Here is a 57,671-nt window from a genome sequence, read left to right as displayed (position 1 = left end):
TAGGCGTCAGCCTTGGCAGCGAAATGGATGATTTTTTGCAAGCAAATACCCGCATCTACAGGGTCAACTCCCTCAAGCAGGTATTTGGCCTGCTGGCCAGTGACCGGGTCGACTTCGTTCCCTATGGCCGCTCTTCCGGCCGCCTGTTTTTGAGCGAAAATTACCCGAGCAGCGGAATGGTTGATCTGCAGTGGCCACTGCAGCGCGGTGAGCTCTATATTTCTGTTTCACTACAATCTCCCCATCTTGGCACCCTCGAACAGCTGGAACCCATGCTGCAAGCGCCGGGCATGAGGCAGTGGATAGATCAGCTGCTGGAGAAATACAGCGACATCTATCTGCAACAACAGCGCCAGCCCTCGCCTTGACCTTCTCCCAGAAGCAAGGTTTAGAGTCTGGATACCAGATCCTAAAGGATGACCGGATTGTCACTCACCCAGCTTGCGACAAGATTGCCCTCTGCCCTGCTAGCCCGGCTATTGCTGGCTCTGCTGCTCGTGTGCAATCTGACCCTCTGCATCAGCTGGCATGGTTCTCCCCTCTCCTCCGAGACGACCCAAAGCAGCCCCCTGCCAATGGTGATGTTGGATTCATCCATGGCGATGGCGGATGGCGAGAGCTCTCATGCGATGCCCGCAATGTCTCACCCGAGCGATACCATGGCCCTCTCCTGCCATCAGGGATACGAGGGGTCGGCCATGGGCGATGAGTGCCAGATGCAGACCGGCGTCAATGCCCTCTCCTTCGGCGCGATAGCTCTGCTGGGTGTATTGGTCGCCCTGCTGATCTTCCCCCTGCTACTTGGCAGTAACTTCGCAACTGCACTGCTTGATAACTGGTTGCGGGATCCCTTCCTGCGATCACGCGGTACCCATCCCCCCTCCTGGCCGCGCCGACACCTGATGTTGTCGGTGCTGCGACACTAGAAAGATCTTCTCTTGCGGCAGCGGCAAGCCTCGGCTTGCCCGTCTCCTGCCGCCTTGCCTGACCCTGTGCCCCGGCCAAACCGGCCCGCTCACTGGGAGCCGTGCGCGCTGATACAGCTGCGCCCCGTTTGCCGCCAATCCCTTAGGTGATGCCTTGTCCATCTCCGATCCGGCGGCCTGCACAAGAGAAGAGATATGATGTCACTTGTCCCTGTTACCGGCCTTATCGCCGCCAAGAACTTTGCCACCCTGCCACTAAGTGGGGGTGTGCGATGAGCCAGAAACTGCTGGTATCAGCCCTGCTGCTGGCCCTCGGCGCCGGTGGCGGCTACTGGGCTGCCAAACAGACCACTGCTAGCACCGTGGCCAAGGAGAAGACGCCGCTCTACTGGGTCAACCCCATGGATCCGCGCGACAAGCGCAATGCCCCGGCCAAGGACAACATGGGGATGGACTTTATCCCCGTCTATGAGGAAAAACAGGGCGGCTCACCGGGCACTGTCACCATCAGCCCCGAGATCCAGCAGAACCTGGGGGTGCGGCTTGCCAAGGTGGAGAAGCTCCCTATCCACCAGCAGATCGAGACGGTGGGCTACGTCGGTTATGACGAGGACAAGCTGGAGGCGGTCAACGCCCGCATGGCGGGCTGGATCCGCACCCTCGCCATCAAGAGCGAAGGGCAGCAGGTGAGCAAGGGGAGCCTTATTTACGAGCTCTACGCCCCGGATCTGGTCAACGCCCAGCACGAATACCTGCTGGCCCTCAACACTGCCAACCCGCTGCTGCTGCGCGCCGCCGAAGGCAAGCTCAAGTCCCTGCAGGTACCGGCAGATCAGATAGCGGCCCTCAAGCGCACCCGTCAGGTGCAGGAGACGGTGCGTATCTATGCCCCCAGCAGCGGTTATGTCTCCGAGCTGAAGGTGCGCGAAGGCCAGTATGTGGAGCCCGCCGCGGCGCTCTTTAACATCAGCACCCTCAAGCAGGTGTGGGTGAGTGCAGAGGTGTTCGAGCGCCAGGCCGCCCAGCTGAAGGTGGGGGATCCGGTCACCATGACCCTCGACTACGCCCCCGGCCGCCACTGGCAGGGCCGGGTCGATTACCTCTACCCGACTCTGGATGCCACCACCCGTACCCTCAAGGTGCGGCTGCGCTTCGCCAACCCGGACGAGTTTTTGAAACCCAATATGTTCGCCAAGGTGACGATTCAGGCGGGCAAGGGAGAGCCGCAACCGGTGGTGCCGAGCGAAGCGGTGATCCGTACCGGCAGCCAGGACCGGCTGGTACTGGCGCTGGGGGATGGCAGCTTCAAGTCGGTGGCCGTCACTCTGGGTCCCCAGTTTGGCGACAAGGTGGCCATCAAGGAAGGGGTAGAGGCGGGGGATAACATCGTCAGCTCGGCCCAGTTCCTGCTCGACTCCGAGTCGGCCATCGATTCAGACTTCCAGCGTATGACGGCAGTGCGCCCTGCCCAGGTATGGACCCAGGGCGAGGTTGAAAGCATCGATCTGGCCAACCGTACCCTGATGGTCTCCCACCAACCCATCCCCGAGTGGCAGTGGCCAGCCATGGAGATGGAATTCACCGTCGCCGAAGGAGTCGACATCAGCAAGCTGGTCGAGGGACAGACCCTCCATCTGCAGGTGATGCAGGAGGGGGATGAGTACCGCATCACCACCATCCATCAGCAGCAAACGCCAGCAAGCGGTGACACCGCCAAGCCTGCGGCAGATGAGATGGAGAAGATGGAAGACATGGACCATAGCCAGCATCAGATGGCGATGCCCGAGGTGGAGAAGAAATCATGATCCCTTCCATCATTCGCTGCCTGACAGGCAACCGCTCTCCGCTCTCTGCACCCAATGAGCAAGGAGCCCAACCATGATCCCCTCGATTATTCGCTGGTCCGTGGGCAACCGCTTTCTGGTGCTGCTATTGACCCTCATGCTCACCGCCTGGGGGCTCTGGTCGGTCAAGCAAACCCCGGTGGACGCCCTGCCGGATCTCTCCGACGTGCAGGTGATCATCAAGACCTCCTATCCAGGCCAGGCGCCCCAGGTGGTGGAGGATCAGGTGACCTACCCGCTCACCACCGCCATGCTGGCGGTGCCGGGGGCCACCACGGTGCGCGGCTACTCCTTCTTCGGCGACTCCTTCGTCTATGTGCTGTTTGACGACAACACCGACCTCTACTGGGCTCGCGCCCGGGTGCTGGAGTATTTGAGCCAGGTTGCGCCCAACCTGCCCGCCTCCGCCCGCCCCCAGCTCGGCCCCGATGCCACCGGGGTGGGCTGGGTCTACCAGTACGCGTTGGTGGACAGAACCGGCAAGCACGACCTCAGCCAGCTCACCTCTCTGCAAAACTGGTTCCTCAAGTACGAGCTGCAGACGGTGGAAGGGGTCTCAGAGGTCGCCACCGTGGGTGGCATGGTGCGCCAGTATCAGGTGCGGGTCGACCCGGACAAGCTGCGCGCCTACGGCATCCCGCTCTCCCTAATCGAGACCGCCATCAAGCAGGGCAACCAGGAGACCGGCGCTTCCGTCATCGAGATGGCAGAAGCGGAGTACATGGTGCGCTCCAACGGCTATCTCAAGAGCGTCGAGGATCTGAAGCAGATCCCGCTCGGCACCAATGTGCGCGGCGCCCCGCTGCTGCTGGGCGACGTGGCGGATGTGGTCACCGGGCCCCAGAGCCGGCGCGGCCTGGCCGAGCTCAATGGCGAAGGGGAAGTGGTGGGCGGCATTATCGTCATGCGCTATGGCGAGAATGCCCAGCACACCATCGACGGGGTCAAGGCGCGGCTCGCTCAGCTGAAGAGCAGCCTGCCGGAGGGGGTGGAGGTGGTCACCGTCTACGATCGCTCCGACCTTATCCAGCGCGCCATCGATAACCTCTCCGGCAAGCTGGTGGAGGAGTTCGCGGTAGTGGTGCTGGTCTGTCTGGCCTTCCTGTTCCACCTGCGCTCGTCACTGGTGGTGGTCATCACCCTGCCCATCGCCATTCTGGTGGCCTTTATCGTGATGCATCTGCAGGGGATCAACGCCAACATCATGTCGCTGGGGGGCATCGCCATCGCCATCGGCGCCATGGTGGATGGCGCCATCGTGATGATCGAGAACGTCCACAAACACATGGAGCGGGAGGCGCTCACCGACAAGAACCGCTGGCGCATCATCACCGAGGCGAGCATCGAGGTGGGGCCCGCCATCTTCTTCTCCCTGCTGATCATCACTATCAGCTTCCTGCCGGTGTTTGCGCTGGAGGCGCAGGAGGGGCGGATGTTCCACCCCCTCGCCTTCACCAAGACCTACGCCATGGCGGCGGCCGCCGCGCTTGCCATCACGCTGGTGCCGGTGATCATGGGTTACTTCATCCGTGGCAAGGTACTGGCGGAGCAGGCCAACCCGCTGAACCGCTGGCTGAGCCAAGGCTATGTGCCGCTGCTCAAAGCCGTCTTGGCCCGCCCGAAAACCACCCTGGCCATCGCCGCCGTGGTGACGGTGGCAGGCTTCTGGCCGCTCAAGTACCTGGGCTCCGAGTTCATTCCGCCGCTCGATGAGGGGGACATCATGTATATGCCCACCACCGCAGCCAATATCTCGGTGGGCAAGGCGCGGGAGATTTTGCAGCAGACCGACAAGCTCATTCGTACCGTACCCGAGGTGCAGAACGTGTTCGGCAAGGCGGGGCGCGCCGAAACCGCCACCGACCCTGCCGATCTGGTGATGATGGAGACCAGCATCCAGCTCAAGCCCCGGGATCAGTGGCGCCCCGGCATGACCCCGGAGAAGCTGAAAGAGGAGCTCGACTCCCTCATCCGCTTCCCCGGCCTCACCAACGCCTGGGTGCCCCCCATCAAGACCCGCATCGACATGCTTGCCACCGGTATCAAGACCCCGGTCGGCATCAAGATAGCGGGGCCGGATCTCAAGGTGATCCAGCAACTCGGCCAACAGCTCGAACAGATCGTTGGCAAGGTGGAGGGCGCCTCATCGGTCTACGCCGAGCGGGTGGCGGGTGGCCGCTACGTCAAGGTGGATATCGACCGGCTCAAAGCGGCCCGCTATGGCCTCAACATCGCCGATGTACAGGCGGTGCTCGCCACCGCAGTGGGCGGCATGGAGGTTGGCCAAACCATCGAGGGGCGCGAACGCTATCCCATCAACCTGCGCTACCCCCAGAGCTATCGCGATTCTGTAGCCAGCTTGGAGCTGCTGCCGGTGGTCACTCCAAGTGGCGCTCGCATCGCGCTGGCGGATGTAGCCCGGGTCTACATCAGCGATGAAGCCCCCATGCTGCGCAGTGAAAACGCGCGGCTCAACGGCTGGGTCTACGTCGATATTCGCGGCCGCGATATCGGCTCCTTCGTCGATGAGGCCAAAGCCGAGGTGGGCAAGCATCTGGTGCTGCCGGCGGGCTACGCCCTCACCTGGTCTGGCCAATACGAGTACATGGAACGGGCCAAGGCGCGCCTCGCCTACGTGGTGCCGCTGACGGTCGCCATTATCGTGCTGCTGCTCTATCTGGCGTTTCGCCGCGTTCAGGAGGTGCTGCTCATTCTCACCACCTTGCCGCTGGCGGTGGTGGGGGGGATCTGGACCCTCTGGCTGCTCGACTTCAACCTCTCGGTGGCGGTCGGGGTGGGCTTTATCGCTCTGGCGGGGGTGGCGGTAGAGACCGGCGTCTTGATGCTGGTCTACCTCAACCATGCCTGGGATGACCTGGTGGCCAGTGGCAAGCCGGACAAGGCGGGTCTGCACCGGGCGGTGATCCACGGCGCCGCCCTGCGCCTACGCCCCAAGATGATGACGGTGGTCACCATCATCGCTGGCCTCTTGCCCATCATGTGGAGCCACGGCACCGGATCCGAGGTGATGCAGCGCATCGCCGCCCCCATGATCGGCGGCATGGTGAGCGCGCTGGTGCTGACCCTCTTGGTGCTGCCCGCCGCCTACTACCTGTGGCGCAGTCGCAGCCTTGGCAAGAGCTCGTACCCGCAATCCGAGTAACCCGATTTCACGATCCATATTGACTGAACGATAAGGAAACCATCATGAACTACAAAACGCTGACCCTGACCCTGCTGCTTGGCCTTGCCACCCAGACCAACCTGCAAGCCGAAGAGATGATGCACCATGAAGGGCACGAGATGAGCCAGACGGGTGAGATGAGCAAACAGGCCGCAATGGTGATGACCAAGGGGGTCATTACCCGCCTCGATGAGGGGCGCGGCAAAGTCGGCATCAAGCACGAGGCGATCGAGAACCTCAAGATGCCCCCCATGACCATGGTCTTTCGAGTAGCTAACCCGGCCCAGCTCCAGGATCTGAAGGTGGGGGATGCGGTGCGTTTTCACGCCGAGAACCCGGACGGCAAGCTAACCGTAACCACTATCCAGAAACAGTAATCAGAGTCATTTCAAAAAAAAACGGCGGGATCATCCCGCCGTTTTCTGTTATTGCACCATCCGCCGAGCGGTCTCCTCAGCCGTTCGGATAGGCTTGGGCTATGTTGGCCTGCGCCACCCCCATCAACTGAACCGAGATATCCTGCAGCACATAGAGGTCGCGGCGACGGGTCCAGGGTTGATCGGATTGCTCGTCGTACCAGACGGGCAGTTCGCTCCCCTCCGGGGCATGGCTCGCCACCTTGCGGGCACGGCAGGTGATGATGCAGCGCTTGACGTGGTCGCGGTGACCGATAACGGCCGCCGTGCCAAGGGCGGCGGCATCTCCGCCGGCATAATCCCTGACAATGGCCTCCACCACGCCGTCCGTGCTGAGGTAGACCAGCTTGCCTTCATTATCCCAGTAAGGCTCGATGGAGATGACATCCCGGGCTGGAATGTCCGGATAGCGGGCCGAGTCGAGGAAGCGGGCAATCTCCCATTGCACGTACATGGGCACCGGCTTTTGCCGATAGAGGGCCGCACAGCAGGCAGCCAGAGCCTCGTTCATGGGGCCGGGCTCGGCCAGTTCATCCGGGTTGCCCGAGGCGTTGGGGCGGTTGCCGAAGGCAAAGGCGATGACGCAGTGGGCCTGGTCGATGGCGACCCGGGACGGGGTCATGTTGAAGCAGGCCTCCTCGATGAAGGGGGCCAGCTGGCGGGCCGTCTGCTCGTCGTGCAGCTCGGCGCTCAGCCGGTCGGTCAGGGTGGTGCGAAAATCCGCCGCACTCCCCTGGCTGTCATTGCTGCTGTTGCAGCCGGTGAGGGTGGCGACCAGGGGGGTACTCAACAGCCCCAGGGTGACTCTACGTCGACTCTCGTTCATTTAGATTCCTCTTTGGTAGCAAGCACTTAACGGGAACAAGCAGCAATTAACCCTTGACCCAATAAACGCTCATACCATACGGAAAAACGGGGGCGACAAAAGCCATACCGCGAGGCTCGTACCCAGAACGTGCAGCAATTCACACATTAATCAATAAACGAAAGCACTCTTTTGCGAATGAGCCAATAAAAGAAATTAACATCCACATTAATGAACCACTGATAGATAGATACTCTATCTGTGGTTCATTCGCACAGATTTCATCCCTCAGATAACGCGCTCGTTCAGCTGCGGGTTGCCAGCAACTGCTCCACATCCTCGATCACCTTGAGGGCCGCCTGTGGGCCACCGCTGGAGGTCCAGAGCGATCCGTCCACGGCGCCAAAGCGCTTGGCCTTGATCACCGGCAACTGCTGGAACGCCGGGGTCTGCTCCGCCTGACGCATGGCATCCACCGCATCACCGGTGGCGCTCAGGGTACCGACCACCAGCCAGTCTGCATCCAGCAGGTTGAGGGACTCCAGACTCAGCGCCGGTGAGTGGGGCGCGCCAGTCCCCTGTTGTTTGCTTGGACGCACCAGCCCCATCGACTCCACTACGCTGCTGGCAAAGGTGCCCTGATACATGAAGCTCGGCCCCTTGGGATTCCAGCGCACTATGCTGATGCTCTCCCCCTGATGCTTGGCCAGCTTGCTGCGAGCCTGAGTCAACCGCTCGGCATACTGCAGCAAGAAAGTATCCCCTTGCTGGTCGCGGTTGAGGGTGTGAGCGGTGCGGCGGAAGCTATCCTGCCACGGTTCACCCCACTTGCTGGTCACCACGGTCGGCGCGATCTCCCCCAGCAAGGTCAGCAGCTCGGGACGGGTCTGGCCGGTCAGGATAAGGTCGGGCTCCAGCGCAATCAGCGACTCCAGATTGGGGCTGTCGAGATCGCCGATCACCTGGATACCCATGCCCGCCTTGTTCAGCAAATAGCGGGGCAAGGTGGGTTGACCACGGCCATTGACGGCGCCGATGGGGGTCAGCCCCAGGGTCAGGGTGCTGTCGAGTTCGAGCTCGCTCAGCACCACCACCCGCATTGGCTGGGCTGGCACCTGCACCTTCTGGCCAAACGCATCGGTCACTTCACGCATCTCCTGCGCCTGAACCTGCGGCGCGGCCAGCATCAGGATGGCTGCTGCCAGGGCGGTAAAACGCTTCATCATTTCACTCCTTCTCGTTGCACGGCCCGGATAATCGGCCGCGTGAATACACTCGGTGGGCCCACAGAGCAGGCCCATATGACTCAACTCGCCGAACGCAGGGCACGGCCATGTTCGTGGCGACGGGGCACGATAATGGGCGCCCCGTCGCCGGGGGCATGCAGAATGTCGACACTGGTCTGGTAGAGCCGGTCGATCAAGGACTTGGTCACCACCTCCCGGGCCGGGCCCATGGCGGCAATGGTCCCCTCGCCGATGGCGATCAGCTCGTCACAGTAGCGGGCCGCCATCGCCAGATCGTGGATCACCAGCAGCACGGTTTTGCCCTCGGCGGTGATGCGATGGATCGCCTCCATCACCTCGGTCTGGTGACCGATATCGAGGGCGCTGGTGGGCTCGTCGAGCAGCACCATGTCGCTGTCCTGCGCCAGGATCATCGCCAGCCACGCCCGCTGTGCCTGCCCGCCGGAGAGGGACGCAGCGCTCTGCTGCCAGATCCCCTCAAGCTGCATTCGCTCGCAGGCAATACGCACCATGCGGGCATCCTCCTCACCCCACTGATTGAACCAGCCCTGATGAGGGTGACGGCCATACTGCACCAGCTGCTCCACCAGAATGCCGGCAGGCAGGGTGGGCCGCTGGGGCAGATAGGCGAGCTCCCGCGCCAGCCCCTTCATGGGGTAGCTGGCAAGCGGCTTGCCTTTGAGCAGGATCTCGCCGCGTTGGACTTTCATCTGGCCAGATAGCAGCTTGAGCAGGGTCGATTTGCCGCAGCCGTTGGGGCCGACGATCCCCACCAGCTTGCCCCTCGGCACGCTGAAGGAGATGTCCCGCAGGATGGGAGTCTGCTGATAGGCGAAGTGGAGGCGATTTACGGTGAGCGTCATCAGTCAGCCCTCTGGCGATCGTTAACGAGAAGAAACAGCAGCAACAGGCCACCGAGAATGCGGGTCATGATACCGGTCGCCACCTCGTGGGGGCTGGCCAGCCCCCGAACCAGGGTATCACTGGCAAGCAGCAGCAGGGCGCCGCTGAGTGCCGCCAGCCAGAGCGGCACCACCCGGTCTTGTACCAGCCAGGAGGCAAGAATGGGGGCCGCCATGGCGATAAAGACCACGGGGCCGCCGATGGCGGTGCCGAGCGCCGCCACCAGAATGGCCTGGGCCAGAATGCCCAATTGCACCCGATCGCCGTTGACGCCAAGCCCTCTGGCCATCTCGGGGCCAAAGCGCAGCACCGCCAGCGAGCGGGAGAGATAGACGATCCACGGGCAGAGCAGCAGCAACAGGATGGCGATGGGGGTGATGGTGCTGTAACCCACGGCGATAAAGCTGCCCATATTCCACAAATAGAGGGAGCTCAGGTGCAGCAGGGCCTGAGTGGACATCACGAACTGGCCGAGCGCCTCGAACAGCTCGGAGAGGCCGATACCGATCACCACGAACAGATAGCCCTGCTCACCCGGTTTGCGGCAGAGGGCATAGAGCACCAGCGCCGCGAAGATGGCGCCGATGGGGGCCGCCCACCAGGGCCAGCTGCCCACGGTCAGATAGAGGGAGAAGATGATGATGGCCAGAGAGGCGCCGTTGTTGACCCCCACCATGTCGGGTGTGGCCAGCCGGTTGCGCACCAGCGTCTGCACCAGACAGCCTGAGAGCCCCATTGCAGCCCCCGCCACCACCACCCCAAGGATGCGCGGCAGCCGGATCTTGAACAGGGTGAGCTGCTCAAGCCGCGTCCCCTCCCCCATCAGGGTGTTGACCACCCCGGCAAAGCCGAGCTTGCCGCCGCCAACGCTCAGGGCCAGCAGAGCCAGGGCCAGCAACGCCACGGCCAGCAGAGCCAGCCAGCGCCAGCTTGGCAGATGGAGCAGCAAAGAGCGGTTGCCGGCCCGCAGGCAGAGCATATCGGTAGGTGTACGCATCAACCCCTCACTTGACGGTCAGCAGGGTACGAAAGCCCCCGCGATGAACAATGGCGATCAGCACAGGTGCGCCAATCAGGGCCAGAATAACCCCGTTGGGCAGCTCGAACGGCTGGATCAGCCAGCGCGCCAGAATGTCTGCCAACAGCAGAAACAGCATGCCGAACAGGGCGGAGAAACAGACCTGCACCGACAGCTTCACCGGCTCCACCAATCGGCCACAGTAGGCGGCCAGAAAGCCGACAAAGCCGATAGGGCCGGCGATGGCGATGGCACTGGCGGTAAACAGGGTGGCGGCCAGCAGCACGCCAATCCGCACCCGGTTGGGGCGGATCCCCAGCGCCTGGGCCTGACTGTCCCCCATCTGCATCAGGGTTAGCTGGCGACAGAGCAGCAGGGTGATGACAAACGCCGCCAGCACGAAGGGCAGCACGGCGATGATGGCATCGAGATTGGCCGCCGACAGGGAGCCGAGGTTCCAGAAGCGGTACTGCTCCAGCACCATCTTGTTGGAGAGCAGCAGAAAGCTGGAGAGACCGCCGAAGGTGGCGGAAAGCGCCACCCCGACCAGAATAAGCTTGAGGGGGTTGGAGCGGCCAATCATCATGCCGAGCCCCAGCACAATCACGTTGCCGAGCAGCGCACCGAGTCCGGCCCAGAGCAGATAGCCGTAGGCGGACTCCACCCCGAACCAGGTGAGCCCCACCACCAGCGCAAAGACGGCCCCGGCGTTGACCCCGAGCAGACCGGGCTCCGCCAGCGGATTGCGGGTCGCGCTCTGCAACAAGGAGGCCGCCAGAGATAAAGAGGCGCCGACCACCATGGCGCAGAGGGTGCGCGGCAGTCGCAAGGTATTGAGCACCATGGCGAGCTTCTCGTCGCCAGCCCAGCGGGCATCCCCCATCAGGTAGCCGAGCACCTCGCGAGCACCATAGACACCCGCACCGGTGGCGAGCGAAAGAGAAAGCAGTACGAACAGGAGGAACAATCCCAGCCAGAACAGCGAGGTCTGGTCTCTAAACACCCTTTAACTCCTTATGATTGCAATGCCATCTTGTTGAAATACATGTGGTTTTAATAAAAGTCGTCACCCGAGGTGATCCCCTGACAACAACGGAAGCCCGCCAGTGCGGGCTCCGCTCAGCCACTACATCTTGTAGGCCACACCGGCATAGACAGTGCGCCCGTCGAGGATCTGATCGGCCTCGGTGGCAACCCAGTCACGCTTGGTATTGGTCAGGTTGTTAAGTCCAAACTTCAGATCCAGTGCCCGAGTGGCGTTCCAGACTGCCCCGATATCCAGGGTGTGGAATCCGGCGGTGGTCTCATAGGTGGTGCCGCTCATGCGCGGAACCGGAAGGATCTGGCTGCCGGTGTAGTTCCAGCCGAGCTGGGTACTCAGGCTCTCGATGACCTGCCACTCCAGCTTGGCGTTGGCGGTATGCTCCGGCGTCCGATAGAGATCCTTGCCGCTGGTCTTGTCCTCTCCGTCGATCAGGGTGACGTTGCTGGAAAGGGTCAGGGTATCGGTGATATCAAACCAGCCGCTCAGCTCCACCCCCTTGATGCGGGCCTTGCTGACGTTCTGATAGGTCATCACCGCCGGACGCCAGGTGGAGGTCCATGCCTCGCTCTGGATCTTGTCCTTGATATCATTGTGGAAGGCGGTAACCCCGGCGCCCCAGAACGAACCATCATAGGCGGTGCCCAGCTCGTAGCTGACGGCGGTTTCCGGTTTCAGATCCGGATTGCCCACTACGGCGCAGCGACCGCGACAGGCGGCTACGGCATAATCCGGGTTGGACTGGGCAATGGTCGGCGCCTTGAACGCCTTGCCAATGCCGCCCTTGACTACCCAGTTGTCAGTCAGGCTGTAGAGGGCATAACCGCGGGGGCTGAACTCGGTGCCATAGGTCTCGTGGTGATCGACCCGGCCACTCAGTGTCAACGCCAGATCGCCAAAGCCAAACTCATCCTGCAGATAGAGCGCGCTCTGGTTGACGCTGACATCGCCCCCCTTGAGGTTGACGTTATGCTTGAGTTCGGTGATGCGGTACTCGGCACCACTGGTCAGCAGGTGGCTGCCCAGATTACCGCTCAGCTGGCCATCGAAGGTGTGGTTGGTCTGGCTCACATCGCCGCTGGTCTTGCTCAGCGCCGTCATCAGTTCGGAGTCGTCAAACAGGTCAACCTGCTCGAAGGCATAGCCGACCCGGCTGTCGAACTGATCCCAACGGCCGACGTGAGTGGCATTGAGCCCCAGTCGCTCCATCTGCTGGATATTGCGCGGCGTCTGGCCGTAGTTGTTCCAGTGGGCCTCCCGATCGTCTTTGGCGTAGTTCATCCCTACATCCAGATCCTGACGATCATCGATCAACCATTTGACGTTGGAGAGGATCCCCAGCTTTTCACGCTGCTCGATGGCATCGGCCTTGGGGTTGATGCTCTGCTCGCTCTGCCAGGCATCCCTGTGGTTCCCTTCTACCACCAGGTTGGCCAGCAGCTTGTTGTCGATCAGCGCCCCGCCCACATAGGCGCTCGCCTTGTTGATATCCCCGCCGTGACCGTCGGTGGGGTCGCTGAAGGTATAGGTGGCCGCCGCTTCGGTCTTCTCCCCGGGTTGGCGCAAGATGACATTGACCACCCCACCCAGCGCATCGGCACCGTAGAGGGAGGAGATGGGGCCACGGATCACTTCGATACGCTCGATGGCCGCCATCGGGATGGCGGAGAGATCGAAATCATTGCCATAACCGGAGGTAAGAGCATCGCGGGAGCTGATACGCCGCCCATTGACCAGCAACAGGGTGTAATCCCCCTCCAGCCCGCGCAACTTGATCTCGCTGCGGCCGTAGCTGGTGGCAGGGCTGATATTGACCCCCGGCAACTGTTTCAGAGCGCCGGTGAGGTCATTGACATTGAGCTTGTCGAGCTCGGCCCGAGTCACCACAGAGACGCTGGCCGGGGCGGTCAGCTCGCTGTGCCGGGTTTTGGTCGCCGTCACCACCATGGTTTCATGAGCGGTAACAGGCGCAGTCCCTTGGGCCAGAACTGGCAGGGTAAAAAGGGACAACACCAGCGGATGCACTGCAAATCGTCGGGATGATGTACGCATCATCAATACTCCACATAAAACAACCAGGGCCAACCCCACCGACATCCCTATCTGACCTCGCCAGACCCGGTGCAAAGTGATGGAGTTCATTGGCATGAACAGTCGTCCATGCCCCATCCCCCCGAACATCAGTGCATTACGGCAGGCCCTGCGTTGTGCTATGCCACTCGCAGCCATCAATAACAAAAGCGCCATACCGACTGACATCGGGACGGCGCAATACTAAATGCAAATCATTTTTATTTGCAAGCGTGAATCAGGTATTCTTTCGCATTCGCTTAATTATCCATCACATCGTGGCGAGTCTGGTGATAGGCCTCTTCACTCTTGCCCCGGCGCCAGTACGGCACGGCGTAGAGCGACTGGCGATCCACCTCGAGCACAGACCGAAAATGGCGGCGCAGCGGCAGCACCAGCGCCTCTTCCCCACCCAGCCAGAAGAAGCCACCATCGCGCACCAGCGGCAGAGCAATCACATGCTCCAGCAGGCCGCTGGACTCGGGCTCGCCGACAAACCAGTGACAGCGCACCCCGACCGGCAGCGTCAACGGCTGAGCATCGGCCTGATCCGGCACCAGAATCGCAATTTCCCCTCTGGCATCGGCAGGCATCACCTCGCACATCGCCATGATGGCGGGCAAGGCGGTGAGATCCCCTACCAGACAGTAGTGATCGGCCGGTTGCAGCATAGGGTTGGGACCACCCGGCCCGGAGAGGATTACCTTCTCTCCCGGCTTGGCATGGGTAGCAAAGGCGCTGGCGGGCCCGCCGTCACCGTGCAGCACGAAGTCGATATCAATTTCCTGCTCATCACGGCGAAACGCGCGGATGGTGTAGGTGCGGATCACCGGCTTGTCAGCCGGGTCACTCCAGCGCGGGCCGCTCGGGGTCATTGCAGGCAGCACCGGCTCTACCTGATGGGGCTGGGCCAGCATCACCTTGATATGGGCCCCACCGCAGGTGAAGGGATAGTCAGCCAGTTCGCTGCCACCAAAGGTGATACGACGCAAATGGGGGGTGATCTGGGTAATGGCTTTGACAGTCAGCAGACGGGGACGATTGGGAGGCAGAGATGGGGACACAATGAGGCTCCTCGTTGAGTGTGTTGCCTATGCTACACACAAATGGGAATCACTATCAAATGCGATTATTTCTCGTCTATCCGGCTCAAACATCACTAATCACTACCATCAGCCCCCGAACAGAGAAACGGGCTTATGCACGCTAGTCCCATGATTGGACGAAGAAAGCAGCCGGACAACAACACTGTCACGCAGGGTTCCATTTGCCTATTTCGACCATAGTTTTTCGAGATCAAATTTTATTTCTCAATAAGTTTCCTATCCTTAGTGAAGCAGTTAATGTAAGCACAGGATGCCAAACAGGATTGTATGATGGATGACCAGATCCTGATTATTGATGATGACGAGCTCTCCCTCCCCGACGCGCAGCAAGCAGGCTGGAGGGTGATGATTGTTGACGATGAACCGGAAGTGCATCGCATCACCAAGATCACTTTAAACAAATTCGAGTTTGACAATCGTCCCATCGAGTTTCTGCATGCCTATTCGGCTGCAGAGGCAAAAAAATTGCTGGCCACCACCCCGGATGTTGCACTGCTGCTGCTGGACGTGGTGATGGAGGTCGATCACGCCGGTCTTGATGTTGTCAAATATGTCCGTGAAGAGCTGCAAAACAAGATGGTACGCATCGTGCTGCGTACCGGCCAACCCGGCCAAGCGCCGGAAGATGACGTGGTGACCAACTACGACATCAACGACTACAAGGATAAAACCGAGCTCACCTCCCAGAAGCTGCGCACCCTGCTGCGGGCCAGCCTGCGCTCCTATCGGGATATCCGCACCCTGGAAAGCAACCGGCAAGGGCTGGAAAAAGTCATCGAAGCCTCCAAGGGGATCTTTGAGAAACGGGCGCTGCGTCAGTTTGTCGAAGGCGCCCAAGAGCAGCTGAGCGCCCTGCTCCATCTGGGAGAGACCCAGATTTACGATGTAAAACAATATGCCTACGAAGTGAAGGATCAACTGCTGGAGCCCCTGCTGCCAGGTCATCCCCCGGTGCGGTTGACAGAGGCACCCGAGATACTGCGTCAGGCCATGACCCGGGGCTGCAATATCTACAACACCAACCAGATGGTGCTCTACTGCCAAAACCCGCGCCACCACCTGTTGTTTCATATCGAGACCACTCGCCAGCTCAGTCAGATCGATACCAGCCTGCTGACCCTGTTTACCGAAAACATCATAGTGGCACTGGAAAATATCCGGCTCAACGAGGTGATCGCCGACAACCAGCGGGAGATCATCTATCGCATCGGCGAACTGGTCGAAACCCGCTCCAAGGAGTCAGGGTTACACGTCAAACGGGTCGCGCTCTACACCGAGCTTTTCTGCCATCTGCTGGGGATGAGCGAAGAGCAGAGCGAGCTGGTTAAACGGGCCTCACCACTGCACGACATTGGCAAGGTGGGGATTCCCGATGCCATTTTGCACAAACCGGGCAAGCTGACCCCGGAAGAGTGGGAGATCATGAAAACTCATGCCCAACTCGGTCAGGATATGCTCTCCGGCAGCGATCTGGCGTTGTTCCAGATTGGCGCCACCATAGCAGGCAATCACCATGAGAAGTGGAATGGCAGCGGTTATCCCCGCGGTTTGAAGGGGGCCGATATCCCACTGGAAGGACGGATCGTGGCACTGGCCGATGTGTTCGATGCCCTGGGTTCGGATCGCTGCTACAAGAAAGCATGGCCGCTGGACAAGGTGCTGGCCCTGATTGAAGAGGAGAAGGGGCAGCATTTCGACCCCCAGTTGGTCGAGCTGATGATGGCCAATCTGGACAAGTTCCTCGAAATCCGCGAGCAGAACAAGGATGTCTATATCGGCGATCACTGATTGCTGCCAATCCCTTATCCTAAGGGGTCGAGCTAAAAAAACCGCCCTGCTTATCGAGGGCGGTTTCTTCTCTCTGGTGTATCGTTTTTCCCGAGTCTGGGCTACTGCTCTGGCAAGTTGAGATCTAGCTTGGCTGCCGGTTGGCCGTTTTGTTGATTTTCAGCCTGAGCTGCTGCTAGCGCACGTTTAAAAGCACGCCGTTTTTGCATCACCACAAAACCTGCGCCTCCCAGCAACACCAGTAGTACCCCACCCCCAACCAGAACCCAAAGTAGCCACCCCATTCCCTCTTCAGGCTGCTCTTCGGTAGACTCGGCGCTGGAGGCCTGAGCGGCGGCCGACATCACCTCTACAGGAGGCGGCGGTGGCGGGAAGACATTGAAGGTTTTCACCGGCAACTCGATTTTCAGCTCACGGCCGAGGCGAGTGGTGCCATAGAGGGTTGCTTTCACCTCATGCTGACCGACCTCCTTGATGTTGGAGAGATCGATATCAAGCTTGGGGTCGCTGGCGGTCTCGCTGAACTCGTAGAGGCCGCCCACATTGCTGGTCACACTCCCCTTGACCACCACGGAGGCGGGATCCAGCTCATCACGGTCGATTAGCAGTGAGAGCTTGGCACCCAGCTCATCCGAAGGCGGCGACAAGTTATAGCTGAACGGATAGGGGTAAAGCAGAACATCCTGATAACGGGCACGGACAAAAACCTGATTGCCCGTGCTGAACATGGCGCGGTACTTGCCACCGGGAATATCATGCAGCGTCACTTCCGCCGTCATGATGCCATCGCCCGGCACTTCGTCGAGCCCCTTGCCATCATCGCGATAGTGGCCAAGTACTTGATCCAGCACGACCTCTTTCTTATCGGCATCGCTGAACGATTGCAGCTTGACGGTCATGCCAAGATCAGAGAGATAGTATTTATCTTTCGGCGGCTGACCATTGATCAGCAACCACGCCTTGAGCTTGACCACCTCCCCCTGATAGAGCTGCATCGGCAGGGCGGCGATATCGAGCCGGATATCGGAGAGAATGCGCACCCGGTTGTCGGGATCCACCTCGCCAATCGCCTGCCAGGGGCCCGGCATGGGATTGCGCAGGGTAATGAGATCATGCTCCGGCAGCGCCAGCCAACCCACATCTGCGGGTTTGACCTTGCCCACGTAAAGCTTGCTGCCATCGGGGCGAACCAGGATCACGGACGGGGTGCCCGGCTTGCGCTTGATGATGAAGGTGATCTCCTTCACGCCGTAATCGATGCGAAAGCGGTTATCCAGCAGCGGAATATCGGAAGGGGCAAATACCTCGGTCGCCATCGCCCCCAGCGAGAGCAACAACAGCAGACCGGCACACCACTTGCTCATTGCCGCCACAGACAACTTCCTCCCTTTTTCTGTACCAGATCCAGTCTCGCCTCGTGCAGGGCCTGAACCTCGGCACTGGCACGCACCACCTTGAGGGCGGGTCGGTTGCTCTCTAACCGACGAATACTGGTGTCCTGATTGCTTTCGTTTTCGTTGCTTTCGGTGGCCAGATTGAGTTTGGTCTGGCCGCCGGTCATCAGCAGGTAGACGTCCGCCAGGATCTCCGCATCGAGCAAAGCCCCGTGCAGGGTACGGTGGGAGTTGTCGATACCGTAACGATCGCACAGCACATCCAGGTTGTTGCGCTTGCCGGGGAAGAGATCCCGCGCCATCGCCAGGGTATCTGTGATGGTGCAGATATCCGCCGTTTTGAAGTTGAGTCCGAGCTTGCTGAACTCGTAGTCCATGAAGCTCACGTCAAACGGCGCGTTGTGGGCGATCAGTTCGGCGCCGCGGATGAACTCGAGGAACTCGTCGGCGATCTGGCTGAACGACGGTTTGTCACGCAGAAACTCGTCGGTGATACCGTGCACCTGGATCGCTTCCGGGTCGACCAGACGATCAGGCTTGATATAGACGTGATAGTGGTTACCGGTCAGCTTGCGGTTGATCACCTCCACACAGCCGATTTCGATAATGCGGTGCCCCAGATAGACAGGGCCGCCCGCCGTATTCATACCTGTGGTTTCAGTATCCAGAATGATCTGGCGATTCAGTTGGGGTGTGTTCATGATCCAATCTATGTCAAACTTCGGCTTTACTTACTCGCTAGTTTACCCCAAGCCTCATGTTAAAACAGATTGATTGCTCATGTTAAAACAGATTGATGTCTATACCGACGGCTCCTGCCTCGGCAATCCGGGCCCGGGTGGTTACGGGGCCGTGATGGTCTACGGCAAGCACCGCAAGGAAATTTCCGCCGGATTCAAGTTGACCACCAATAACCGGATGGAGCTGATGGCAGCCATCATGGGGCTTCGAACCCTCAACGAGCCCTGCAAGGTGCGCCTCACCACCGATAGCCAATATGTGCGCCAGGGGATCACCCAGTGGATCATCGGCTGGAAAAAGAAGGGGTGGATGACCGCCAATCGTCAACCGGTCAAGAACGTCGATCTCTGGAAGGAGTTGGATGCAGAAGTGGGTCGCCACCAGATTGAGTGGCTCTGGGTAAAGGGCCACTCCGGCCATCCGGAGAACGAACGGTGCGACGAGTTGGCCAGAGATGCCGCCTGCGGCAAGGATCTGGCCGAGGATACCGGTTACCAGCCCTGACGGGCCATGCCCGGTGTGGCGAGGGACTTTGGCAGTTGCCAGCGCCGCCGCACCGGGATCAGTGGAAAACGCCGTTTACGGGCAGCAATCACGTATACCGACGCAAACGCCTTGCAATAATCCCGCCCGATACTCTCCCGCCACCAGCTGTGCCAGCTCTGTTTACCCATAAACGAGTAACCGAAACGCTCGTCAAACATCACTTCACACCCCAATAGATGCAGCCAGTCCGTCACCCGCCCAGGGGTAAACATCCGAGCAGACCAGGGCAACTTGCTCCGTAAAAAAGGGATACAGTGGCCAACTCCCACCAGACTCACCGGATTGTAACCACTGATGATGAGCCAGCCATCATCGGTCAGCACCCTTTCGGCTTCACGCAATACCTGATGGGGATCGGCGGAGAAATCGAGGCAGTGAGCCAGCAGACAGGCATCGACGCTGCCGGTTCGCACCGGCAGCTCGAGGGGATCGCCATAGATGTCCAGCAGTCGTCCCTCAGGCGCGACACCCACCTGATGACGAATGGATGAACATTTGCAGGAGAGCTCGGCGCTCAGGGCTCCGACCTTGAGCAAGTGATACCCGAACAAGTTGGGGCACCAGCTGTCGAGCCGCTCCTGGATCTCGGCCGCCACCCAGTCCCCCATAGGCAATGCAGACCAGCTGGTCGGGATCTCGATTTGTTGTTCGGTACGTGCCACCTGCATAATAGGGCTCAACTCGGGGTTTCGAACGCCATCCTGTTATATAAGATACCCTCCCTAAAGAGAAGCAGACTCATGTATCCAGTGATCACAGTTCCAGCCTTTAATGACAACTACATCTGGTTGATCCGCCACGAAAATCACTGCCTGGTGGTCGATCCGGGCGATGCCGCACCCGTGCTAGAGCGGCTTGAGGCATTGGGGCTGGTGCTCGATGCCATCCTGCTGACCCATCACCATAACGACCATGTCGGGGGCGTCACCGAGCTGCTTGCCCACTTCCCCCACGCCCGGCTCTATGGCCCCAAACTTGACCCGATGCCGGATCACCACGGTCAGTGGCTGGAAGATGGCGATCAGATCAACTGGCACGGCCTCGCCCTCGAGGTGATCCATGTGCCCGGGCACACTCGCGGCCACATCGCCTACCACGGCAACGGCATGCTCTTTTGTGGCGATACCCTCTTCTCGGCCGGTTGTGGCCGCCTGTTTGAAGGGACGCCGGAACAGATGTACCACTCGTTACAGCGCCTTGCCGCCCTGCCCGACGAGACCCTGATCTACTGCGCCCATGAGTACACACTCTCCAACCTGTGCTTTGCCTATGCAGTTGAACCGGACAATCCGGCGATCCGTGATCAGATCGGACTGATCAGCAAACTGCGGCAACAAGGGCTGCCAAGTCTGCCAACCCGGCTGGGTGACGAACGCACTTTCAACATTTTTCTGCGATGCGAACAGGATTCAGTGAAATTTTCTGCTGAAAAACATGGGCTAAAATGCGTGGAAAATCCGGTAGATACCTTCACCATCCTGCGTCAGTGGAAGGACGTTTTTTGAACAAACCTTGATCAGGGGGCCATTGCCCCTTATGATGCGAGCTGTTTTTCCTAAAAATGACCGGAACGAGATGAAGGTACGAACGGCCTTATTGGCAGCGCTGTTGCTCAGCGGCTGCCAAAACCTGAGCCATCAGGATGACCGGGCGCTAACGGCAATCGAGCCGATCAAGTCCCCCCAGGTCAAGAAAAAAGCGCATAAAAAACACTCTTCCCATTTCCTGTTTGGCGATGAACAGCTGGACGAAATGGAAGATACGGACAATCTGTGGGTGCGTATCAGCGATGATATGCAACTGGAAACTCCGGACAATCCGCGCATCCGCCAGCAACGTGAGTGGCTGTTGCGCAATGATAAGCATCTGGCGACCATTGCCAGCCGGGCTGAACCCTACCTCTATCTGATGGTAGAGGAGATTGAACGGCGTGAGCTGCCAATGGAGCTTATTACTGTCCCGATGATCGAGAGCATGTTTGATCCCCATGCCCGATCCCGCAGCAATGCCGTCGGACTCTGGCAGTTTGTGCCAGCGACAGGCAGAAACTTCGGTCTGCGCCACGACAACTGGTATGACGGACGGCGCGATGTGCTGGCCTCCACCAATGCGGCGCTCGACTATCTGGAGTACCTGAACCGCTTCTTTGACGGTGACTGGCTGCAGACGCTGGCCGCCTACAATGCCGGGGAAGGACGGGTGCGCAACGCCATACAGCGTAACCAGCGCGCAGGCAAACCGACCGACTACTGGTCGCTCGATCTGCCCCGCGAAACCCGGATGTATGTGCCCAAGATCCTCGCCATGGCTGACATGATCAGTAATGCGGACAAGTACAATATCCAGTTGCCGGTGCTCGCCAACGAGCCGAAGCTGCGAGTGGTGGAGACCGGCAGCCAGATCGATCTGAATGTGGCCGCCCAACTGGCCGGTCTGCGTACCTCACAGCTCAAGGAGGTCAATCCGGCCCTGAGCCGTGGTGTGATGTCGCCCCGTGGCCCTTACCGCCTGCTGGTACCGGTAGAGTATGCCGATACTCTGGAGCTGGCACTGGCCGATCTGCCCAAGAGTGAGCGTATTCGAACCCGCTCCTATCAGGTCACCAGTGGCGATACCCTGTCGCGCATTGCCCAGAATCATGGCGTCAGCGTGAACGAGCTGAAGCTGGCCAACAATCTGCGCAGCAACAACCTGCGTCGCGGTCAGCAACTGGTGATCCCGACCCACGGTCAGGTCAGCAGCAAGGCCAGCTCCGCCAGCAAACCGCAGCAGCTGGCAAGCCGTGGTAGCAGCCAGAAGGCCAAAGTCAGTTACAAGGTGCGCTCGGGTGACAACCTGTGGAGCATCAGCCAGGCACACGGCGTCTCCCACGAAGAGCTCGCCAAGTGGAATGGTCTGAATGCCAAGTCGGCGCTCAAGCCAGGCATGAAGCTGGTGGTCTATCCCAAGCAAGGGAAGAAGAGCGACAAATCGATGGTGTATCAGGTTCGCCGTGGCGACTCCATCTCCTCCATCGCTGCTCGCTTCCAGGTGGCCATCAACGATGTGATGCGCTGGAATCAGCTGGATAAAGGGGATTACCTCAAGCCCGGTCAGGAGCTGACCCTGTTTGTGAAGAACAACAGCTAAGCCTCACCGCTTGAACCCGATAAAAAACGGGGCCAGTCATCTGACTGGCCCCGTTTTTTATTATTACTGCTGCTAACCGCTGCTGTGTCTGAGCCGCCGACTAAAACAATGGCTTGGCGCCACCTGCGGATGCATCACCGCTCTGCAGGCAAAACTATCACCGCTATTCCCAGAGCCTTGTCGGCACCACCATCAGCACGGTGCGCTGACCGATCGCCACATTTGCATTGGGGAAGACCACCGCCTCACGCGGCTTCTCGACTGTGTAACGCAGCTCACCATCCTCGGCCAGCACGAACCCTTGGGGGAATTCGGTGAAGTTGTCCACATCGCTGGCGAACAGGAAGCGAAAGTCCGCCGATTTTTTGGTGATCACCCGATCGATGGCAAACAGGGTGAAATCATCCGCCCGCCACGGCTCCAGTGCCACCTCATCCTGAGTGACCAGCTCCTGCAGCGCCTGACGGGTTTCGATAAAGCGGGTCATATCGTTCTCGCCAAACGGGCGCACCTTGCCCAGCTCCACCGTGAAGGCATGGGCGCCATGCTGGCGGGAGCTGTAGTAGCTGAAGGTCGTGGTCGGGCTGGCGGAGAGCAGAATAGTACGCACCCCGCAGGCGCCGAGGAACTGCACCTGCTCGCGGCAGTGAGGCCGCTCGTGGGGGAAGGGGTAGACGGCAAACTTCTCGTGGCGCGAGCCGCGAATGGCGGTGTGCAGGTCGTAGTGGTAACGGGGACGAGCCGGATCGGCAAAGAAGCGGCTAACATACTGCTCGAGGCGCATGGCACGGATCCGCTCCCGATTGCAGAGCCCCTCCCCCTTGCTGTGGGCGCCAGAGAAGAGCCGGTTCATGTTCTCCTCCACTTCTCGCAGCCCCAGATTCATCGCCGCCGGATTGCCAAACAGGAACAGCACCCGATGGCGGGCGCTCAGCTCGCCTGAGAGCAGACGGCTCAGCAGCTGGTTGCAGATCTCGATGGGGGCAGTCTCGTTGCCGTGGATACCGCAGGAGAGGACGATATCCTTGCGTCCTCCCGGCTGATCGCCCGCGCCACGGGCAGGCTCCAGACAGAGCACGCCGGTATCCCAGACGCTGACCCGCGCACCATCGGGCAGGGCAAATTCAAAGGGCTCAAGCTGCCACTCATGGCTGCGGGTCAAGGCCAAAAAATCGTGCTGGGGAATCATCCGTCTCACCCTCTCGCTCTGGAATACTATGGCCGGATTATACGCAAGGCATCGTGGCTTAAAATCATTTTTTAAACAAATTCAAACATTAACGATACAAATGTGATAACAATCGAACGATGACAGCAATGACAGTAGCGATGTGGAATAAAGAGGAGAGGAAAAAGGATCAACAAATAACAGGGGGAAAACGGGGGGAGATAAAACAGACAATAACAGACCTGGCAGTTGGTCCCCACAGGGGCAGAACAGCAAACGACTCAGCAGAAAAACAAGGCATCCATGCCCGGTAGATCAACCACGCCAGAACGGCTTGGTGGTCTCTTGATAACGGTCAGCTTCGTTCAGGCCGATGTCTTTGAGCAGGTACTCGGGCAGCTCGGAGAGCTGGCGACGGCTGCGGCTGCGCTCCAGCCAGGTCAGAACGGTCATTTTAACGCGAGCAACCAGATTCAATTGGCTGGAATGCTGGTAACCGGTTTCGGTATAAGCCATGTTGGCCATGATGTGGCTCCTCTGAATATTTGTTTACGCACTGGGCTTTATTTGATGCGCAAAGCTTAGTCAGGGAACAGGGCCGACTCAATTGACGAATTTTGATACGTTACATTAGTAAATCTAATGTCTAAAAACGGCAGGATTTAATTTTAACGCTTTGATTTTAAACAAATAATTATTTTAACAGTTGGCCAGCAGAGTCGCACAGCATATTGTGCTGCATGGCACCCATCTATATATGCATTTTACTGCTTTACATATGCAGGGATGGACAAGGTGTGAACAGCTGGCAACAGCGGAGCTACACGTGATTGTTAATTTAATGATCTTGTGGTGATCTTTATTTAACACTCTGAAACATAAATAAAACCATTACCACATCCCCATTCAGAGGCGCACATTGCCCCCTCCTCAAAGTGCCTCTTGGCACTCCAACCGCATGCTGGTATGTTTATTTATACAGTAGTTTTGCTACCCGCAGCAATGTCATACCTGATGTCGTCAACAGCGGGTCAGACCACAGGATCATCGATGGATACCTTTACCCCTACCGCCGCCCTGCGTCAACAGATGGCCGCCATTGAAACCTCTCTCAACCAGCTGGCCGATCTGCTTGGCCAGCTCGAGCTGCAGGAGGCCCATGTCTATCCCCTCCCCCCGGTGGCGCAGGGGGAAGAGCACGACCCGATCGAGCAAATTGAGGTGGGCTATCTCAACGGTGAAGCCGCACTGGCGGCCACCCTCGCCGCTTATCGGGACCACAGCGCCCGCCCCGGCTGCTCCACCAAGGCGACTCACCGGCTGCCCGGCTGGTTGCGCTTTCCTGCCGCCGCCGCCCCGCAGCTCCAGCCGCTGGTTGAGGAGATCAACCAGCGCAAGCTTGATTTCAAGGGGCTGGTGCAACAGGCGGGGGGACGGGATGAGAAGTTCGAGCTGGTACATACCGCCCTGCCCGGCGTGATCACCCTGCAGGTCTACCGCAAGCTGACCCTGTTGGCGGGGGAGCTGCAATCCCTCGGCTTTACCTGGGCTGACAAGCAGACCATCAATCGCCTCACCCGCGAACAGGTGCTGGAGATGCTGGAGCGCAGCCGCCGCTACATACCGGCCCTCTCCAACAACGAGGAGTGGAGCAAGATGGTGGATCAGGAGGTGTACGACATTCGCCGTCTGCCTGCCGATGCCGAGCTGCGGATCCGCCGCCCGGTCAAGACCCACCCGATGATCAACCTGCTCTGGCTGGAGCGCACCCCGCGCAAGCAGCAGATCAAGGCGAGCCTGCCTCTGCTGCTCTGCTCGGATACCCCGCCTGCAGTCACCCATCTGGGCAACTATCCCCCCAAGAGCCGGCAGGCGCGGCGAGATCGCAAGATTGGCGGCGAGCCCATCATCGAGCGGCTGCACCTCTATCTCTATCAGGGGTGACTGGATCAGGAATAGCTGGGCCGCCTTGCCGCGATAAACGAGTACCCCATATCTGCGTCCCAAACGAGAAAGGGGAGAACATCTCTGGATGTTCTCCCCTTTTCTATCTCGATAGGCGGTATGAAAGGCGGCGTCGCCAATCAGCCCATCAGCAGGGCTCGCAGGCTCTCCACATCCAGCCCACGCACCTCGGACTGGCCGCTCAGCAGGCCATCGGCCAGCGCCCGCTTCTCGTCGTGCAGGGCGACAATCTTCTCCTCCACCGTCTGCTCGCACACCAGCCGGTACACGGTCACCGGCTGGGTCTGGCCCATCCGGTGCGCCCGATCGCTCGCCTGATCTTCAACCGCCGGGTTCCACCAGGGATCGAGGTGCAGCACGGTATCGGCCTGGGTGAGGTTGAGGCCGGTGCCCCCCGCCTTGAGGCTGATGAGGAACAGCGGCACCTCCTCGTGACGAAAACGCAGGATGGAGTCCTGACGGGACTTGGCGGAGCAGCCCCCATCCAGATAGCAGTAGTCCCAGGACTTCTGCTCGATGCGGGTCCGCAACAGACTCAGCAGATCGACGAACTGGCTGAACACCAGCACCCGATGACCGCCGTCGATCGCCTCTTCCAGCAGGGCCATCGCCTCGTCCAACTTGCTGCTGGTTTGCGACCACTCTGGCATCACCAGCTCCGGCGAGCAGCAGAGGCGGCGCAGCCGGGTCAGGCCACTCAGCACATGCATCAGGGCGCGGCCATCGGCGCTTTGCACCTGCTGCACCACTTCCCGCCGAGTCGCCTCGTAGAGCTGGCGCTCTTCGGGGGAGAGGCTGATGTGGTGAATGATCTCGGTCTTGTCCGGCAGCTCGGTCAGCACCTGCTGCTTGAGACGACGCAGGATAAAGGGGCTGATCACCGCCCGCAGCAGCGCCATGTGCTGGGGATCCTTGACCGCCTTGCCAAAGCGACGCTTGAACTCGCCAAGGCTGCCGAGCAGCCCCGGGTTGATAAAGGTGAAGAGGCTCCACAACTCCCCCAGATGGTTCTCGATGGGCGTGCCGGAGAGGGCGAGGCGAAAATCCCCTTCCAGCTGGAACAACAGCTTGGCGCGCTGAGTGCCGGCGTTTTTGATCTGCTGCGCCTCATCGAGCACCATGCTGGACCAGCGGCGGGACTTGAGCGACTCCGCTAGGCTGCCGAGCATGCCGTAGTTGATGAGGATCACCTGACCGGCCTTGGCCTCGCGAATAATGCGCTCGCGCTCGGCGGGATTGTCAAAGATCACCACCTCCAGCTCGGGGGCGAAACGGGCCACCTCCTCCTGCCAGTTGGTGACTACCGACTTGGGCACCACTACCAGCGCAGGGCCAAGGTGCTGGCGCATCCGCAGCACGATAAGCGCCTGCAACGTCTTGCCAAGGCCCATGTCATCGGCCAGACAGGCGCCAAAACCGTGATGGGCCAGGGTCGCCATCCAGCGAACCCCCTCCTTCTGGTAATCCCGCAGCGCGGTGAGCAGCTCCGGTGGGCAGGATACCTCCTGCTGCCACTCCTGCTGCAGGGATTGCCACGCTGCATCCCCTTCGGTGGTAATGACCGAGAGCAGGCGAGTGAGCGGATAGGCCAGCTTGTTGTTGATGCGCTGCTCTTCATCGAGCATGGCCCCCAGCATGGTGAGCCGCTCCACCAGCTTGTCGCTCAGCATCAGGCTGGTCTTCTCGTCGAGCTCAACGGTGCGCTGCCCCGGGGTCATCTGGCGCAGAATAAGGCGCAGATCGAGGATCTGGTGCTCATCGAGGGCCAGCGCCCCTTCGACCTGGAACCAGTCCTGCCGCCGCTCGATGCGCAGGCTCAGAGCCGCTTCATCGAGGCTCTTGAGGCGAGCGCTGTCCTGATGCCAGTGAATGACCACACCGGCATCCACCAGCTCGGGCAGGGCATTGACCAGCGCCAGCGCCTGTTCCCCCTGCAGCAGCCACTCGCTGCCGGGCAGGCCGATGGGCAATTGATTGCGCAGTAGCTGGGCCTGCAGCTTCTCGGCCCCGAGATCCCGCTGCCAGTAGTGGTACGCCTTGATCCCCTGCCGCACGATCGCCTCCCCCTTGCCAAGGGGCTGGGGCGGCAGATCCTCAAAGCGGGTCACCAGCTTGACCGACAGCTGACCATCCTGCCAATCCAGTTGCATCGAAGGAATGCCCGGCCAGGGAGCCAATTCGGCGTTGCCGCTAAGCCCCGCAACCTGACTGTGCCAGGGCAGCTCGGGAATGGCGTCCAGGGTGCGTTGCAGCTCGGCCAGCCCCTCGGCGGGCAGCAGCGGGATGGATTCGAGCGCTGGCAAGCGGTCGAGCAGCGGCTGCGGGGTGAGGATCAGCTGCCACAGGTCCTGCGCCAGCGGCATGATATGGGCCCCGCGGGCGGCTGCATCTGGGATCAGCAAGGCACTCATCCCCTCTTCGGTCGCGATAATCTGCAGCAGCGGCGCCGTGATGGCGAGCTGCAGCTTCTGCCCCTTGGCGTTGAACAGGCGGGGGTGATCGGCCAGCGGCGCCCAGACATCCCGGGGCAAGCGTCCCATCACCCGCGGCAGGGTGCGCACCACTGCCCAGTCGTGCTCATCGAGCAGCGCCGCATACTGGGTGGAGAGCAGGGTGGGATCGACCCGGCGGCCTGCCGTCCACTCCCCCTTGGTACTCAGCTTCTGGATCTTGCACTCCAGCTCGGGGCCGTCGGCGTGAAGCAGCCACACCAGCCGCTCCTGCGGCTTGCGTACACCACTGGAGCGTCCCAGCCCCTGCAACCAGTTGAGCCAGCTGGCGGAGGCGGCCCCCTTCTCCTCGCCGGCGTCCTCTTCTGACTCTTCGTCTTCGGCCTCGCTGTTGCGCAGTTGGCCAAGTGGCGCCCCTTTGGCTCCCTCTCCCAGCAGCAGGCGCAGCAGATCCTGACAAAACGCCATCAGCCGATGATGAGGGTCGGCGTCAAGCAGGTGGGAGAGATCCCACTTGTGCAGCATGGCCACCTGCGCGCTCTGGGCGCCGTGACGGGCCAGCGAGCAGAGATCGAGCCAGAGGTAGCCCCAGTGGAGCTCCTCCACCGGCAGTTGCAGGGTATCGAACAGCCCGACCGCCTGACCGTGGCGATCGCCCGCCCACTGGCTGAGCAAGTCGGCAAGCAGGGGGAACTGGCCAGTCAGACTGCGCTGCCACTTCTTGCGCTGCTCGCTGGCAATGACGGGATCGGCCTGCTGTAACCAGCCAAGCCAGAGCAAGGCACTAAAGGCACGCGGCCACTGTCCCTCATGACCCTCTGCCTGCCACTGGCCCAGTGCGGTGAGCAACCGCTCACCCAGCGGGCCACACTCCCCTTGCGAGGCCACTGCCTGCAGGGCAGGCCACAACAGGCTGGAATCGGAGCTCTCGCCATCCCCGCAGAGCCAGCGCCACTCCGCCTCGAACGCTTTGGCCCGGGTCTGCACCTCGGGGGCGCAGCGCACCAGCGCATTGGCCAGCGGCCAGCGCTCTTCATAGGGGGCATCGAGCAAGAGTTGCAGCGAGAAGTGCTCCAGCAGCAGTTGCTGCCAGGCGGGGCTGGAGCCCGCCAGCAGCTGATGGGCATCGGGGGTATCGAGCAGGGTGAGCAGATCGCCGGAAGAGAAAAAGGCCGGGATCTCCCCCGCCTTGCCCCGACACAGTTCGCGCACCAGCCCGTGAACCAGATCCTGGCCGGTCACCGAGGAGACCCTGCTCCAGTCCGGCGCCGGGCAGAGACCGGCCCGCACCCCCAGGATCAGCGCCAGCGTCCCTTCGGCAGTCAGGCTCCACTGCTGCTCCCCGCGCAATCTGATCAGGCCGGCATCGTGCAGCCGGGTCAGGTGGCCGGCGAGCTCATGGCCCGCGCCGAGCGTCTCTTGTAACAGACGGGTACTGGCGACACGCTGCAGTTGCAAGGCACTGAGCAGGAGATAACTATCCGAAGAGAGGGTGGAGGCAGACATCAAAACTCACGGGCAGATGCAAAAGCGGAATTTTAACGGTAAAGCGCCGCCCACTCGACCCTTTACCGTGAAATAACTCAAAAAAAAACGGCCATCCGTGATGACCGTCGAAAGTAACGAAGGAAATAGCCGGATCATCCGGTTACCTCCCACAGCGGGAAAATCGGGAGCGCTAGCCCCTAATTCGTGGGGCCAATGCTAGAGGTTGACGTATTAAAAAGCTTTGAAGCGGATCACAATTGAAAAGGATTTCTGAAAACGGTTTCAATTTTTGACGACCTAAAGAGATGATCTTGCACCAAATGAACCATCTCCAACCCGGCCTTCCTCGTCGCGGCATGGATCCCATATACCCATTTCCATTCAGGGCTCGAGGGGGCTGTTGGCCCTGACCGCCGGAATGCGCGGGGCATTATCGGCGATTGGCAGCTGAACGACTCCCCCCTTGTCCGAAGCATTGGCAGACTGATCTGGCCAGCACGCTCGGTACTCGGCCAGCTACGAGGGCAAACGTGGCGACTCACCGGTTGCAAGAAACGGGGCTTCATCCGACCGGCTTGCCCGGGCTGTCATTGATCGATAGGATGTGCCCCATTCCAAGAGGGCAGGAGCAACATGATTTTGCGACAACGCGTGGCGACAAGACTCCTGCTGCTGGTCTGCATTCTGCTGCTCAATTGTGCACTCCAGCCGCTGACCAGGCTGGCTCAGCTGGAGATAGCCGCTGGCTGCCATATGCTGACCGCCCCATCCTCCGCCATCGATGTCGATGAGGATGGCCGCGCCGCAACGCCGCAACCCGGCAGTTGCCAGCTCAACGGCAAGTGGCTCAGTGCCGCCAGCCTGCAATGCGCCGAACAGCTCTTCTTTGCCATCGCATTCCTGATCGCCCTGCTGGCACCACTGCCCCGTTGCTCGCCCCCCCTCCCCCCACCCAGAAATATCTCCCCGCCAGAACGGCGGCTTCATCTCACCCTTTGTGTCTGGCGAGAATGAGTCAGTCGCGGCTTAAACAACCCTGACTTTCATTTTCAAGAGACAACACCATGTCAAACATCTTCAAGACTGCCCTCTTGCTGGGCAGCCTGCTGTGGCAATCCATCGGATTGGCCAGCGATACCGGCTGGCTCACCAGCCCCCGCAACGATCACGCACAAATCCGGCTGCAAGCAGATAGCCGGGATCCGGCACAGCCCCGGGTGCTGCTCAGTCTGGCACTCGAGTCCGGCTGGAAAACCTATTGGCAAAACCCGGGTGAAGGGGGAATTGCCCCTGAAATTCTCTGGGATGATCCCCAACTCACTCAACAATGGCACTGGCCAGTGCCAGAGCGATTCGCGGTCAGCGGCATGTCGACCCAGGGGTATCAGCAGGCCGTTACCTTTCCCATAAGCCTTGGCCATGGCAACCGCAAGGAGCTGACCGGCACGTTACGCCTTTCAACCTGCAGCAACGTCTGCATCCTGACCGACTACCCTTTTGCCCTTGCTCTGGATGGTACGGCACCGGACGGGTTCGATCTTGCCTATGCACAGGCGATGAGCAAGCTGCCACAAGCCATGCCCAAGAGCGTCAACCTCCAGGCTGGCTACCAGCAAAACCGGCTACAGCTGAGCGCTAAGCAGCAAGAGGGGTGGCGGGCTCCGCAGATTTTCATCCAGCAGCTGGAGGGGGTCGAGTTTGGCGAGCCCAGCCTGGAGGTGCAGGGCAATACCCTGATTGCCCGCATTCCGGTCAGCGATGGCTGGCAAGGGGATGCACCGGATATCCGTCATCAGCAACTGGGCGTGGTACTGGTCAATGGTGATGAAGCCTGGCAGCGCCAGGTCACCATAGGTGATCCCCTGCCACTACCCGCTGGTGGCCACTCGCTGCGCTGGATCCTGGGAGCTGTACTGCTTGGTGGGCTTATTCTCAACCTGATGCCCTGTGTGTTGCCGGTGCTGGCCCTCAAGCTGGGATCAGTACTGCAACTGGAGACCCGTGAGCGTCGCCCGGTTCGCTTGCAGTTCCTGGCGGCAAGCGCAGGTATCCTGGTCTCCTTTTGGACGCTGGCACTGATGAGCACCCTGCTGCGCGCCACCCAGGGGGCCGTCGGCTGGGGTATCCAGTTCCAGAGCGTCTGGTTTATCGGCTTCATGGTCGTGGTGACCTTGCTGTTCTGTGCCAACCTGCTGGGGCTGTTCGAGATCAGGTTATCCAGCAATGTCAACACCCGCCTGGCAACCGCGGGTGGCAACGGCATGGCCGGTCACTTTCTGCAGGGCTGCTTTGCCACTCTGCTGGCAACCCCCTGCTCCGCCCCTTTCCTTGGCACCGCAGTCACCTTTGCGCTCGGGGCACCATCCGGTCAACTCTGGCTTGTCTTTACCGCACTGGGGATTGGCATGAGCATGCCATGGCTGCTCATCGCCGCCCTGCCCCGTCTCGCGCTTTGGCTGCCAAAACCGGGACGCTGGATGGGGCGCCTGCGCATCCTGCTCGGCCTGATGATGCTGGGCTCCAGCCTCTGGCTGCTCAGCCTGCTTGGCAACCATATCGGCCATAACAGGGTGGTGATCCTGATGGTGCTGATATCGGTGGCCCTGCTGCTGGCTGTCGTATGGCGCCACGGTATTCGCGGTGTAACCCTGGGGCTGGCGCTGGGCTGCTTGCTAGTCGCCGCCCTGCTGCTCGGCGGCGCCTTCACCATGGAGGGCAAACCACCACAGGATAGCGTCAACTGGCAGCCTCTCTCGGAGCTGGCCATCCAGGACGCACTGGCACAACACAAGCGGGTCTTCGTCGATGTGACCGCTGACTGGTGCATCACCTGCAAAGCCAACAAATTCAACGTGCTGCTGCGCGATGATGTGCAACGAGCCCTGAGTGCCCCCGATGTGGTGGCCTTGCGCGGGGATTGGAGCCGCCCCTCCGACAGCATCGCCAGCTTCTTGCGCCAACGCGGCAGTGTGGCCATTCCTTTCAACCAAATCTATGGCCCCGGGCTACCAGGTGGCGAGATCCTCTCTCCGCTGCTGGATCGTGCAACTCTGCTGGCCACTCTGGAGCAAGCTGCGCACGCCCCTGTTCAAGGAGAAACAAGATGAGATATATCCTGCTCATACAGACCCTGCCGGGAGAGCGGGGCATACCCGCAGCGCAAGGGGGAAATTATCGGCAATCGGCTGATCTCCCTCATGTAGCGCTCGGGCGCAACGTCAAAAACGCACTGGTCATCAAGGGGGAGTCATGACAGCAACATCATCCCGGATCCTCCGTCTGCGCCGCTGGAGCAAGGAAGCCCTCTGGCTGCTGCTGTTGGCGGTGATTATCTCGACAGCGCTGGACCTCTGGCGCAGTCCGGCGCTGCCAGAGGAAAGCCCGCTGCCTCAACTGCTGCTGCAAGATGGCACTCTGGCCGACCTGCAGACAATGAGTCGGGACAGACCACTGCTGATCTATTACTGGGCCAGCTGGTGCGCAGTCTGCCGTGTTACCACACCGACAGTGGAGCAGCTATGGCGAGACGGCGAAAACGTGCTGACAGTGGCGCTGCGCTCCGGCGACCAAGCCAGGTTGCAGCAGGGGATGGCCAGGAAGGGGCTGACCTTCCCGACCCACAATGATGAGCATGGCGACCTTGCCGCCCGCTGGCAGGTGAGCGTCACCCCCAGCTTCCTCATCATCAAGCAGGGTAAAGTGGTGAGCTCCACCACTGGCTGGAGCTCGGGCCCGGGACTGAAACTGCGGTTGGCCTGGGCCAGCCTCGGCTAACTCGGCCCGCCTGGGAACACTATTGCGGCCCCTCTTCCCGCTGAAGAGGGGCTGCGATCGTATCGTTCTGACCTCGATTCAGAAAAAGGCCGGAGCCCGCAGCTACGCTGTTTAGCTTTTCCTCGCCGGTGATGGCATCTTGCCAAACCAGTGCTCTGAAAGTTTCTGCGCCTGTTTGACTTCCGGCCTGGTCATCGCTGCTTCCAGCTCGTCACGAGCCTGCACCGCCTCCGGCATCCCTTCTGTTGCCGCCAATGACAGCCAGGCATAGGCATGTACCCGGTTGCGCGGAGCCCCCAGTCCCTCTTCACGCATGGTTCCCATCCGGTATTGTGCCATACGATCACCCTGTTGGGCCGCCAGCCGATACTGCTTGAGTGCCAACGCGTAATCTTCTTTGCCCCCTTGCCCCAAACGCAGCATTTCACCGTAGGCATAGAGTGCAGCCCTATTCCCTTGCCGGGCGGCCTTGGCATAGCTGGCTCTGGCCTGCTCCAGTTCACCTTGCTCCTGCTGCAGTGCTGCCAGATCTAACCATGCCCTGGTCACACCACCGTCAGCAGCACGCATTAACCAGTGGATCTGCTGCTCCCGGTCTACCTGCTGCAAACTCAATTGATATTCGGCCTCATGGGAACCGTGTGCAGCGGCCAGCCCCAGCCAGTAACGGCCCAAAGCAGGGTCTGCTGATACCAGCTCCCCGGCCAGATAAGCCTGGCCAAGCCAGAGCTCGGCTTCAGCAGAACCGGCATTGGCCGCCCGTTGATAGGCAGCGAACCCATGGATGGGGGCGGCCTGTCTGGCTTGCTTTAGCAAAGCGTCCGGTTGCTGCTGGGCTGCTGCCTTGTCGTTCCAGCGCTGCGCAAGATCCGGCCGTTTGGCGACCCCTTTACCTTGCGCATAGCGCTCGCCCAGCAGGTACTGGGCATCACGGTTGCCAAGCTCTGCAGAACGCTCAAGCCACTTGACGGCGTCCCTATCTGCCCCCGGTTGTGTGCTGTACCACCGTGCCAACACCAACTGAGCGTCGGCATGATCCCGTCTGGCGGCTTTCTCGAACCAGTCGAGGCATTCACTGACCAACTTGCCCTGATGCTGCTCCTGACACATCAGGCCCAGCTGATAGCTGGCATTGCTGTTGCCAAGGCGAGCAGAGCGCTGCCACCACTGGGTAGCGAGCGTCGGGTTTTTGGGCTCCCCGAGCCCGGCCTGATACCAGTCACCCACTTGCCAAGCAGCATTGGCGCGGATCTGTTTATCGGCGGCCAAGGAGGGGCCAGACTGCTCGGCCGCTTGCTGCATCCAGTGCATGGCATTGGGGTAATCGGGTTGGGTTGCAAGCCGTCTGGCCAGTTCATACTGGGCGCGGCCATCCCCCTGCTTTGCGGCTTGGGATAGCTCGGTATCAGTGCGTGGCGCAGTGGCAGAGCAGGCGGTTAAGATGCTGGCGGTCAGTGCCAGCCATAGGACTCGATGGGTCATGAGAAATTCTTCGCAGAGTGAAAAAGGGGCGAATAAAACAGGGCCGGTTACAGGTAGTGCCATTATTGGTCAATCAAGGGGCAGAAAAGCTGAATTGCAGCCTCTCTGCCCCATGGCTTAATGTTTATTGACCAGCAGCTCGAAGCGGGCCAGCTTGTCCTCCGCCATTCAATATCTAAATAACAAGCCCAGATTAATTTACATATCGACTCTATGCTTGTTATTAGTGAATAACTTTACGTGACAGGATGGCCCTTTATAAACTTTATCTCGACGCATCTAATCTGCGCTTTAATCAGTTCAACGACCCATTCAAAATCCTCAGGTTTACAATATATGTTATCGCTATGTGCTGATTTAAAGGGGGTGGATTCAAATCTCAGAGCTTTTTTCCTATTGGAAATAGACAGCGTGTAGGGCCACTCTTTTTTAAACATGGTTTCATGCTCTGTCACTTCACTTTTAAAGTCAGTAAAAAATACAGCCAAGAGCGCCATACCACCTGCACCCACCAGGGCCAATGGCCCCAGCAGGGCGGCCGCGAGCACACATACCACCACACCAAGCCATGCCAAGCCACGGACTATGGTATAGGCCACTTCGGGAATCGCATCCTGATAAGTGACGATGACACCCTCAGTGGTTACCCGGTAGTGGTAATCCTTATCTGCCATAACCAAATAGCGAAAATACGGTGTCATTGCCATAGCGACACAGAATGCTAGATAAGCAAACCCCCAATCACCATCACCAGCAAGCAATACGCAACCCACAGCGAACAACGTCATAATTGTTGTAACTGTTAGAATCATTAGCCAAGCGAATGGTGTAGGAACCCAGATATCCCATTCATGGAGAGTCGGGGCTTCGCGCACCCTTTTTTGGTTGGCATCGATAATGCGCTGTTGCTCCTCCTGCGGTAGCAGATGAAAAGGGGTCTCCTGCTCATTAGCCCCAATGACTTCGTTTGCATTGTCCATTATCTGTTCCCTTGCTTGCCGACCATCAACGCGGGCATGGTACCCAAGCCGCCGGAGCTTGTCGCCAATGTGATTGGGCCGCTACTGCTACTGCTGCCCTTGAAGATAAATTCTTGCTGCACCATGCCCCCGAGATAACCCAGCTCCAGCTTGATGGCGGTATTGATATCGCCCCCCAGCGGCAGGGTATAGACCAGATCATCCCAACGTCCGCGCTGTGTCTCCAGGGTTTTGGGCTGCTTATTTGATGAACCATCTCTGTTTTTTTGGCTCGACATTAGCCTGAAAAACGTTCGATATCTCGCCCTGCCAATACAGCTCATTATTTATCAAAATTTCTTTTAAGGCCGACATCAAGGACGCCTAAAGGGGATCTGCGAAGGGAAAATTCGGTATTGAACTCCCTATACTCTTTACAATCAAGTTCTGACATAAGCAGCTTAAGGATGAAGATGAAATCCTTATGTTCACAGTGTAAATCTGAAAATGCACCATCTTCGAAAGGAACCGTTTCAAATCTAATCAAAGATTTTTTTTTCACAACCTTACACACATAAGTACAGTTTTTATTGAAACCAAGATATAGAGTCGTTACCTCTTTCTGGAAACCAGTGAAAAATATAGCGAAAAGCGCCATGCCACCGGCACCCACCAGGGCCAATGGCCCCAGTAGGGCGACCGCGAGCACACATACCACCACGCCAAACCACGCCAAGCCACGGACTATGGTATAGGCTGCTTCGGGTATCGCATCCTGATAAGTAACGATGACACCTTCAGTGGTTAACCGGTAGTGGTAATCCTTATCTGCCATAACCAAATAGCGAAAATAAGGTGTCATTACAGCAGAGACGCTCAACATAATATATACCCCGCTCCAATCCTCACCCGCGGTCAATAACAGCCCTCCCCCCCCGAGAAATAGTGTCGAGAAGAGGCACATTATTATGATGATAATCCAGGCTAATGGCGTGGGAACCCTGATATCCCATTCATGGAGGGTTGGCGCTTCACGCACCCTTTTTTGATTGGCATCGAGAATGCGCTGTTGCTCCTCCTGCGGTAGCAGATGAAAAGGGGTCTCCTGCTCGCTCACCTCAATGACTTCGTTTGCGTTGTCCATTATCTGTTCCCTTGCTTGCCAACCAACAGCGCGGGCATGGTACCCAAGCCGCCGGAGCTTGTCGCCAATGTGATTGGGCCGCTACTGCTACTGCTGCCCTTGAAGATAAATTCTTGCTGCACCATGCCCCCGAGATAACCCAGCTCCAGCTTGATGGCGCTATTGATATCGACCCCCAGCGGCAAGGTATAGACCAGCTCATCCCAACGTCCGCGCTGTGTCTCCAGGGTTTTGGGCTGCATGGCGACCTGATAGCGTGCCACATCCTCTTTAGTGCGGGCAGGTATCATCTGGCCAGCCTTGGCGAGCGGTTGGCTAATGACCTTCAGCCCGATGGTCTGCCCGCGCAAATGCGCAGGCAGCGAGAGCTGCAATTGCCATTGGGCGCGGCCGCTGTCCATCCACCCCTGGGGGGGCGTGCGTACCACACTCAGGCTGGCCCCCGGTTTATTGACTAGCAGCTCGAAGCGGGCCAGCTCCTCTTCGGCAGACCAGCCAGCAGGGTTATTGCCCCAAGTGGATTGCAATAACCACTTTTCCAGATCCGAAGTTTTAAAGATATTGAGCAGTACAGTCACGACCAGATAGGCGGCTCCCAGCACAAAGAAGCCAATGCCCATCCAGCTTGCACAGATGGCTGCGATGGATGAATAGCCCAGCAAGCCATTGATGCCTAATTGCGCAAACTGTGCCAAAAAAATTAAGAATTGTCCGCCCAATACGCCCACTTTCATCTGCAAGAGCGTCTTCTCCATGCCGCTTATCAAGGGGTCCTTACTAGCCTGCAAAGTATCCCAAAACTCAGCCCCGGCCGCCGCCATGCCCAGGCCAGAGAAGGCCAGCATACGCAGCGAGAAGGTTTTCACCAGCGCGGCATGCTCACCGACACCAGCTTCTTTCAAGGACATCCTAAGTAATGGCTCGCCATTTCTTGACAATGGCTTCAACTGCTCCCAAACCACCCCCTGATAGAGCGCGGCGATGGCATTGCCGGTCCAAGCGAAGGCCGAGCCCAGCTGTATATTGGCGCGCAACCGGCCAACCGACTGGGCATTTTGCGCCGTAGCCGCCATGACCACCGTCAGATTCCAGAGGTTAAGCAGGGCCACCAAGCCGCCAAAGGTCGTCAGATTGGGGACTCTCTCGTTCATGGCGCTGATGCGCTGATTTACGCCACTGCGCACACTTGCCAGATAGTCGCCGATATATTGTCTGGCCTGCTGCTGGTAGAGTTCACCCTTGAGTTTGACCAGCATGGGCATCTCACGGGCGATCAAGGCATCCAGCTTTTGCTGCAGACTGTGCAGATTGCCGTTGATGGCCTGCACTGTGGTGTTGTGTCCCGGTGGTGGCGAGCTGATGGCCACCATCTGTTTGGCAATGAGCCAGACCTTCTGCTGGAAGCTGTTGGAGAGCATGCGATAGCCGCTGTTGACCTGCAGCGGCTGGTCACCGAGCAGTGATTCCAGCAGCACCAGCCTCAGATTACCTGCCAGGTTGTTCTTCCAGGCGTGGGGCAAGATGGCCGCCATGATCTGGGCGTGAGCGCCCTTGGCCAATGACGTTGCTGCCGCTTTCATGGCGTCAATCACGGCCTCGACAGTCTGAAACCAGGGTTTTTGCTTGAGCCCGTCGTCACCCAGTAGCGCCTCCAGGTCGGCCGTTCTACCGAAAAGGGCCGTCATATCGCCAGAGGAGGTGCTGAGCCAGACATTGTCGACCGTCTGTTCACTCAGCCCTTTGTGCAGCGCCGCATCAAAACCATAGGGGGCCAGCGCCAGCAAGTTGTCATTGACCTTCTCGCCGAGCAGTTTTTCCAGCGCTTTTTTGTTGTCCTCTGTGCTGCAACTGAGAGAGAGGGCCTGCCCTGCCTCGGCAAACAGGGTTTGCAGGTAGGCTTGCCCTTCGGCCGTGCAGTTGTCGAGCCCCAGGGGCAGCGGATCGGCCTTGAGGCGGGTCAGGCCATTGCGCAGGTCCTCATGGGCCCGCACCAACGCCAGATCCAGTTCATTGAGTGGCACCTGATACTGCTTGATAAAGGCATTGAGGCTACTCCATTTGACCTCGTCCTGGAACGCTGCGCGCTCTTTCCATTGACTGACCTGCTTGTGGGATGGATTGAAACCATATTGTTCCCGCAGGATCTTTAGCTTGGCATCTGCTCGTTTCGTCATGGGGGAGTCGAACCTCACCATACCCGGCTCTGCCGTCATGTTCTCCATATCGGCGAGATAGCGATCCCCAAGATAATCATCCAGCGCCTCTTCAAAGGCATGGGTCCTGGCCACATTCCCCCTGACGGAGGCGGGCAACTCTTTCTCATCGAGGCGCACCCGGGCCAGATTGCGCGTCACCTCGGCCATCATCAACTTGTGCGTGTTTGCCTTGCGCAGTTTCTCATCCTTGCCCATCAAAGCTTCGCGCTTGGCCAACAGTTGATTGACCTTCATGGAAAGGTCTGCCAGATCGGCCAGCGGATCCTCCAGAGCCACTACCATGGCACTTTGGGGATCCGGCATTCCCGCCTTGTAGGCGGCTGGTGAAGCCGCAGGCTTGTGTGCCAACAGTTTGATCCCTTGCTTATCCTCTTCGGCTGGCTTAACCAGTGGAGTGCAAGAGAGCACAAAGCCGTTATTTGGCATACCGAGATCCGCAACCTTATCTAGAGCATCAGGCAAACCACAATGTGCGGCCTTCATGGTGCTTGCAAAACTGCCCAGCTTGACCTGCCGCATCCAGGCACTGCGCAAGCCGTTGTTCTTCTCCATCTCTTTCTTGATACGCCCGGTCCAACGCTGGGGAGAGTAAATGAGGGACAACGAATGAGTCGCCGGGTAGAGCAGATGGCCCTTGCTCCCCTTGCTCTGACTGATGAACATGGCATCTTTCACTTCATATTCATCCAACACCTTGGCTTTTTCGTCATAGACATAGAGCCAGCCATCGCGCAGCTGGCGCAGGGCATAACAACTCTCCTTGAACTTGAGCGGTGAAACAAAACCCGCTCCGGCGGGCAATGGATGCTGCTGCTTCTGAGGAGGTGCGAAAGGCTCATCAAGGGCATAGCGCACCGGTACCAGGGCAATCTCTTTATTTTTAAAGGGGCAGGTGCCAACCGGGCTCTTGCAATCCTTGTTGCCGGCAGCTCCAGCTGCTTGGTTCGGGGTGCTCATGACGTTATTTCCTGTGCAATGGCGTGTTGCTCTGCCCAGTTGGCTGCCTGTTCAACACGCTGTGACGGGGTCTGTGCCGAGGGGGTAGTCAACAACCTGCTCACGATCGGGTAGGCATCACCCTGCCACCATGACTCGCCCAGGAAGCCCAGCACATTGAAAAACAGCAGCAAGTCGCGTTCGGTCTGAAATCCCAGTTGATAAGCCTGTTGGGCCCAGCGGGCAATCCAACACTTTGGATCGGTCTGCTGCGCCAACCGGGCGGGAAACCACGCCTGCATGTGGCGATAAACCGCATCCAGCTGGTTTTGCCAACTCACTTCGCCCAAGCGGGCCCATTGCACATCGGTGAGTCTGCATGTGTCGCCCATCGGCTCGGCAAGCGTCTCTTTGACCTGCCAATGGCGCCAACCGGTGCGGGTTGGCAGCCAGACTTGTGCAATTTTCCGCCACAGCCAGGGGTCTGCATCCACCATCAGACATGCCATGGTTTCCGGGGCGGCCAGTTTGAGCAAGATGCGGCTGCCGTAAGGGCTTTCGACCTCGATAAGCTGGCGCAACTGATCCGCCAGCGGCAAGAGAGGCAAAGCGGAGGCGAGCAACCATCCGGTATTGGCTGACAGGCTCTTGAACCAGCCGAGCAAGGGCTCGCTGGCCTCCACCAGACAGGGAGAGACCTCCCGCAGGCTATCCCAGGGGGCGTAGAGATAGAGCGGCTGGTAAGCCGGGCAGTCGCTGACCTCAAATAGTTGGCGTTCGAGCTCAGGGATCTGCCCGCCATCGAGCAACAGATAAAGACGTTCACCTTCTGCCAAGGTGAGCGCTGGCAATACCATTAGTTGCCCTCCTTGGCCAGCTGTTCACATATCTCGCAGACCGGCTCGGCCGATTTCAGAGTCGCAATCTGGCGAACCGTGTCGACCGGGGGCGGCGGGGGCACCGCCTCGACATCATCAGGCAGGATAGGCATCTGCCCAGCCCAACCGGAGCCAGAACCGGGACTACCGCCAGAGTTCATCTTGATGGAGCCACCACTTATCGTCACGCCATCAGCATCGACCTTGACGAAGCTGCCACCCACTTTAAGTGTCAGCTCGACACCGGCCTCCAACACGATCTTCATGCCTGCCTTGTAGTGTACCTCCTGGCCGGCATCAATCAGCAGCGATTGCCCCAGCTTCTGATGCATGGAGGCATCCACCGTCAGCGAGTAGTCCGCCTTGATCTGGTCGCGCTTTTCGCCTTCGACTGTCAGGTTGTCGTTGGCCTTGATGCGAGTGACCCGCTCGTTGTCGATATCCCGATGCTCGTCGTGTTTGATATGCCAGACGACATCGTTCTGGATGAGCACGTTCAGATCTTTCTGACCGTGGAGATAGATCTCTTCCTGACCAGCCTGGTCTTCAAAGCGCAGCTCGTTGAAGCCCTCGCCCTTGTGGGTTTCGGTGCGCAGCACGGTGCGGGTCTTGTTGGCGGGCAGATCGTAAGGCGGCCGGTTGGTGGCGTGGTAGGTACGGCCCGTCACGATAGGCTGGTCGGGGTCTCCTTCCAGAAACGAGACGATAACTTCGTGGCCGATGCGCGGGATGGCCATCATGCCGTACTGACCGCCAGCCCAGCCCTGACTCACCCGCACCCAGCAGGAGCTCTGGTCGTTGGAGTTCCCGTAGCGGTCCCACGGGAACTGCAGCTTCACCCGGCCATGCTCGTCGCAGTAAATCTCCTCCCCATCGGGACCGACCACCATGGCGATTTGCGGGCCATCCACCATCGGCTTGTGAGGTGCTTCCGGGCTGCCGATACGGGCGCGCCAGGTGGTGCTCGCTTTCACCACACCAAATTCGTTGTGGTAGACGGTCGGGCCGCTGCCCCCCTCTTCCTCCAGCGCCTGCGGTTGTTCACCGGTATGGCGGATATGAACGATTTGCCAGTCGGTGTTGAGGCTGCCGTTCGGATGTTCGGTCAATGAAAAGTGCTGGCCCGGCAGCAGAGCTGCGCTGTTGGACTTGCCACTGCCCGCTACCGCGTCGTTGCGCAACGCATCGAGCCGGTGTTGGGCAAACGCCTTACCACTCGGGTCCTGCTTGTAGCGGCCCGGGTAGTCGAAGTGCTGATAGGTGTCCCGTTGATGCTCAAGTTCGCTACCCTGCTTTTTATGGGAGAGGCCATAAGCCGGCGTCTTGAAGCTGTAGTCTTTGAGCTCCACATCCGAGGGGCACACCGCCTCGCGGTAGTGGAACTGGCGCACGTAAGGGCCTTGTTCCAGCGAACGGTTGCCGAGGTTGAAGAAGAGCTCGGGGCCGGCAGTCAGGGCTGCCGCATCGTCAGCAAATACGATGCGGTGCTTGCCTGCTTCAAACTCGTGGAAGTAGAACAGCCCCTCTTCGGCAGCAAGGCGGTTCACAAAGTCGAGGTCGGTCTCGCGATACTGCACGCAGTATTCGCGCTGGGCGTGCTCGTTTTTCAGGGCAAAGGCGTAATCGGTGATGCCATGCTCTTGCAGCAGGATGCTGAGGATTTCATCGGGCTTCTGCGCCTGAAAAATGCGGGAGTTCTGGCGCAACCCCAGCCGCCACAGGGCGGGTTTCACCTCAAGGCTGTAACGGGTGCGGCGAAAGCCGCTGTCCCCTTGGGCAAACTCGCTCACTACCCCGCAGACCCGGCGTTGCAGCTCGCCGTTGTACCACACCATCAGCTCGCATGGCTGGTCCAACACGGCGCCAAAGTCGACATCAGGCTGGCTACTCGCCAACTCCAACTGCAGGTTGAACGGCCGGTTCAACCCCTCATCAAGCTGAAAACTGGCCACCACGAAGGTGCTCTCGGGCAATGCCCCCACCTTGACCGTAAATTGTAATCCTGTGCTTTGCGCCATGACTCTGTTCCTTATCCTGCCTGTCCGCTACCGGAACCAATCACCACGCCACCACAATCCACTGCCGTGCCGGTGACGGCGATGGGTTTGCCATTCACCAGCACAGAGCCAACACCACCGGCAATGGCCCGTGGGTGCGGCGGGTTGTTGGGCTTGTCATGGGGCGCCAGTGGATCACCTTGACGAGCCACAGGCTTGCCATCTAGGAACACGTCGGGACTGGCAGCTATCACCGGGGTCGGTGGGAAGCCATCGTGGTCGGTGCCGATGTCACCGAGCAGTGCGATAGCGGGGCACATAGTCATTCTCCATATGAGCGGGGAGACGCACAGACATCATCCCTCTGCCCCTGTGCCCGATGGAACGCACCAGGCACAGGCGATTTTGATAAACAGCGGATAAACAGAACAGGCCACAGCACAGGCTATGCCATTCAGCACTGGCGAAATTAGCCAAATAAAATCAAATGGTTAACCTCTTTCGATAGATGACAGGGTTATCCATTCGCAAGGAATTGCGCAAACTGGGCAATCCCCCTGCCAAACATTGCATCTGAAGTGCAACTCTCTGGAATATGCGCAACTGGTTGCGCATAACAGAGCAATTAGCTACCGGATAGCCCTTGTTGCAGTTGGTAAAGCCGGATGTTGAGTGCTTTCAAGTCACTCTCTATCCCTTTCAGCTCGGCAGCCGTAATAGGCTCCTGCGACGCTTTTCGCGCCTCCAGTTCGCTCAGGCGCAAGCTGAACGGTATCTCCTGCATCAGGTTCTTCTGTACCTCGTAGAGCTGAGACTTGAGGTAGGAAATCGTGACCGTCTTGCGCTGACGCTCCAGCTCCAGCAGCTGATCGATCAGGGCATCGACCCCGGCGCGCGCCTCCAGATAGGTCGGCACCCGGTTGAGATCCCCCTGCTGGCCGGCCAGCGCGGTCTGCCACTGTTTGTCGAGGGCCTTGACCGCCAGCGAGTCGGGATAGAGCATCTGCAGCGAATTGCGCAGCCCCTCGCCATAACGGTACCAGTAGAGGGGCGAGGTCTGCTCCAGCCGATCCAGTTGGGCCTGATAACGCGACACCAGCTCGCTCTCCATCCCCTGCAGGGTCTGCTCCCCCAACACGATGCGCGCTTGGCGAATGTCGTCATAACTCAGGGCCTGCGGCAATGCTGCAGCGGGTTGTTGCAACCGTTGCGCCGCGATGACCTTCTCCTGCTGCTGATGTTGCCAGCCAAGCCATCCCATCATGGGCAGGGCGCAGGTGAGCAGGCCACAGCCAAACCAGAACCAGGCCGGCCGCTGTTTGCGGTGCTGCTCAATCTTGAGCACGGTCGGCTTCATCTGCCCCTTCTCACGCCCCACCAGGATACTGCCCTGAGGCAGGTGCGGGGTTGCCCCGGCAGAGGCGCCGTGGTCGCTCTCCATGTCGGATTTGAAGAAGACCATCGGCGGGATCTGCAGCTCGTCCTTGAGGCTCGGCTCATCGGAGACGATGACGATCTCGGTCTCGTCAAACAGATGGGTGTACCCCTCGATAAAGTGCACCAGATTCTCGACCCGGGGGATGCGGCTCAAACCGGCGTTGTGCAGCTTCTCGCTGATGAGTTGCAGCGCCCGCTCGCAGCGGTAGATCAACCGCTTGTCCTCGTGGCTGATCTGGTACTGGCGGATCACGTCGCTGATGCGGGCAATAAACCAGTCGAGCATCTCGATGCGGGCCCGCTCCTGATGCACCGGTGGCCAGAAACTCTCCCACTGGGTGACGATCAGGTTGGCGAGAAACTCGCCCCCTTCGGTAAAGCCGCTCAGCCCCTGAATGCGGGAGCGCGCCAGAGTGAAGTAGATGGCGGTTTGCAGATCCACCCCGTGCTTTTCAAAGATTTGACTGGCGAGCTGATGGATCCGGGCCCAATCCACCTCGGGGCGGGAGGCGTGGCTGAGCTTGTTGATCTCGGCGCGCAGCGCCTCGTACTCAGGCAACATTCTGGGGTCTCGCCCCACCTTCAATGCCTGCTGGCCTTGTTGATTCTGTGACATATCGGCTTCCAAGATGAGAGGGGCTCGTATGCTCCCCCTGCATGATCAATAGAGGGATTCAGGCAATCTGAACTGGCTGAACAGGCCGCCGGTGAAGGGGTTCTGGGCACTGTCGGTATAGACCCGATAGGTCATGGCACCCTGATCCACCGGGAAGCGCACATCAAAGGTGGCGTCGTTGACCCGGGTCAGCTCTCCCTTGCCCATCAGGCGGAACATGGCCCAGGGTCCGACAAAGCCTTCGCTGCGCGGCGAACGTTCACGAGCAGCCGGTACCAGGGTGATCTTGCTCTCGGCCCCGTCGCGCATGGTGTTTGGCCACACCAGCGGGATCTTGTTGCGACGGCCGTGGGCATACTCCAGCAACTGGCCATCAAGGTTGAGCACACTACGCCGCTTGTTGGCGGTAAGTTCGATGGGCTCGAGGGCAAATTGCACCTCCAGATTGCCCTGCTGGCTGAAGAAGATCTGGCGGATCCGCGCAGCGCGATCCAGCTGTTTGATCAGCTCGGCCTGAATGGGTGAACTCAGTTCTCCCTCCATCAAGCCCCCCTCCACCATGGGTTTCAGGTTGACCTGATAGAAGCTGTCCAGGGTGCCACCGGGGGCAAAGAAGCGCTCCATCTCGGAGAGCGGCACATCCTTGGCAGAGCCCGGGTTGAACGGATAGCGATCCGCCAGCTGGCTGTTGAACGGTGCCAGCACCTTTGCCTGCCACTCCTGATTGAGGGATGACATAGCCAGATCAATCACCAGTTGCGAACTCTGATCCGCCAGTTGACCCACCCAGCGATTGAGTGGCTCGGGCAGACCACGAGCATATTGCTGCAATGCAAAGACCGGATCGGCGTACTTGTTGGTCAAACGCAGTTGCACCGCCTTGAGGGCTGACTGTCCCGGCTCGGTGGCATTGACGATCAGCTCCATATAGTGCTGCAGCTCAATCAGCTTCTGATTCACTTCCGAAATGAGCGGCCCCTGTTCCCCACGGCCAGTCAAGACGCCATTGGTGACCATAAAGGGGCGACCGATCCGGGCAGTGATCGCCTGCGCCGGATCTCCTTCCGCATCGGAGATCTTGCGAATACGGGTGTTGTCATCCAACGCGGCGAGCACCCGCTGGAATGGCTGGTCGTTGCCGGTGATGGCCGAGAGCACATCAAGCGCCTGCTCGGGACTGACAAGGGTCTGCACATCCAGATTGGTCAGCAATTTTTGCCACTGGTTGACGTAATCGGTGACATAGCGATCGTTGACCTGACGGGTGATCTCCTTGCGATCCGCCTCGCTCAACTGGCTCAGCTTGCGCTGGCCCAGCACCCAGGCATCCATGGCGGTGAGATCGATCAGCGCCTTGTCCTGCTTGAGGAAGAAGTCACTGAACCCGGGCCAGGTCAGCAAACGCGGCACCTGACCAGCGCTCTCGTTGCGCAGGGCAAACACGGTGTCGAAGGTGGGACCCACCTCGTCACGGACATTGAGATCCGGCGGCAACACATCACCCGCCTTCACCACCAGATTCTGATAGACCCGCTGATACATGGGCAATTTGCCCAGTTCACGCTGGGCGCCATACACCGACTCCTTGAACGGCACAAATGCCGTGATGGCAGCCTGATCCCGAGCGGCGCGAGCAGCGTGCCAGTCGGTGTGATCAAGGGCATAGTCAAGATGCCCCATCAACTGCTCCTGCACCGCCCCCTGCCCCGGAAACGCTTTCTGCCAGCGGCTGGCCATGTACTGCTCCACTAGCTCCTTGTTGCGACCGGAGGCATCATCGAGCATCCGCATCACCCGCAGGATGGAGAGCTTCTCCTCGCTGCCAGCCGGTGCCCGGTTCAGATCCTCCAGCAGTCCCTGCATCTGGGCAGGCAGGAAACGCAGCCCTAGCAGTTGCAGATAGGAGCCTTCCACATAGGGGCCAATCTCATCCCCCTGATAGAGACCAAGGTCTGCCACCAGCGGCATCCGTTCGCGGTAGTTGCCAAAAGAGAGGGTTGCCTCGCGAATAAGGTTGAGACGTGGCAACTGGCTGACACCGAAGGCATGTTCATCAGCGACCTCGTTGGTCTCGGTGAACGCTTGCGCCTTGGTCAGTACATTGCGCCCCGCCTCCTCGTTGACCCGGTAGAAGTAGTGCCAGCCACCGATCAGGGCCGCCGAGAAGAGCGACAGGCAACTCAGGCCAATGGCCATCCGGCGACGACGATAGAGGGTATGCAGCCGGTTTTCTCCGGCCAGATGGGCCTCGGGGAAGATGATCGAAGAGAACAACTTGCGCACAAAATAGGTGTTGGACTCCCCGCGCAGGGCGGAGTGAATCGGCTCGGGCAAGCTGTAACGCCGGGAAGCGGCCTGAGCAAAGGCATCGAACGGGACACCTTGCTGATAAACGGAGCTGATATAGACGCCGCGCACCAGCAGTGGTTTGCTCTCTTCAATGGTCAGGGTTTCATCGAGCAGGCTGGTCACATAATCCTTGAGACCCGCCAATTGACGGACAAACGAGAAGAGGGCGTTGCGCTGGGCGGCATCGAGCCGGGCCAGCATCATCTCGGGCAGATTGCGGTTGAGATTGTCGACCCACTGATCCCAGAACAGCGCCAGATCCTGCTGCCAGGATTTGCCCTGACTGCTGCCGGGGTTGAAGGTCACCCCCAGCACGGCGTCACGGGCCTCTTTATCCAGCTGTTCATAGACCACATCAAAGCCGCGCAGCATGTCGAGTTTGGTGAAGGTGACATAGAGCGGCAGCCGGGTATTCATGGTGGCCGATACCTCTTGCAACCGGGCACGCATCAGCTGGGCATACGCCTTGCGCTCGGCCACGCTGGCCGCAGACAACCACGCCAAATCAACGGTCAGTACCAGACCATTAAGGGGCTGACGACGACGGTGCTCGTTGAGCCAGTTCAGCAGATGCAACCAGAGCCGCTCATGCTTGCGAGCTTGCGGATCCAGCTCGGGCTCGGCTTGTGACAACAGCGCGCCGGCCGGATCCAGCATCACGGCTTGCTCCCCCAGCCAGCAATCGACCAGCTGGCCTTGCGCCACGTCCCGCAGTTCGGTATCGAGTCTGGGATTGAGCTTGTTGGCCGGATTGGCACGGTGGATCAGGCTGCTCTTGCCGCTGCCGGGCAGACCCAGCACCAGATACCAGGGCATGGCGTAGAGCGCCCCCTTGCCAAGGTGTTCATTCAAGGCTTGCAACCAACGATTGAGGAACTGCGCCTGTTTGTCGATGAGCCCTTTGACCGGATCTTGTTCCAGCAGCACCTCATGCTGGCGCTCGGCCTTGAGCTGCTTCATTTTTCGCCATACCCGCCAGGAGAGTACCCCCAGCAGCAACCAGAGCCAGAGCAGGGTAAACACCACCCGCCCCCACAAGGGCTCGAATGGCTTGGCATCACGGATCTCGATGTGAGGCCCCAGCCACCACACCAGGATCAGGGCGACAACCCACAGCACCACACCGAGCAGGGGCCAGGAGGGTTTCAGTTTCGGCAGCTGTTGCCGCAGAAAGGTAAAGATGGTTTTGAACATAAAATGTGATCCAACTCCGACTCAATGACTCATTTCGGCACTTATTTCGGCAAATGGGTGACATAGGGGGCCAGGCGGCTGACCAACCCGGGCTCCCACTGCGACAACCCGAGGCGATCTGCCTCTTGCCACAAGTGTTGATATTGCTGGCGCGCAAGCGCCTCCATGCCTTCCTGCTCCAACAACTCCGCTTGCACCAGCAAGGCATGGAAGCGGGCTCTTGGCTCTTTCATCTGTGCCATCCGCTCATCAAGCAGGGCGAGCGCGGCGGCAATCCCCTGCTCCCCATGACGCAAGGCAACCTCCTCGGCCAGCTCGGCCTGTCCGCTGCCGCCCCCACTGCTCTTGGCAGGCTGCAACCAGCGGCTGCACTCGGGGGAGAGAAACGGGGAACCATCGCTGAAGGTGAGATCCCGCAGCGCTGGCAGGCGCTGCAAAAACGCATCCAGCTCCGCCATGATCGCCTGCGCCACCGCGCCATATCCCAGCTTCTGGGCCACCTCGGCCGAGAGCCTGTGCCCCTCGAACCAGTAAGGGGCCAGCGTCAGGCTCTGCTCGATGCGCTGCCAGAGCGCCAGATCTGGCGTGCCCATGGCTGCACGATACTCATCCACCATATCAGCCGACATGGGCGCAAGCTGGGTCTTGTTGCCCTGCGCAGTCATGGGAGGTGTCGTGATACCGGCCCAGATGGCGTGACGACGCAGCCGATAGCCGATAGCCACCTCTGGCTGGCGCTCAATCAGCAGCTCCGCCACCTTGAGCTGGGTCTGTCGCCATGCCCGATCGTTGGAGCTATCAATCTCGACCCCGGAGCCCTTGCTGCTGCCACTGAGCACCATAGCGCTCGCCATGCTGCTTGCGCTGGCGGAGGCCGAGACAGAGCTGTTCGACGGTTGGCCAGCGGAATCAGCCTGGGCCTGGGCAACCTGCTGTCGCTGAGCCCGCTTCAACCCCATCACCAGAGGATCCAGAAGTACCCCCTTGTCAGGGCACTCGGCCAGCCAGACGGCCTCCAGCTGTTCTGCCTGCGCCAGCAACTGCGCCAGTTCCGCCGCCGAGGCGCTTTCGCTCACCCTCGGCAGGGCCCCCTCGAAGCGCTTGATGATCTGCACCATCAATCGCTGCTTCTGGGTCGCATTCCCGGGCCAGGCCAACAGCCAGTAAGCCTTGATCCAGGCTTCCAGCAAGCTCAGCGCAGCCCCCATCGGGGTCGCCTTGGCGGGGTGCTGCAGGCAGCGCAACAGCTGTGCCAGCACCCGCATATCCTTGGTGCGGCTCTCCAGCAAGCCGAGGCAGGCCTCGGCCACCGCATTGAGATCGACCTGGCTGTGAGCGAGGGAGCCCAGCTTGACCAGCTCGGTCTCCACATAGTCCCAGCGCGGCTCGTCGGCCAGCACGGCGCCTCTGATCTGTTCATCCGGCAGGCTGGTGAGCAGGCGTGCACACCAAGGGTGTTGATAGCTCATCTTCCCCCCTACCATCGGCACTGCTGACGCAGCGGTGCCAGCGCCTCTTTCAGGCCGCTCAAATCGACCCGCAGAAGGGAGCCGTTGTCGGCCCGCACCTGCAGCTCGCGATGGCCCTGCCAGCGCTTGAGCTCCTCGATGGCGGGCAGACCGCGGCCATATTCGAGCAGCCATCCCTGATCCCGGATAAACCAGCTCTGACTGCTGCGAGTTGCTTGTCCATCCAGCGCGACTTCGACACTCTCCCCGCGCCACGGCGCATCCAGCCGCAAGCGAATATGGGTGATGCTGTTGACACAACCGATCGCCAGGGTGGCACCGCGCAGGGCCGGACGGGTCAATACCGCCGTGCCACTCTCCTCATCCTGTCGCAACAGGAAGGGTGAGCTATCCGGCACTCGGGCCAACTCCTGCTCCGCTATCGCCAGCCAGGCCGGAGACTTGGTGCTCTCCTTGTTGCCTGATTGCGTCGCCTCATTGCCAAGGGCGTCATAGCAGGCGAGCCGGATCAGAGGGGATGGCTCGCGACGACACGCTTGCCACGCCGCCATATCAAGGGGAGGCACCGCATTGCCGGTCGCCAGCAGCAGGGGCAACAAACCCATGATGCTCATCAGTTCACCTCCAGTTTCTGGCACTTGTGATCCAGGGTACGCTTGGGAATATTGAGGCTCTCGGCCACCAGCATGCGATTGCCCTGAAAGTAGCGCAGGCGCGCTTCAATCACCGATGCCTCGTACTGCTGCATGGCCCGGCGCAGATCGCGGATATGGTTGTAATCATCCAGCACATCGGGCAACTCGGCACAGACCCGATCCCGCAGCTCCGGCGGCAAGGCGCCAAGCCCCACCTCTTCACCATGACGGGTGTGAGCACAGGCCACCTCCAGCAGATTGCGCAGCTCGCGCACATTGCCGGGGAAGTCGTAACTTTGCAGTTGTTTGAGGAACTTACGCTGCAAACCAGCCAGTCCCTTGTCATCCTGCGCGGCAAACTGGGCCATGAAGTGTTGGCAGAGCAGCGGCACATCCTCGATATGTTCGCGCAAGGGGGCGATCAGCAGCAGACACTGGCAGAGACGGTGGTAGAGGTCGGCACGGAACCGCCCCTCCTCCACATGGCGGGTCAGCGGCTGATGAGTGGCCGCGATGAGGCGAAAATCGGAGTGATACTCCTGCTCTGCCCCAAGCGGCCGGTAGCTGCGGGTTTCCAGCACCCGTAGCAGCTTGGCCTGCATGGCGGCGGGCATATCGCCCACTTCGTCGAGAAACAGGGTGCCACCATTGGCCTGCGCCACCAGCCCGGTTTTGTTGGAGAGGGCGCCGGAGAAGGCCCCTTTCTGATAACCGAACAGCTCGCTCTCAATGAGATTCTCTGGGATGGCGGCGCAGTTGATGGCGACGAACGGCTTGGCGGCACGCTCGGAGCACTGATGCACCAAGCGGGCGACCACCTCCTTGCCACTGCCGGTCTCCCCCTGAATGAGCACGGTCAGCTTGTGCTGGCCCGCCTGGGCGATCTGCTCGCGCAGGCCGCGGATCACCGCCGACTGGCCAACCAGCTGATCCCCCAGCAACTTCTCGTGCTGGCGCTGACGTTCCCCCTCCCCCTTGATCTGACGCAGGGAGTCGCGCAGCACGCTCTGATCCCGGCGGCTACGTCCCAGATCGCGGATCAGGGTGAGCTGGTTGCAAAAGACCTGGGCCAGACTGGCCAGCTCGGGGCGAACCGCCCACTCCTGCAACACATCGCCACTGTCCATCATCGCCAGCACGGCAAACGGCTTGCCGTTGCCATCATTGAGCGGAAAGGCGTGCAGGCCGCACTGCTGGCCAAGGTTGGCCAGCAGTGAGCGAAAACCGGCGTGCTCAATGCGGGCACCGCCATGGAGGGAATCCCAGGTGCGGGATTGCGCTTTGTGCAGCACATAGGCGAGTGGATGAGAGAAATCATCCACCGCCAGCGCCAGCGCAACCTCCTGCCCCTTGACCCACCCTTTGCACTCCAGCTGGCGGCCGCTCACATCCAGCATGCCAAGCAGCAGTCCTTTGGGCTGGAAGCTGGCATGGAGGGTCGAGCTCCACCAGTGGCAGAGATGTTGTTCATCCCGTTGCGAGGTGAGCGCGAGGGCGAATGCGAGGGCTTGCTCCATGGTCAGCCCTCCACCTCGGCCACAAAATGGTGATCGGCCACCGAGAAGCGCACCCGGTTGATGGGCTCACCGGCCGAGAGGCGCTGCAACAGTTGCAGGGAAACCGGCGGCAACAGGGCCCCATCAATGACGGACTCCAGCATCCGCGCGCCGTTCTCGCTGCGGTTCGCTCGCAACAGGATCTCCTCGGCCACCTCGCTCTCCAGCACCACCTCGGCACCGAAACGCTCCTTGAGCAGCTTGACCAGCCGGTTGAGTTTGCCACCGACGATCTGCACCAGGGTGTCGTGACCCAGCGGCAGGTAGGGGATCACCTCCATCCGCGCCAGCAGGGCCGGTTTGAAGAAGGCAGCCAGCTCCGGATAGAGTGCATCCAGCAGGTCATCAGTCTGCTCGGCATGATCGACGATGGTCTGGAAACCGAGGTTGGAGGTGAGGAAGAAGACCACGTTTTTGCAGTCGATGATCCGCCCTTCCCCATCGGCCAGCTCGCCCTTGTCGAACGCCTGATAGAAGAGGTTGAGCACGTCAGGATGGGCTTTTTCCACCTCATCCAGCAGCACCACCGAGTAGGGTTTCTGGCGAATGGCTTCGGTCAGCACGCCACCCTCACCAAAGCCGACATAGCCGGGAGGCGAACCGATCAGACGGGAGACGGTGTGCTTCTCCTGATACTCGGACATGTTGATGGTGGTGAGATACTGGCGACCACCAAACATCAGTTCGGCAATCTGCAACACGGTTTCGGTCTTGCCGACCCCGCTTGGCCCCACCAGCAGGAAGGCCCCCAGCGGACGGCCTGGACGACGCAAATCGGCGCGGGCGGTCAGCAGGTGCTTGTGCAGATGGGCTACCGCCACATCCTGCCCCTTGATGAGCTCGCCAAGGTACTCCGGCAGACGAGTCACCACATCGAGCTCCCCTTGGGAGATGCAATTAAGCGGCACCCCGGTCCACTCGGCGATCACCGCTGCGATCTGGGTCTTGTCGACATGGGCAGAGACCAGTACCTCACCCTGTTGCAACTCGGCCAGCTCGCGCTCGAGCCCTGCCAGCTGCTCGGCAGCCGCTTGCGGATCGAGCGGCGCATCGGCGAGATCCAGCGCTTCTCTGGCCAGCATCTCATCCTGCTGATCGGCCAGCAGGGCGGCACGCAGCTCGACAATCTGATGCACCAATCCCTGCTGTTGCTGCCACTGTGCTTCCTGCTCACGCAGAGTGTCACGGCAGGTCTGCTGGGCTGCTTTCAGTTCTGTGAGTCGCTCATCGTTGTCACCCAGACCGATCAGACTCTGGCGCTCCAGCTGACGGATCTCCAGCTCGCGCTGGCGCAGTTCGTTTTGCAGGTGACTGACCGCGCGTGGCGGCGTGGTCAGGTTGATGGCCACCCGGGCACAGGCGGTATCGAGTACGTCGATCGCCTTGTCCGGCAGCTGACGGCCGGAGATGTAGCGGGCGGAGAGCTGAGCGGCAGCTTGCAGCGCCTCCTCGTCAATCAGCACCCCATGGGCCTTCTCGTAGATGCTGCGCAGGCCGCGCAGGATCACGGTGGCTTCACCTGCATTGGGTTCACCCACTTTCACCAGCTGGAAGCGGCGCGACAGGGCGGCATCTTTTTCAACGTACTTCTTGTATTCGCTCCAGGTGGTGGCAGCGATGGTGCGCAGCTCGCCCCGGGCCAGCGCGGGCTTGATGAGGTTGGAGACATCCATGCCGCCCGCCTGGTTGCCGGCACCAATCAGGGTGTGAGCCTCATCGATAAAGAGGATGACAGGTCGCACGGCATCCTTGACCTCCTGCATCACCCCCTTGAAACGCTTCTCGAACTCCCCCTTGACCGAGGCGCCCGCCTGCATGGCGCCGAGATCCAGGGTCATCAGTTCGACCCCGCGCAGCTTTTCGGGTACCTGACCCGCCACGATGCGCAGCGCCAGCCCCTCGATCAGGGCGCTTTTACCGACGCCGGCCTCCCCCACCACGATGGGGTTGTTTTTGCGGCGACGGGAGAGAATGTCGATCATCAGATCGATCTCGTGATCCCGGCAGAGCACCGGATCCAGGGTTCCCTGACGGGCCTGTTCGGTGACGTTGACAGTAAAGCGGGCCAGCAGGCTGGCATCGGCGGGCAGCGCGGCCTGAGTCGAAGTGCCGTTGGCAGAAACGGTCACTTGGGTCTCGGCAGACTCTTTCACCCACTCGTCGAACTGCTGGCGCAGCAGCTCGCGATTGATGTTGGCAAGCAAACGGGTCACCGAGCCCGGCAGGTAACGCAGGGGAGTCATCAGCAGCACCAGCAGCATGACGCCGCTGCGCAGTTGGCCATGTTGCAGCTCGGCAGAGGCGAGCAGCCAGCTGTCTTGCAGCCACTCCACCAATAGCGGCGAGAAGGAGGGATAACCCTGACCATAACCGTTATCGGCCGCCGAGGGTTGCAGCAGGCTCTTTAACTCTTCAACCTCAACTTCGGCCCGCTTGAGGATCTGGCGCACATCGCTGAGGGGGGTCTCCAGCATCTTCAGCAGCAGGTGCTCGATGCGGATCTCGGCGCCCTGATGATTGACACAGAGGGCCGCTGCCTCCTCCAGCATGTGACGGCAGATGGGGTTGAGTCTTTCCACCAGTACCGGTAGCTCTATACGAATCAAGGCGTGCTCTCCTTAAGTATTTATTTTAATAATTCGCCCAGTTGACGCAGTACGTCCTGGGTCTGGTTATTGAGTTGGTGGTGATAGAGGCCAAAGATGATGGCCAGGATCAGCGCGCCGCCCATAAACAGGGTGCGCAGGGAGACTTGCTTGCGCAGCTGGTAGCGGGACGCCTGCTGACCGAGGTCGAGATGAAACACGCTGGGTGCCTCACCGCCACGTTCGAGTGACAGCTGCTTGTGCAGTTGCTTGACGATCCGTTCAAACTCGTCACGGCCCTGGCTCATCACCTTGTAGCGCCCCTCAAAACCGAGGCAGAGGCAGAGATAGATGAACTCCAGGATGTCGCGATAGCGCACCGGATCTTCCTGCAGACGCGACAACAGCACGAATACCTTCTCGCCCCCCCAGGTCTCGTTGTGAAACCGGGCCAGCAGTGAGTGTTGGGACCATTCGCTCTGGCTGCCCCAGTCGCGCCCCATCACCGCCTCATCGATGAAAGTACAGAGGATGTAGCGAAACGAGAGGACGACGCCATTCTCGTAACCCTGCGCCATCAACTCCTGCTCGATGGCCTGGATCTCGGTCACCACCCGCTGATAAAGCTCGGGCACCCGGTCGTAGCGCGACAACAGACGCACCCGCTGTACCAGCCCCAATAGCGGGGTCACCGCATCGATCATCGGGTTGATGCTCTGGCCACGCAGGCGGAACCAGTAGTCCGAATCCATGTCCAGCTGCTCGGCGTGATCGAACAGCAGGTCGCTCAGTTGCTCGTTGTTGATAATGTCCGTGGTCATCTCTGCTTGTTTCCTTGATGCGATCACTGGCTACGGATGGCCCAGAGCTGCATGTCGAGCTCGGGGAAATCGCCTGCAATGTGGAAGGCGAGCGTATTGCTGACCGCCAGCATCTGCCAGGCAGGGCTCTGACGGTCGAGCTGGAAGTAGCTGTAACCGGCGTGATAGGGCAACTGGCGCGGCGCCACCGGCAGCGGCAACAGCGGGATACCTGGCAGCTGCAGGCTGATGAGTTCGCGGATCTTGTCGCTCGACGCCACCTTGGTCTGCTGCAGCAACTGTTTGCGCAGCTGCTCCTGCGGCATGCGGGCACGCACCGCCAGCACGAAGTCGGCGCTGGCAATCAGCTCGCTCTCGTTGACCATGGCCACCATGACGCCGTACTGGTGCTTGCGCAGCTGGATGGAGACGGCACGTGGCGACAGCACGGTACTGAGCGCCTGACGCAGGGCCAACATCACCGGCTCGAAGCTCACCTGCTGATCGTCATGACGATAGGCGGGGAACTCGGGGGGCAGACGGGACTCGTCGGTAAAGGTCATCAACTCGCCACAGAGCTGCACCAGCGCTTCGTGCAACCGCTCGGGGTGCAGGGTGCCAAGACGCGCCAGATGGGAGAGCTGGGGCTGAGCCCGGTTGAGCAGTTGCAGCATCATGAACTCGGCCACATCGGCCACCCCCTGCTGTCCTGGCGCAGCGATGCGCTGGGAGAGGCTGCGAGCCCGCTCGGCCACGAGGCCAGCCGATTCGCCGAGGAAGCGCTTGAGGGTCGGAATGGCAGAGACACTGATGCTGCAAGGCATGAAGTTGGGATCCAGCACCAGACCGCCATCCGGGCGCTTGTCCAGAATGCGGGCGATGGCGAGCGAGGCATAGGCGCTACGATCTTCCCGCTCCAGCATCAGGCGCAGGCTGACCCGCCCCACTTCGAGGGAGACCACGTCGCCCCCTTCGCTGTGCAGATCCCGCACATCGTGGCGATGAGCCTGCAGCCGGGTTGCTACCTGACCGCCCTGATTGACCTCGTTGACCCCGCTCACCGAGAGCGGCAGCGCCAGATAGACCTTCTGGTTGGCCACCGAGGCCTCGGTGATCTCCAGCGGGGTCGGCAGCACATCATCGTTCGGGATGTTGAAGACGGTGCCGTCCGGCAGGATACCGGTGGCCCCCACCAACGCGATGCGGCCAAAGCCGAGGTAATCCTCGTTGATGGCAAGCGACTGCAACCCGTAGAAATAGTCGGACAGCGCGCTCAAACGCGCGTGCAGCGCGTAATCTGAATGTCTCTGTTGTTGCTGGAAGTGCTGGGGCTTGATAAAGAGCCCTTCACGCCAGATAACCCGATTTCGACTCGACATGATTATTCTTCTTCTTTTTGTAGTTCCACTTCATCCAGGCGCAGGTGCACCAGGATTTGATAGGCCGTTCCCTTGCTCTTGACCTTGATGACCTTGCGCCACTCGGCGCTGTCCGGATCGGCGTACCGTGCAATCACGCCGATGTAACGGGTCTTCTCGTCAAGCTTGACGGGGGGCAGGTATTTGAACTGGCCGGGCAGCAGGGTGTAGTCCTGATGATCCAGGTAGTTCTTGCCAAGGGCCTTCTCTACATCTGCCGTCACCTGGTCGTAGTCGGTGGCGAGCAGCCTGGAATCTTCCGCCAGCAGCACCACCTGAAACTCGATGGGTGCCGCCTCCCCGCTCTCGTTGGGGTTGACGTCAGGCTCCGCCAGCAGGCTGAGCCCCAGGGTGGAGGGCTGGTCATCGTTGCTCCCCACCTGGACATCCGGGTTCATGACCACATCGGCCATCTTGCCCATGGTGGTACAACCGGCCAGGGCCAGCAGACAGGCCCCAAACCACAGTGCACGTATCATCAAATCAGTCCCTGTTGCTGACGCACGGCCTGGTCATAGGCCTGGGCGTAGACCTGATGGAACAGCTTGTCGAACCCCTGCTGACGGGCAGAGGTGAGCTCACGGTAGTAGTGCTGATACATGTTCCAGGCCCACCCCTCATCAGCCATACCCGGCGCGCCGCTGCGGCGGTATTGCTCGAAACGGCCGAGCAAGGCTTCCGGTGAGAAGGCCTGCAGGATGCTGTCGAGCGCCGCACTGATGGCCTGCTGGTTTGCCACGTGGTGGATGCGCACGTTGTGCAGGCTCTCGGCCACCGCGGCCGGTGCGCTCAGGTGCACCGGGCTCTTCTGCTCGGCAAACAGCACCGCCAGGGTCTCGTCATAATCGAGGCCAAGGCGCAGAGGGTTGTCCTCGATGGGGCGCAGGTGCTTGTCTGCCAGCGCCGCCTGATCGCTTTGCAGTTGCAGCAACCCCTCCACCATGGCCCGCACTGTCTTGCCCATCTCTTCGAGCATGTCGTGGGCCTGTCGGGTGT

The 57,671-nt window shown here is 60.0% G+C and carries 44 protein-coding genes (2 of these 44 only partly in view); 13 read left to right on the top strand and 31 right to left on the bottom strand.

Translation table 11 applies throughout. The annotated features are described in order from the left end of the window. The 5 genes from G5533_RS03725 to G5533_RS03705 all read left to right on the top strand — a co-directional run. Positions 1-368: the 3' portion of a substrate-binding periplasmic protein gene (locus tag G5533_RS03725; RefSeq protein WP_058055876.1), read on the top strand. It extends 385 nt beyond the left edge of the window; the window shows 368 of its 753 coding nt (coding positions 386-753); its start codon lies off the left edge, out of view; the stop codon is at positions 366-368. A 57-nt stretch (positions 369-425) separates the two neighbouring features. Next, on the top strand, positions 426-926 hold the full coding sequence (locus G5533_RS03720) for a hypothetical protein (RefSeq protein WP_421254928.1): 501 nt from the start codon (positions 426-428) through the stop codon (positions 924-926). A 272-nt stretch (positions 927-1,198) separates the two neighbouring features. Continuing rightward, a complete protein-coding gene (locus tag G5533_RS03715) occupies positions 1,199-2,731 on the top strand; it encodes an efflux RND transporter periplasmic adaptor subunit (protein ID WP_421171803.1) in 1,533 nt (510 codons plus the stop codon). Positions 2,732-2,804: 73 nt separating this feature from the next. Continuing rightward, on the top strand, positions 2,805-5,933 hold the full coding sequence (locus G5533_RS03710) for an efflux RND transporter permease subunit (protein WP_441254509.1): 3,129 nt from the start codon (positions 2,805-2,807) through the stop codon (positions 5,931-5,933). A gap of 44 nt (positions 5,934-5,977) precedes the next feature. Further along, positions 5,978-6,331, top strand: coding sequence for a copper-binding protein (locus tag G5533_RS03705; RefSeq protein WP_441254508.1), 354 nt, complete (start codon positions 5,978-5,980; stop codon positions 6,329-6,331). Between the two features lie 76 nt (positions 6,332-6,407). Here G5533_RS03705 and G5533_RS03700 read toward each other — a convergent pair whose 3' ends face one another. From G5533_RS03700 to G5533_RS03670, 7 genes are all read right to left on the bottom strand, one after another. Next, a complete protein-coding gene (locus G5533_RS03700) occupies positions 6,408-7,196 on the bottom strand; it encodes a hypothetical protein (RefSeq protein ID WP_441254507.1) in 789 nt (262 codons plus the stop codon). A 284-nt stretch (positions 7,197-7,480) separates the two neighbouring features. Beyond that, positions 7,481-8,398 (bottom strand): ABC transporter substrate-binding protein, encoded by a 918-nt coding sequence (locus G5533_RS03695; protein ID WP_441254576.1) that lies wholly within the window; start codon positions 8,396-8,398, stop codon positions 7,481-7,483. Positions 8,399-8,481: 83 nt separating this feature from the next. Then, entirely contained in the window at positions 8,482-9,285 is an 804-nt protein-coding gene (locus tag G5533_RS03690; RefSeq protein WP_441254506.1) for an ABC transporter ATP-binding protein, read from the bottom strand. Next, positions 9,285-10,322 (bottom strand): FecCD family ABC transporter permease, encoded by a 1,038-nt coding sequence (locus tag G5533_RS03685; protein ID WP_441254505.1) that lies wholly within the window; start codon positions 10,320-10,322, stop codon positions 9,285-9,287. Before G5533_RS03685 ends, G5533_RS03690 begins: the two co-directional genes overlap by 1 nt. Positions 10,323-10,329: 7 nt before the next feature. Next, positions 10,330-11,346, bottom strand: a complete 1,017-nt coding sequence (locus tag G5533_RS03680; protein WP_019446608.1) for a FecCD family ABC transporter permease — start codon at positions 11,344-11,346, stop codon at positions 10,330-10,332. 123 nt (positions 11,347-11,469) lie between these two features. Next, positions 11,470-13,437 (bottom strand): TonB-dependent receptor domain-containing protein, encoded by a 1,968-nt coding sequence (locus G5533_RS03675; RefSeq protein ID WP_441254575.1) that lies wholly within the window; start codon positions 13,435-13,437, stop codon positions 11,470-11,472. Between the two features lie 278 nt (positions 13,438-13,715). Next, a complete protein-coding gene (locus tag G5533_RS03670; protein ID WP_069526731.1) occupies positions 13,716-14,519 on the bottom strand; it encodes a siderophore-interacting protein in 804 nt (267 codons plus the stop codon). A 312-nt stretch (positions 14,520-14,831) separates the two neighbouring features. Here G5533_RS03670 and G5533_RS03665 point away from each other — a divergent pair, with 312 nt between their 5' ends. Beyond that, positions 14,832-16,349 carry an HD domain-containing phosphohydrolase gene (locus G5533_RS03665; RefSeq protein WP_216954328.1) on the top strand — a complete coding sequence of 506 codons (1,518 nt, stop codon included), beginning with the start codon at positions 14,832-14,834 and terminating at the stop codon, positions 16,347-16,349. A gap of 101 nt (positions 16,350-16,450) precedes the next feature. On the opposite strand, the gene G5533_RS03660 is transcribed toward G5533_RS03665, so the two are convergent. After that, positions 16,451-17,713, bottom strand: coding sequence for a TIGR03503 family protein (locus G5533_RS03660; protein ID WP_421205315.1), 1,263 nt, complete (start codon positions 17,711-17,713; stop codon positions 16,451-16,453). Then, the gene (gene dnaQ / locus G5533_RS03655; RefSeq protein WP_047439188.1) at positions 17,710-18,444 is read right to left on the bottom strand and encodes a DNA polymerase III subunit epsilon; all 735 of its coding nucleotides are present in this window, start codon (positions 18,442-18,444) and stop codon (positions 17,710-17,712) included. The genes G5533_RS03660 and dnaQ overlap by 4 nt, the downstream gene beginning before the upstream one ends. 79 nt (positions 18,445-18,523) lie before the next feature. On the opposite strand from dnaQ, the gene rnhA reads away from it, so the two are divergent. After that, positions 18,524-18,988 carry a ribonuclease HI gene (gene rnhA / locus G5533_RS03650; RefSeq protein WP_005337815.1) on the top strand — a complete coding sequence of 155 codons (465 nt, stop codon included), beginning with the start codon at positions 18,524-18,526 and terminating at the stop codon, positions 18,986-18,988. Here the strand turns inward: rnhA and G5533_RS03645 are convergent. Continuing rightward, complete coding sequence (locus tag G5533_RS03645) at positions 18,976-19,698, bottom strand: methyltransferase domain-containing protein (RefSeq protein WP_416014145.1); 723 nt, start codon at positions 19,696-19,698, stop codon at positions 18,976-18,978. The two genes, rnhA and G5533_RS03645, sit on opposite strands and share 13 nt — an antisense overlap. A gap of 72 nt (positions 19,699-19,770) precedes the next feature. On the opposite strand from G5533_RS03645, the gene gloB reads away from it, so the two are divergent. Both gloB and G5533_RS03635 read left to right on the top strand, forming a co-directional pair. Further along, the gene (gene gloB, locus G5533_RS03640) at positions 19,771-20,535 is read left to right on the top strand and encodes a hydroxyacylglutathione hydrolase (RefSeq protein ID WP_416014143.1); all 765 of its coding nucleotides are present in this window, start codon (positions 19,771-19,773) and stop codon (positions 20,533-20,535) included. A 70-nt stretch (positions 20,536-20,605) separates the two neighbouring features. Continuing rightward, complete coding sequence (locus tag G5533_RS03635; RefSeq protein ID WP_005361719.1) at positions 20,606-22,159, top strand: lytic transglycosylase; 1,554 nt, start codon at positions 20,606-20,608, stop codon at positions 22,157-22,159. Positions 22,160-22,322: 163 nt separating this feature from the next. Here the strand turns inward: G5533_RS03635 and astE are convergent, their stop codons facing one another. Continuing rightward, positions 22,323-23,348, bottom strand: a complete 1,026-nt coding sequence (gene astE, locus G5533_RS03630) for a succinylglutamate desuccinylase (protein ID WP_416014142.1) — start codon at positions 23,346-23,348, stop codon at positions 22,323-22,325. 294 nt (positions 23,349-23,642) lie between these two features. Then, on the bottom strand, positions 23,643-23,852 hold the full coding sequence (locus G5533_RS03625) for a DUF1127 domain-containing protein (protein WP_158112369.1): 210 nt from the start codon (positions 23,850-23,852) through the stop codon (positions 23,643-23,645). A gap of 525 nt (positions 23,853-24,377) precedes the next feature. Here G5533_RS03625 and G5533_RS03620 point away from each other — a divergent pair. Continuing rightward, the gene (locus G5533_RS03620) at positions 24,378-25,271 is read left to right on the top strand and encodes a DNA replication terminus site-binding protein (protein WP_421205320.1); all 894 of its coding nucleotides are present in this window, start codon (positions 24,378-24,380) and stop codon (positions 25,269-25,271) included. A 140-nt stretch (positions 25,272-25,411) separates the two neighbouring features. Here the strand turns inward: G5533_RS03620 and G5533_RS03615 are convergent, their stop codons facing one another. Continuing rightward, positions 25,412-29,248, bottom strand: a complete 3,837-nt coding sequence (locus G5533_RS03615) for an SNF2-related protein (RefSeq protein ID WP_441254503.1) — start codon at positions 29,246-29,248, stop codon at positions 25,412-25,414. A 615-nt stretch (positions 29,249-29,863) separates the two neighbouring features. Between G5533_RS03615 and G5533_RS03610 the strand changes: the two genes are divergently transcribed. The 3 genes from G5533_RS03610 (at position 29,864) to G5533_RS03600 (ending at position 33,004) form a co-directional block, all read left to right on the top strand. After that, on the top strand, positions 29,864-30,244 hold the full coding sequence (locus tag G5533_RS03610; RefSeq protein WP_421254936.1) for a hypothetical protein: 381 nt from the start codon (positions 29,864-29,866) through the stop codon (positions 30,242-30,244). Positions 30,245-30,294: 50 nt separating this feature from the next. Continuing rightward, a complete protein-coding gene (locus G5533_RS03605; protein WP_441254502.1) occupies positions 30,295-32,337 on the top strand; it encodes a protein-disulfide reductase DsbD family protein in 2,043 nt (680 codons plus the stop codon). Positions 32,338-32,479: 142 nt separating this feature from the next. Beyond that, positions 32,480-33,004 (top strand): protein disulfide oxidoreductase, encoded by a 525-nt coding sequence (locus tag G5533_RS03600; RefSeq protein ID WP_216978388.1) that lies wholly within the window; start codon positions 32,480-32,482, stop codon positions 33,002-33,004. 111 nt (positions 33,005-33,115) lie between these two features. On the opposite strand, the gene G5533_RS03595 is transcribed toward G5533_RS03600, so the two are convergent. The 18 genes from G5533_RS03595 to tagH form a co-directional block, all read right to left on the bottom strand. Further along, positions 33,116-34,486 carry a tetratricopeptide repeat protein gene (locus G5533_RS03595; RefSeq protein ID WP_441254501.1) on the bottom strand — a complete coding sequence of 457 codons (1,371 nt, stop codon included), beginning with the start codon at positions 34,484-34,486 and terminating at the stop codon, positions 33,116-33,118. 236 nt (positions 34,487-34,722) lie between these two features. After that, positions 34,723-35,466, bottom strand: a complete 744-nt coding sequence (locus G5533_RS03590) for a hypothetical protein (RefSeq protein WP_421205331.1) — start codon at positions 35,464-35,466, stop codon at positions 34,723-34,725. Further along, the gene (locus G5533_RS03585; RefSeq protein WP_421205333.1) at positions 35,466-35,744 is read right to left on the bottom strand and encodes a hypothetical protein; all 279 of its coding nucleotides are present in this window, start codon (positions 35,742-35,744) and stop codon (positions 35,466-35,468) included. The genes G5533_RS03590 and G5533_RS03585 overlap by 1 nt, the downstream gene beginning before the upstream one ends. A gap of 44 nt (positions 35,745-35,788) precedes the next feature. After that, on the bottom strand, positions 35,789-36,589 hold the full coding sequence (locus G5533_RS03580; protein WP_052451217.1) for a hypothetical protein: 801 nt from the start codon (positions 36,587-36,589) through the stop codon (positions 35,789-35,791). Further along, complete coding sequence (locus G5533_RS03575; protein ID WP_441254500.1) at positions 36,589-39,762, bottom strand: toxin VasX; 3,174 nt, start codon at positions 39,760-39,762, stop codon at positions 36,589-36,591. The genes G5533_RS03580 and G5533_RS03575 overlap by 1 nt, the downstream gene beginning before the upstream one ends. Then, positions 39,759-40,598 (bottom strand): DUF4123 domain-containing protein, encoded by an 840-nt coding sequence (locus G5533_RS03570; RefSeq protein ID WP_421208655.1) that lies wholly within the window; start codon positions 40,596-40,598, stop codon positions 39,759-39,761. Before G5533_RS03570 ends, G5533_RS03575 begins: the two co-directional genes overlap by 4 nt. Beyond that, positions 40,598-42,637 carry a type VI secretion system Vgr family protein gene (locus G5533_RS03565; protein WP_441254499.1) on the bottom strand — a complete coding sequence of 680 codons (2,040 nt, stop codon included), beginning with the start codon at positions 42,635-42,637 and terminating at the stop codon, positions 40,598-40,600. Before G5533_RS03565 ends, G5533_RS03570 begins: the two co-directional genes overlap by 1 nt. A gap of 11 nt (positions 42,638-42,648) precedes the next feature. Continuing rightward, positions 42,649-42,936 carry a type VI secretion system PAAR protein gene (locus G5533_RS03560; RefSeq protein ID WP_019444936.1) on the bottom strand — a complete coding sequence of 96 codons (288 nt, stop codon included), beginning with the start codon at positions 42,934-42,936 and terminating at the stop codon, positions 42,649-42,651. Positions 42,937-43,241: 305 nt separating this feature from the next. Then, positions 43,242-44,669, bottom strand: coding sequence for a VasL domain-containing protein (locus G5533_RS03555; RefSeq protein WP_441254498.1), 1,428 nt, complete (start codon positions 44,667-44,669; stop codon positions 43,242-43,244). A 45-nt stretch (positions 44,670-44,714) separates the two neighbouring features. Beyond that, positions 44,715-48,212, bottom strand: a complete 3,498-nt coding sequence (tssM, locus tag G5533_RS03550; RefSeq protein WP_441254497.1) for a type VI secretion system membrane subunit TssM — start codon at positions 48,210-48,212, stop codon at positions 44,715-44,717. A 41-nt stretch (positions 48,213-48,253) separates the two neighbouring features. Then, entirely contained in the window at positions 48,254-49,681 is a 1,428-nt protein-coding gene (gene tssA / locus G5533_RS03545) for a type VI secretion system protein TssA (RefSeq protein ID WP_441254496.1), read from the bottom strand. Between the two features lie 8 nt (positions 49,682-49,689). After that, the gene (vasI, locus tag G5533_RS03540) at positions 49,690-50,295 is read right to left on the bottom strand and encodes a type VI secretion system-associated protein VasI (RefSeq protein ID WP_441254495.1); all 606 of its coding nucleotides are present in this window, start codon (positions 50,293-50,295) and stop codon (positions 49,690-49,692) included. Then, the gene (locus G5533_RS03535) at positions 50,295-51,224 is read right to left on the bottom strand and encodes a sigma-54 interaction domain-containing protein (protein WP_441254574.1); all 930 of its coding nucleotides are present in this window, start codon (positions 51,222-51,224) and stop codon (positions 50,295-50,297) included. The genes vasI and G5533_RS03535 overlap by 1 nt, the downstream gene beginning before the upstream one ends. 611 nt (positions 51,225-51,835) lie before the next feature. Beyond that, entirely contained in the window at positions 51,836-54,478 is a 2,643-nt protein-coding gene (gene tssH, locus G5533_RS03530; RefSeq protein ID WP_441254494.1) for a type VI secretion system ATPase TssH, read from the bottom strand. 20 nt (positions 54,479-54,498) lie between these two features. Beyond that, complete coding sequence (gene icmH / locus G5533_RS03525) at positions 54,499-55,278, bottom strand: type IVB secretion system protein IcmH/DotU (protein WP_019444943.1); 780 nt, start codon at positions 55,276-55,278, stop codon at positions 54,499-54,501. 23 nt (positions 55,279-55,301) lie between these two features. Then, the gene (gene tssK / locus G5533_RS03520; RefSeq protein WP_441254493.1) at positions 55,302-56,636 is read right to left on the bottom strand and encodes a type VI secretion system baseplate subunit TssK; all 1,335 of its coding nucleotides are present in this window, start codon (positions 56,634-56,636) and stop codon (positions 55,302-55,304) included. 2 nt (positions 56,637-56,638) lie between these two features. Then, positions 56,639-57,154 (bottom strand): type VI secretion system lipoprotein TssJ, encoded by a 516-nt coding sequence (tssJ, locus tag G5533_RS03515; protein ID WP_421208642.1) that lies wholly within the window; start codon positions 57,152-57,154, stop codon positions 56,639-56,641. Continuing rightward, positions 57,154-57,671 carry the 3' end of a type VI secretion system-associated FHA domain protein TagH gene (tagH, locus tag G5533_RS03510; protein WP_421221381.1) on the bottom strand. 718 nt of this gene lie beyond the right edge of the window, so the window shows 518 of its 1,236 coding nt (coding positions 719-1,236); its start codon lies beyond the right edge, outside the window; its stop codon occupies positions 57,154-57,156. Before tagH ends, tssJ begins: the two co-directional genes overlap by 1 nt.

Origin of the sequence: Aeromonas sp. A600620 (genome assembly GCF_029479985.1) — a bacterium.
Taxonomy (GTDB): domain Bacteria; phylum Pseudomonadota; class Gammaproteobacteria; order Enterobacterales; family Aeromonadaceae; genus Aeromonas; species Aeromonas veronii_A.
This window is presented reverse-complemented; position numbering and strand designations above follow the sequence as displayed.

Bases quoted from the DNA above. Each gene is read 5' to 3' on its own strand.
- G5533_RS03705 (WP_441254508.1), top strand. From the start codon at position 5,978: ATGAACTACAAAACGCTGACCCTGACCCTGCTGCTTGGCCTTGCCACC.
- G5533_RS03580 (WP_052451217.1), bottom strand. From the start codon at position 36,589: ATGGACAACGCAAACGAAGTCATTGAGGTGAGCGAGCAGGAGACCCCT.
- dnaQ (WP_047439188.1), bottom strand. From the start codon at position 18,444: ATGAACACACCCCAACTGAATCGCCAGATCATTCTGGATACTGAAACC.
- rnhA (WP_005337815.1), top strand. From the start codon at position 18,524: ATGTTAAAACAGATTGATGTCTATACCGACGGCTCCTGCCTCGGCAAT.
- tssA (WP_441254496.1), bottom strand. From the start codon at position 49,681: ATGAGCTATCAACACCCTTGGTGTGCACGCCTGCTCACCAGCCTGCCG.
- G5533_RS03625 (WP_158112369.1), bottom strand. From the start codon at position 23,852: ATGGCCAACATGGCTTATACCGAAACCGGTTACCAGCATTCCAGCCAA.
- G5533_RS03555 (WP_441254498.1), bottom strand. From the start codon at position 44,669: ATGTCACAGAATCAACAAGGCCAGCAGGCATTGAAGGTGGGGCGAGAC.
- tssJ (WP_421208642.1), bottom strand. From the start codon at position 57,154: ATGATACGTGCACTGTGGTTTGGGGCCTGTCTGCTGGCCCTGGCCGGT.
- G5533_RS03700 (WP_441254507.1), bottom strand. From the start codon at position 7,196: ATGAACGAGAGTCGACGTAGAGTCACCCTGGGGCTGTTGAGTACCCCC.
- G5533_RS03590 (WP_421205331.1), bottom strand. From the start codon at position 35,466: ATGGACAATGCAAACGAAGTCATTGGGGCTAATGAGCAGGAGACCCCT.
- G5533_RS03585 (WP_421205333.1), bottom strand. From the start codon at position 35,744: ATGTCGAGCCAAAAAAACAGAGATGGTTCATCAAATAAGCAGCCCAAA.
- G5533_RS03605 (WP_441254502.1), top strand. From the start codon at position 30,295: ATGTCAAACATCTTCAAGACTGCCCTCTTGCTGGGCAGCCTGCTGTGG.
- G5533_RS03695 (WP_441254576.1), bottom strand. From the start codon at position 8,398: ATGAAGCGTTTTACCGCCCTGGCAGCAGCCATCCTGATGCTGGCCGCG.
- G5533_RS03710 (WP_441254509.1), top strand. From the start codon at position 2,805: ATGATCCCCTCGATTATTCGCTGGTCCGTGGGCAACCGCTTTCTGGTG.
- gloB (WP_416014143.1), top strand. From the start codon at position 19,771: ATGTATCCAGTGATCACAGTTCCAGCCTTTAATGACAACTACATCTGG.
- tssK (WP_441254493.1), bottom strand. From the start codon at position 56,636: ATGTCGAGTCGAAATCGGGTTATCTGGCGTGAAGGGCTCTTTATCAAG.
- G5533_RS03575 (WP_441254500.1), bottom strand. From the start codon at position 39,762: ATGAGCACCCCGAACCAAGCAGCTGGAGCTGCCGGCAACAAGGATTGC.
- G5533_RS03685 (WP_441254505.1), bottom strand. From the start codon at position 10,322: ATGCGTACACCTACCGATATGCTCTGCCTGCGGGCCGGCAACCGCTCT.
- tssM (WP_441254497.1), bottom strand. From the start codon at position 48,212: ATGTTCAAAACCATCTTTACCTTTCTGCGGCAACAGCTGCCGAAACTG.
- G5533_RS03615 (WP_441254503.1), bottom strand. From the start codon at position 29,248: ATGTCTGCCTCCACCCTCTCTTCGGATAGTTATCTCCTGCTCAGTGCC.
- G5533_RS03645 (WP_416014145.1), bottom strand. From the start codon at position 19,698: ATGCAGGTGGCACGTACCGAACAACAAATCGAGATCCCGACCAGCTGG.
- G5533_RS03610 (WP_421254936.1), top strand. From the start codon at position 29,864: ATGATTTTGCGACAACGCGTGGCGACAAGACTCCTGCTGCTGGTCTGC.
- G5533_RS03565 (WP_441254499.1), bottom strand. From the start codon at position 42,637: ATGGCGCAAAGCACAGGATTACAATTTACGGTCAAGGTGGGGGCATTG.
- G5533_RS03600 (WP_216978388.1), top strand. From the start codon at position 32,480: ATGACAGCAACATCATCCCGGATCCTCCGTCTGCGCCGCTGGAGCAAG.
- G5533_RS03570 (WP_421208655.1), bottom strand. From the start codon at position 40,598: ATGGTATTGCCAGCGCTCACCTTGGCAGAAGGTGAACGTCTTTATCTG.
- G5533_RS03715 (WP_421171803.1), top strand. From the start codon at position 1,199: ATGAGCCAGAAACTGCTGGTATCAGCCCTGCTGCTGGCCCTCGGCGCC.
- G5533_RS03660 (WP_421205315.1), bottom strand. From the start codon at position 17,713: ATGAGCAAGTGGTGTGCCGGTCTGCTGTTGTTGCTCTCGCTGGGGGCG.
- G5533_RS03665 (WP_216954328.1), top strand. From the start codon at position 14,832: ATGGATGACCAGATCCTGATTATTGATGATGACGAGCTCTCCCTCCCC.
- G5533_RS03690 (WP_441254506.1), bottom strand. From the start codon at position 9,285: ATGACGCTCACCGTAAATCGCCTCCACTTCGCCTATCAGCAGACTCCC.
- G5533_RS03635 (WP_005361719.1), top strand. From the start codon at position 20,606: ATGAAGGTACGAACGGCCTTATTGGCAGCGCTGTTGCTCAGCGGCTGC.
- G5533_RS03595 (WP_441254501.1), bottom strand. From the start codon at position 34,486: ATGACCCATCGAGTCCTATGGCTGGCACTGACCGCCAGCATCTTAACC.
- G5533_RS03620 (WP_421205320.1), top strand. From the start codon at position 24,378: ATGGATACCTTTACCCCTACCGCCGCCCTGCGTCAACAGATGGCCGCC.
- icmH (WP_019444943.1), bottom strand. From the start codon at position 55,278: ATGACCACGGACATTATCAACAACGAGCAACTGAGCGACCTGCTGTTC.
- G5533_RS03675 (WP_441254575.1), bottom strand. From the start codon at position 13,437: ATGCGTACATCATCCCGACGATTTGCAGTGCATCCGCTGGTGTTGTCC.
- G5533_RS03560 (WP_019444936.1), bottom strand. From the start codon at position 42,936: ATGTGCCCCGCTATCGCACTGCTCGGTGACATCGGCACCGACCACGAT.
- vasI (WP_441254495.1), bottom strand. From the start codon at position 50,295: ATGAGCATCATGGGTTTGTTGCCCCTGCTGCTGGCGACCGGCAATGCG.
- astE (WP_416014142.1), bottom strand. From the start codon at position 23,348: ATGATTCCCCAGCACGATTTTTTGGCCTTGACCCGCAGCCATGAGTGG.